Origin of the sequence: Nocardia sp. NPDC058705 (genome assembly GCF_042749305.1) — a bacterium.
Taxonomy (GTDB): Bacteria; Actinomycetota; Actinomycetes; order Mycobacteriales; family Mycobacteriaceae; genus Nocardia.
This window is the reverse complement of the sequence record NZ_JBHYRN010000001.1, coordinates 525,940-581,384: the sequence shown is the minus strand read 5'-3', so window position 1 is coordinate 581,384 and position 55,445 is coordinate 525,940. Positions and strand designations below refer to the sequence as shown.

Below are 55,445 nucleotides of genomic sequence, written 5' to 3'. Positions count from 1 at the left end.
TCTTCGGCGCCTCGCTGGGTGGTGACCAATACCGGGAATTCCTCCTGGCCGGCATCTTCACCCAGACCGTGGCGTTCAATGCCGCGTTCACCACCGTCGGCCTGGCCGGTGACCTGCAGAAGGGCATCATCGACCGGATGCGGACGCTGCCGATGTCGCGGCTGGCGGTGCTGATGGGACGCACGCTGTCGGACCTGGTCGTCAATATCGTGAGCCTGGGCGTGATGTCGATCTGCGGGTACATCGTCGGCTGGCGCATCCACGGCAGCTTCGGCGACGCCGTGATCGCCTTCTCCATCATCCTGCTGTTCGCGTTCGCGATGTCGTGGGTGGGCGCGCTCACCGGGCTGGTGTCCCCGACGGTCGAGGTGGCGCAGAGTGCGGGCCTGATCTGGCTGTTCCCGCTGACGTTCATCTCCTCGGCGTTCATCTCCGCCGAAACCCTGCCGGGACCCCTGCGTGCCATCGCCGAATGGAACCCGATCACCGCGGTCTCGGCGGCGGGCCGCAAGCTCTTCGAGAACGACTCACCACCGACCTTCGTCCCCGCCACCGGGTGGGCCGCGGAGAACTGCATCCTCTACGCGATCATCTGCTCACTGGTCATCCTGGCCATCGCGATGCCCGCGGCACTCCTGCAGTACCGCAAAGTAGCCAGTCACTGAGAAAACGCCGAAGGCCGCCTTCCCGAATCGGGTAGGCGGCCTTCGGCGTGAACTCTTTATCCGCGGCGGCGGGTCTTCAGGAGGTCGAGGCGCTCCTTGAGCAGCTCCTCGAGCTCCTCCTTGCTGCGACGCTCCAGGAGCATGTCCCAGTGGGTGCGCGGCGGCTTGACCTTCTTGGTCTCCACGGAGGTGCCCTCCATGAGCTGCCCCTCCTGGCCGTTACGGCACAACCAGGTGGGCGGGATCTCCGCGTCGTCGGCGAACGGGACGTCGAACTCCTCACCGTTGTCGGTGCGGTAGCGGGCGATCCGGCGCGGGGCCAGGTCGTGGTCGCGATCGGTCTCGTAGCTCACCGCTCCGAGCCGACTGCCCCGGAGTACGCGATCTGCCATGTGTGCTCCTGTATTTTTGGCGGCCGGGGCCGCGGTTTTCGGCGCTTAACTCCGCCTCTTCCCTCCCTACGGGCACTCCTTCGTCGCACCCTTCGGTCAGTCCATCGGCGGAGGCGCGCCGAAAACAAGACGTAAGTACTACCTCAACGCGCGGGAAGTCTGAACTGTTCCATTGTAGTCGTAAGGCGATGTCGGGCGACCGACCCCCGAATCTGTCGTCGACTGGCGCAGGCGTAGGGCCGTGCCGATCAAGCGACTTCCCGAATCAGGGTGGGGTGTTCGTACTGGGAGGGTGCCCGCTCAGCGAGACCTGAACCGGCGAATTGTTTCGCGGGCCGATAGGGTTTCCGATCATGTCGCGCAGTCGCCTGCTGTCCTGCCTGTGGTGCGGGCGGGAGATCGTGGATTCGGAATCGGGTCGGCGTCGCCGCTATTGCCGCCAGTCGTGCCGCCAACGTGCCTATGAACACCGCAGCAGTCTCAAAGGGACCGGGATTCCCGAGGATGCTGTGGTGCTCACCGCGCAGGAGGCCGCCGATCTGGCCGATCGGTGGTTCGCGGCGCGGTGTGCGGCCGAGGATGTGGCGACGGCGGTGGGGGAGGGGGCCTCTGCGGATGAGCTGGCGGGGTTGAGTGCGACGTTGGTGCAGTTGGCTCGGGAAGCCGAGCGGCTTCGCTGAACGCACGAAACCCCGTGTCGCCCATAGAAAGTGGCGAACACGAGGTTTTCGAACGGCCCTGTCCGGCCGACGATGGCGCTAGTTCGCGGCCGACTCTCTGGCGCGCAGGTACACGGCTGTCACACCCCCTGCGACGAATACCGCCAGCACGGACGCGGCAGCGGCGGTCGCGAGGTCGGGGTCGGTCAGTGCTTGGCCGCGCAGGGCCTGCCAGAACACGAGAGTGAGTAGGCCGAAGTAGCCGAGAACGGCGACCACGAGCAGGGCAGCGCGGGTGGTTTCGGTCCGCAACCAGGAATAACGCGGCGCGAGAGCGAGCAGAGCGACGGCGAGCAGCAACAGCACCTGGATGCCGTGCAGGCCGACGAAATGGGGGATGCGCAGGTCGCCGCCGGTGGTGCTCCAGTGGGTGATCGGCATGCCCGCCGCAGCGTCACGTGCTGTATCTCCGGGCCGAACTGTGTGCCCGGCGACCAACCCGACGACCGTGCCGTCGGACTGTCGGACGAGTTGTGGTCCGGTGAAGCCCATCAGATACCCGAGCGCCATCCCGGTCACGGCCAGCCACAGTCCCGCCTTCAACGCGATCGTGGTCGGTCGATCCGCGAGCTTCTGCCACGAAATGATCACCGCCAGCACGAGATTCGCGATGAACAAGCCGGGCACGCCGGAGGCGAACACCTGCTGTCCGATCTCGTTGACCGGGTCGGTGGAGTCGTTGAAGTGGCTGAACGTCCCGCGCGCCGCCTGCACCGCGATGAACCCGACATCGGCGACACCGGTAATCGCGAAGACGGTGCCGAGCCACCAGGTGGCCCGTCGGCCGCGATGGGGCAGACGCAGAATCCAGGCCAGGGTCACGCCGTAGAGGGCGAAGGCGAGGCCGAACTTGGCCGGTTTGAGCCACACGGACTCGCCGAGCAGCAGCCGATCGTCGACCACCATCCCGACCATCGACACCACCACCAGCGCGGCCATGAGCGCGGAGTTCACCAGCAGTGGTCCGTGCCAGGGCGCGCGGTCGGGTGCGGTGCGGGATCGGATGCGGGACAGGGTGTGGGTGAGGTCGATCGTCGCCATGTTTCGAAGGTAGAAATCCGGTGCACCACACCACGTCCCGCTGCGGAACGGTTCGGCACCGATACCCGGGTACGGGTCGGTCTACTCCGGTTCTAGGGGTTTTCTCAGATCCCCATGCGCCAGATCGCGGCATCGACCGCGCGCGGTGACACGAGCGCGAGCGCCTGCAACACCCGGGTGTAGGTCGGATACAGCTCGACCGGGCGGGTTCGGATCGCGGTGAGGATCCAGTCGGCGGCATCCTCGGCAGACAAGGCGGGCGCGTCCGCGTATTTGCCGGTGGGCGCGATCATCTCCGTGCGCACCAGCGGATACCCGACGGTGGTGACGTACACGCCACGCCGCCTGGTCTCCGCCCCGAGACTGCGCCCGAACGCACCGAGCGCCGCCTTCGACGCGTGATAGGCGGTGAACAGCGGCATCGACCCCGCCGCCACACCCCACGTCGCGACATTCACGATGTGCCCCTCACCCGCGTCGAGCATCGACGGCAACAACCCCATCGTGAGCCGCGTCGCCCCGAAGTAGTTCAGCGCCATCGTTCGCTCGTAATCGTGAAACCGATCGGTGGTATCGGCGGCCCCACGCCGGATCGACCGTCCCGCGTTGTTCACCAACACATCGACCGCCCCGAACCGCTCGAGCACCTCCTTCGCCAGCGCGTCGTTCTGCTCGGCATCGGCGAGATCGCACGTGATCATCTCGGCATCCCCACTTTCGGCGCGCACCGCATCCCGCACCTCGGTCAACGGCTCAGCATTCCTGGCAACAAGAATCACCCGTGCCCCCTCCCGCGCGAGCGCGTGCGCCGCAGCCTTCCCGACCCCCGACGACGCCCCCGTCAACACCACGGTCTTGCCCTCGATCCCATGCTCACCACGAACCAACCGAGCGAGCGCGCGAGGAATCGCGGGCGGATTGAGCAGTACCGATCGTGCGACTTCGGCGAACACAAAAACTCCTGTCGAGGCGAACAACGGAACAATCTCCGCAATCTACCCACTGCACGAACGACGTCGGCTGTCCTCACCTGTCCCCGCGCTGCGGCGGTGAAGTCGACGGTCTGTGCGTCACCGCCTCGCACTGAACGCAATCCGCACCCCGACGTCGGCTGGGGTGCGGATCATGGTGTCCGACAATTGTTTACGAGGAGACCTCGGCGGGCGATCCAGCCGGTGGCAGCAATTGTGCGAGTAGTGGTGCCCATTCGTGGCGGCGTTCGGGGAAGCAGCGGTCGAGGAGGTCTTGCATGATGGCGGGGGCGATCGAGGCGCCGGGGGAGGCGCCGAGTAGGCCTGCGCAGGTTCCGTCGGCGCCGGTGACGAGTTCGGTGCCGAATTCGAGGGTGCCGCCTCGGTCGGGGTCGGGTTTCACCAGTTGGGCGCGTTGGCCTGCTCGGATCAGGGTCCAGTCGGCGGGGTCGGCGGTGGGGTAGAAGCGTTGGAGTTGGGCGAATTTCTGTCGGCGGGACGCGAGGAGTTCGGTGATCAGGAATGTGACCAGGCCGAGGTTCTGCAGGCCCGCGGCGATCAGCGGGACGATGTTGTGGGGGCGCAGAGTGGTGAACAGGTCGGTGAGTTTGCCGTGGCGGAGCAGGCGGGTGCTGAAGGTGGCGTAGGGGCCGAAGAGCAGGGCGCCGGTGCCGTCGACCTCGCGGCGATCCAGGTGGGGGACCGACATCGGTGGGGCGCCGAGAGCGGCTTGGCTGTAGACCTTGGCGTGGTGTTCGGCGACGACGTCGGGGTTGTCGGTGCGCAGGAACTGGGCGCCGAGCGGGAAAACCCCGTATCCGCGCACCTCGGGCAGACCCGCGCGCTGCAACAGGCGCAACGCGTATCCGCCCGCGCCGATGAACACGAACCGGCTCCGCACGACGAATCGCCGCCCGCTGTCGAGGTCGCGGCCGCGCACCGTCCACAGCCCGTCCTTGCCGCGGGTGAGGCCGGTGATCTCGCGATGCATCCGCACCGCATTCCCCGCGCCCTTCATCGTCGACAACAACGACCTGGTCAGCGCACCGAAGTCGATATCGGTGCCTGCGGTGTGGCGGGTGGCCGCCATCGCCTCGCCGTCGGCCCTGCCACGTACGAGCAGCGGCGCCCACTCGCCGATCACCGCACGATCGGTGGTGAACTCCATCTCCGCGAAGGCGGGCAGCTCCCGCAATGTCGCGTACCGCTGCCGCAGATAAGCGATATCGCGCTCGCCGAACACCACGGTGACGTGCGGAGTCGGAGTGAGGAAGGTGGGCTCGAGCTCGCCACGGTCGGCCAGTGCGGACCAGAACCGGCATGAGAGCGCGAACTGATCGGCGATCTCCGCCGCCTTGGCTCGATCGCTCGGGTCGGGCATGTAGTTGAGCTCGCACAGCCCGGAGTGCCCGGTTCCGGCGTTGTTCCAGGGATGGCTGCTCTCGGCCGCCGGTTCGCCGAGCCGCTCGAACAGCGCGATCGACCAGTCCGGCGCGAGGGTGCTCAACAGCGCGCCGAGCGTGGCCGACATGATGCCGCCGCCGATCAGCACCGCGTCGAGAATGTCGTCGCCACTGCAGGTTTCAGGTCTGGTGTCGTTCATTGTCGAACCTCCCGTGAGCTGTGTACCGCTATCGTCGCGCTCCAAGCAGTAATCCGTCCAACACGGAATCGCCAGGGATATGATCCGAAAATGAATGATTCACCGGAGGTAGGAGCGAACGCGGTCGCACCGTTGCTCGCCGCCTTCGACGCGGCCGCCGACGCAGGCCACTTCACCCGGGCCGCGCAGCGACTCGGTGTCCCGCAGTCCTCGCTCAGTCGTCGGATCAAGACACTGGAGCAGCTGCTCGGAGTGGCGTTGTTCCAGCCGGTCGGGCGCGGGATCACCCTCACCCCGCAGGGCCGTGACCTCTACGAACACACGCGCGAACTGGTGGGCGCCCTCGACGACGCCATCAGACGGGTCCGCGCCGACGCCGATCCCGAGAGCGGTCTGGTGCGTTTCGGCTTCCCGCTCACGCTGGGCCCGGTCAGCGTCCCCTCGCTGCTCGCCCAGTTCCACACCCGCGCCCCGCGAATCCGGCTGCACCTGGTGCAAGCACACGGCGAGGCGCTGGCCGAGCAGGTGCGCGAGGGCCGACTCGACCTGGCGGTGATGATCCCACCCCCACCCGACCTACCGACCGTCGACCTCGGCCGCCAACGCATCGACCTGCACGTAGCCCGCACGCATCCCCTGGCCCGCCGCACCCACATCGATCTCGCCGAACTCGCCGACGAATCGTTCATCGCCAACCCGCCCAGCTACCAGCTGCGCACCCTGCTCGACACCTGGTGCGCCGCAGCCGGTTTCACGCCACGCGTTGTCTTCGAGATCACCGAGTTCGAAACCCTGCGGGCCCTGGTCGCGCTGGGTCAGGGCGTCGCGCTCCTGCCCGCCGCCGAAGTCCCGAACCCGGATCTGGCGGTGATACCCATCGATGGCGAACGCGACCGCGAGGTCGGCCTGGTCTCGGGAGACCATGACTCGACGCTCGCGGTCGCGCGGCTTCGGGAATTTCTGATCGCGCGCCGGGCGGCGATCAGTGGTTGACGATCAGTCCTGGGCAACGCCGGCGTCGACGCCACGCGCGGCGAGCCACGGGTGCGGGTCGATCGGGGCGCCGTACTGGGAGCCGTCCGGCACGTGCACCTCGTAATGCAGGTGGGGGCCGGTGGAGTTGCCACGGTTACCGACGGTGGCGATGGTGTCACCGGCGTTCACGTGCTGGCCGGGGGCGACCAGGATGTCGTTGACGTGGCCGAACACGCCGATGGTGCCGTCGTCCTGCTGAACGCGGACCCACAGGCCGAAGCCCGAGGCAGGTCCGGTCTCGATCACGGTACCGTCGGTGACGGCGAAGACGGGCGCGCCGATCGGGTCACCGAAGTCGATGCCGTTGTGCGCGGTGCCCCAGCGGGCGCCGTAGTAGGAGGTCAGCCGACCGTTGACCGGGCGAACGGTCTGCGGGCGCGGCGGCGGGGGAGCGATGAACGGCAGCTGCGGCAGTTCCAGCGCGACAGCCTCGCGGTGCTCCTCCCACGGGATCGGGGCGGAGGCGGGGACGGTGCCCTGCGGGCCCTGGGCCTCGGCGGGGGTGTACGCGGTGAAGCGGTACGGCGACTGGCCGGAGTTGATGGCCTCGGTGGCATCCGCGGCGATCGTCGTAGTGGGGACAGGGCTCTCGGGCTCACTGAAAGTGGCGACGGAGGTACCCACGAGTGCGGACAAAGCCACCGCACCCGCGACCACGCCTCCCCAACGACCTGCGAAGGCGTCGGAGACTCGAGCAGATAACGGGTTGGTCACGAACATGTTTATGAACGTAGCTAAACCGTAACCTTCGCGGCGAATCCTGTGGTTGCCATCACGAACCGCTATAACCCCAGTTGATCTATAACAATACTCTAACGAATAGCGGCATCCTTGGACTCACCGGGTGAAATGCGCGCGTGCAAGATCGTTGCCGGAACTCTGAATCCCGGGGACACTGATTCAGTGGACGCTAACGGAGTCCGTGCCATCACGGCGTTGTCCGACCCCACCCGGCGCGCGATCTTCGAATCGTTGCCGCAGGGTCCCCGCTCGGTGGCCGACCTCGCCGCCGCCACCGGAATCACCAGCTCGGCGGCTTCGCAGCACCTGCGCGTGCTGCGGGAAGCCCACCTCGTGCGCATGCGCCGCGACGGGAATCGGCACCTCTACTCCCTCGACCCCCGCGGCCTCAACGACGCCCGCGACTACCTCGACAAGTTCTGGCCCAGCGCGCTGGCGGCCCATGCCGCCGCGCTGCGAGAAGCGACCGGCGCTCAGCCGACCCGACGATAACGCGACCTGCCGGATTCGGCCCATGCCTGCTTGTCCAGCTGCATATCGACCGCCGCGATCACCTCGGGCACGCCGATCCGCAGCAGACCGGGGTCGGGGGTCAGGCCGTCGTGATCGCCGACTTGTCCGGCCCACAGCACCGCGTGCCTGCCGAGTAGGTGCGCGGGCGGACCACCTCGACGCGGGGGCGTCGGACCGAACAGCAGGACCGTGCGGGTGCCGAACGCTGTCGCCAGATGCCCGACACCGGTATCGCCGCTGATCACGAGCGCGGCCTCGGCGACCGTCGCGGCCAGATCGGTGAGGTTCTGCCTGCCCGCCAGCACCCGATCGTCGGGCAGGCCCGCCTGCGCGGCCACCTGCCGGGCGATATCGTGCTCGAACGGATCGCCCGTGAGGACGACATCGCGCCCGAGTACCAGCAGGTGGCGCACCACCGCGGCGAACCGTTCCGGCGGCCACCGGCGCGCGGGCGCACCCGCGCCGATGTGGACGACGACACTGTCGCGGCGGCTGATCGAGGCCACCGGGGGGACCAAGCCGAGGTTGCGGCGATCGGCGGCGATACCCTCACCCTCGAGTAGCCGACACCACCGGTCGACCACGTGCGCGTCGGGATCCCAGCGCGGACCGGCGAGCTTGGGCAGGGCGGGCGTGCGATGACCGATGATCCGCGTCGCACCGGTATCGGCCAGCGCCCGTGCGCTGGCGCCGTCGGGGCCGTGCAGGTTCACCGCCAATTCGGGTGCGGGACCATCCCAGATCAGGGCGGCCGGATCGGCGATGGCGACGAGTTCGTCGACCGAGGAGATGAGGTCGACGATCTGCTCCAGCCGATGAGGCGCGGCCAGGACGATCCGGCTCTGCGGTTCGGCCCGGCGCAGGGCACGCAGAGCCGGGACCGCGGAGAGGAGCTCTCCGAGACCCTGAGCTTGCAGCACTAGTACAACCGACACATTCTTCATCTACCCGAGACGGTCGCGGACCAAACTTTCGCGAGGGCAACGATGTGACGGGCCGCGTCAGGGCGTCGCCGCGGTGTCGCACTCGATCGCGACACGATTACAGCCACAGCTAATTTCCGGGAAACCAGAGCGAGCGGGCATAACATCTCGTCATGACGACAAATACCGTGCTGGAGAGCCCGTTGACGGCTCTTGCCAAGAAAACCTGGCAAACAATTCTGGTCACCGGCCTGCTCGCGGTGGTCCTCGGCATCATCGTGCTGGTGTGGCCCGGTCCGTCACTGCTCGTGGCGGGCGTACTGTTCGGCATCTACATGGTCGTCAGCGGCATCTTCCAGCTGATCGCCGCCTTCACCCATCTGCCGAGCACCAGTTTCCGCGTGCTGTCGTTCATCAGCGGCGTGCTGTCGCTGATCATCGGCGTCTTCTGCTTCCGCGACGACCTCGCCTCGATTGTGTTGCTGGGGCTGTGGATCGGCATCAGCTGGCTGTTCCGTGGCGTCGCCGTGCTGTTCGCCGCGATCTCGGACTCGGGCGTGCCCGGGCGCGGCTGGCAGATCTTCTACGGCATCATCAGCGCGCTGGCCGGTGTGATCCTGATCGTGTGGCCGATCAGCTCCATCGCCACGCTGGTCCTGGTCGTCGGCATCTTCCTGATCGTCATCGGCATCATGGAGGTCATCACGGCCTTCGGTGTCCGCAAGGACTCGCGCATGCTGGACCAGTACGCGGGCTGATCTCTCGCTACGGAAAGTTCGTCTGAACCGGCCGGTGCCTTCGGGCACCGGCCGCTTTCGTCTGAACTACGCTCCCGATTCATGGAATTCGTTTACAACCTCGTGGTCGTGACCCACCTGCTCGGTATGGCCGCGGTGGTCGGTGGCTATGTCGCCTCGCGCCCGGTGGTGTCGGAGCTGATGGTGTGGGGCGCCCGCGCGCAGCTGATCACCGGTGTGATCCTGGCCGGCCTGGCATCGGGCATCGACTCCCTGGACAAGGAGCCGGATACGACGAAACTGGCGGTGAAGTTGGTGATCGCGGTCGCGGTGGCCGCCTTCGCCGAGATGGGTCGGGGTGATGCCAAGCGGGGCAAACAGATCGACTGGATGACCGATGCCGCGGGCGGACTCGCGATCGTCAACGTACTGGTCGCGGTGCTGTGGCCCTGAGCTGGTGCTGTGGCCCTGAGCTGACGGGCGTGAAATCAGCGGGCGCGGGCGAGGAGGTCGGCGGCGACGCGGTCCGGGATCTCGAGGTGTGGGCAGTGTCCCGCGTCCGGGTATTCGACGAGGTCGGCGCCGGGGGAGCGGTCCGCGATGGCCTTCGCCATATGCGCGCCCGACACCGGATCGCGCACGCCCCACAGGAACGACACCGGCACGTCGGTGCCGAAGATCGCCTGCTCCAAGCGTTCCCGGTGGGCGGCGCGTTCGGGAATGTAGGCGAGCAGCCTGCGCGAGATGTCGCCGTCCGGGTCGCCCGACCGCAGTGCCCGATAGTGCGTGGCGGCGAGATCGCGATCGAGCGGATGTTCAGCGGAGAAGACCTCGGACCAACTGCGGACGAACACCGACTCGGTGTACGCCCGCGCCAGTAGGCGCCCGAGACCGGGGATGAGCGCGGCGCGCTGCACGAGGCGCGGTCGGTAGTGTTCAGCGATCAGTCCACCGTTGAGGAAGGTCGCACCGGTCAGCTGAAACCCCGCCGCGGGGCCGCGTGCGAGGAGTTCACTCAGCACGATCCCGCCGTAGTCGTAGGCGACGACGTGGGCGTGGGTGACGGCGCGTGCGGCGAGGACCGCGGAGACGAGGTCGGCTTGTTCGAAGATGCTGTACCGGTACCCGGGCGGCTTCTCGCTGGCGCCGTAGCCGAGGAAGTCGATACTGAGCACCGTCCGTTCGGCGGCCAGCACCGGTTCGATTCCGGACCATTCGAGCGACGAGCTCGGAAAGCCGTGCAGGAGAACAACAACCGGTCCTGACCCGGTGGTGCGCACGAATATCCGCCGCGTCACGCCACGGACAGCGACATCGATCAGCTCGCCGCACGATCGCCACTGTTCCCAGAGATCTGTCATCGTGCCTCCAGCGGGTCTTGCCAGTCTCGTTTCGAGACCGAAGGTAGCGCGTCCGGGCGGGTTGCGCGAGCGGGAATCCGCTACCGTGGCGGCGTGCAACTTCTCGGCATCCATCACGTAGCGATCATCGCCACCGACTACGCGCGGTCGAAAAGTTTCTATACCGAGATCCTCGGTGGCACCGTGGTCGACGAGAACTATCGGGCCGACCGCGATTCGTGGAAGCTCGACATCGAGCTTGCCGGTGGGGTTCGCATCGAACTGTTCTCGTTTCCCGATCCGCCCGCGCGTCCGAGCAGACCGGAGGCGGCGGGGTTGCGGCACTTGGCTTTTGCCGTCGCGAGTGTGCCCGGCGCTCTCGATGAGTTGCGGGCGCGCGGCGTCCGGACCGAGGAACTGCGTACCGATGAGCACACCGGCAAGCAGATGGCCTTCTTCTTCGATCCGGACGACCTGCCCCTGGAGCTGTACGAGGCGTGATCAGTGGGTCGCGCGGGCCCGGCGTGCGAGTTCGACTGTCGCCGCACGCAATTCGCTGATCTCCGACAGCGGTGCGGCGTAACCGACGCGGGTGCGGGCCACGCCGCGTGGCGACTCCACGCGCAGGTCGAGGCCGTAGCGGTCGGCGCGCTCGCAGGTGGCGGCGATGGCGTCGGGGAACCCACCCAGCTGCTGAGCCATCGCCAGCAGTGCTTCGGCGTGGTCGGCGTTGAGGTGCGCGATCCCGGGTGCGGCGTGCGCGACGATCGGGTCCGGCTGTGCGGCAAGGTATTCGGCCGCCGAAGCGGAATCCATCCGGCCGTAGCCGCCCACCCAGCGCACCCGTTCGATCCGCAACACCCACAGGGTGAAGTCGCTGTAGTCGATGTAGTACTTGGCCGCCGGGATCGCCGTCAGGTGGGCCTCGCGGGCCGCGTCGGCTTCGGCGCCGGTCGGGCGCTCCACGTGTCCGGCCAGGGTGATCCTGGTGCCCGCGAGGGGGTCGGCCGGGATGTCAGGGGTGACGATCGCGATGCTGGCGCGCGGGTCGGCGGCCAGGTTGCGGCCGTGTTCGGCCAGGCGCGACACGCTCAGCACCGGAGCGCCGTCGAGCAGCCCGTAGGTAATGAACGACGCCCACGGTGCGCCATCGGCGGTGAGGCTGGCCAGGGTGCCGGTATTGGTGCCCGCCGCGATCGTTCTGGCTTCTTCGGCCGGCGAGGGGCGGGCCTCGTTGGCCAGGGGAGCGGTCGGCAGCGGAATGGCAGGTGCGTCGCCCGGATCGCCGTGGTCGAGAGTCATGGCCACAGCGTATCGACCTGGCGCGGTCGGCGTGGCGTGCTCGACAACCAGCTGTACAGGGCGTCGTAGACGGCGTCGTGATTGAGCAGGCTGAAATGGTTCGCGCCGGGGATGTGCAGGCCGTTGACCGCGTCGAAGTCGAGGCGCCTTGTGCGTCCGCGACCGGAGCCGCTGCCCGAGAGCACCATGCCGTCGCCGATGATCACGCCGAGCGGATGCTTCGGGCTGTGGGTGATGGTGGTGGTGACGAAGTAGTGGTCGACCCCGGGCAGCAGCGGCACTTCCTTGACCGCTCGCGCGCGCAGGGTGTTCACGTCGAGGTCACGCCAGTCCTCGTCGACCAGCGAACCGTGCCGCAGATCCCGGATGCCTGCGCTGCGCCTGCGCAACAGCGTGCTCAGTGGGCGGGTCTCGGGCAGCAGATCGAGGGCGGCTGAGGCGTAGTGCACGAATTGTTCGAGCGGTGCGCCCAGATGCGGTGAACCGAGGCAGACCACCTGCCGCACCGCGCGCACCCACGCCTGGCCCGACTCCTCGGCCTGATGGCACGCGCTGCGCATGACGAGCCCGCCCATCGAGTGTCCGATCAGGCAGATCTCGTGCACCGGCAGTGGCCAGCTCTCGACCAGGCGCGCCAGCAGGTCGCTGAGCTGGGCGGCATTCTCGGAGATGTGCAGGCCGCTGTTGAAGCGGACGAAGACCGGGGTGTAGCCGAGGTCGGCCTCCAGGCGCTCGCCGTAGGTGGGGCGGTTGCCGAGGCGCCAGGAGTGTTCGGTTTCGACGAGCCCGTGCAGGAGCACGACCAGCTTGGTCGTCGGGACCGGGACGTGCGCGGCGAATTCCTCGGGCGGGACGGGGACGCCATCGACGCGAAAGGTCATGGGGGAGGACAGGATCGGTGTCTCGTCCTCGAGCGCGTCGCCGATCAGGCCCTGGATCGCGGCCAGTACGCCGGCGCCCCAGACGGTGCGCGAGGGCGCGGTGGCGCCGGGCAGCTGGACCGCGCTCGCCACCTCGCCGAGGACGAATCCGGTGCCGCCGACGGCCGCGTACACGCCGTCGGTGATGGCGTCGTGGACGACCTTCACCGGCGCGGCGGCGGGCCCGACGCCCAATCGAACGGCCGCGAACACCCGGTCGGTGATGGCGCGGTGGATCGATGCGATCCCCTCGACCGCGCCGACGAACTCGTCACCGGCCAGCCGCGTGAGCGCCTGTACTTCGGCCTGGGATTGGGGGAGCTGCTCCGTCACGAGATTGAGAGTACAACTGTGCACTGACTTTTGCTTCGGATGGGGTGTGTTCTGCGACCGGCGACGGTTCCGGACCCGCCGGGCTGGGGCGTGCAACAAAATCCATCGTGATACAGAGATATGCGCATTAAAGCATTTGTCTGGACAGGCTGCACGAAGGCCGGCTACGCCGACCGGCAGGGGAGGGTCGGGGCGGAGTCGGGACGGCGGTCTTGTGGACCGCCGTCCCGACTGTCACGGCCGGTGCATGATCGCGTACCAGAGCGCGCCCATCGTGCCGAGCACGAAAAGCGGTGAGATGACCCAGGTTTCGACGCGATTACCGGTCCGCTCGATCAGCGGAACCCTCGTCCGCAACGGGAACGGCCACAGCAATCGGCACCCGCGATCGGTGAGGCAGTCGCCCAGCAGATGCGCCAGGCAGCCGAGCCCGACGCAGATCGGCAACCACACAGGCCGGTCGACGATCCAATGATCGACAGCGAAAGTCCCCGCCGACGCCAGCACGATCACCGTGCCGTAGGTTCGCACACTCTTACCCGGCGGGCACAGGTGCAGCGACCGCACCGCCAACGCGAGCAGAAAGAACACCAGGCTCAACGTGAACGGCCGCCCGAGGTAATGCTCGCCCGCCCAGGTGGCTGCGACCGCCGCGACGACGAACAGCAGCGAATGTGTGCCGTGTCGGTGCCCACCCGACACCCACGAGATGAACCGGCACAGATGATGCGACACCGGCCCGAGCACGTGAGAAATGGTCCCGCTGGGATGATCCGCGTCCGGCAACAATGCCGCCCCCGCGGTGAGGAACGTCCCCATGATGAGTTCGGCGATCCCGAATTGCGTTGTCTCGCTGGCGAACAGAGGAAACGTGGCAACGGTGAGCGGCAACGCAGCCGCAGTCCCCGCCCAAGCCAGCGCCCCGCTCGTCGCATGTGAATGTCCTAGCACCCCGCAACGTTAGAGTAAGTCACTACTTCACCGCATATGCCGTGCACAGCGCCGGAATGTGGGGCGCGGCCGGGTTGTTGGGGCAAGGTGAGTTATCCGATGAGAGGACCACGATGAACGCTTTCAACGACCAGGTGATCGCCGAGTTCCGGGCCAACGGAGGGCGTGTGGGTGGCCCGTTCGAAGGCAATGACGCCATGGTGATCATCACCACGACCGGGGCGAAGTCGGGGCGGGCGATCACCAATCCGCTGGTGTACCTGCCCGATGGGGATCGGATCGTGTTGATCGCGTCCAACGGTGGTGCCGACAAGCATCCGGCCTGGTACTACAACCTTGTCGCCGACCCGGAACTCACCCTCGAGGTGGGCAGCGAAACCTACCGGGGTAAGGCCGAACTCGTCGCCGAACCCGAGCGCACCGCACTGTACGACCGGATGGTCGAACGGCTGCCGGGCTTCGGCGAGTACCGCGACAACACCAGTCGTGAGATCCCTGTGTTCGCGGTGTACCGCACGAGTTAGTCGCTGCCTCGAGCGGAATGGTTGCCGGGGTCGGTGGGCTGCTGGTTCTATCGGTCGGTGACCGAAACCATCGACGTGCCACGCATTGTCCACGCCTCCCGCGTCATCGCGGCGAGCCCCGCCGCGATCTTCGAGCTGATCGCCGATCCCGCGCAGCAGCCGCGTTGGGACGGCAATGACAATCTCGCGCAGGCGAAGACGGGGCAGCGGGTTTGCGCAGTCGGTGACGTGTTCACCACGACGCTGACCAACGGCGCCGATCGCGACAACCACATCGTCGAGTTCGAGGAGGGTCGCCGCATCGCGTGGAACCCGTCCGAGCGGGACAAGACCCCGCCGGGACACCTGTGGCGCTGGGAGTTGGAGCCGATCGACGACACCCATACCCGGGTGACCCACACCTACGACTGGACCGCACTGCACGACGAGCTGCGTCAGGTGCGGGCCAAGGCCACCACCGCCGACAAGCTGCAGGCCTCGGTGGACCGGCTGGCGGAGCTCGCCGAGTCCTGAGCACAGCGAAATGCCCTGCGAATCAGCATGATTCGCAGGGCATTTTCGTCAGAAGATCATCAGATGTCGAACCGGTCCAGGTTGCTCACCTTGGTCCACGCGGCGACGAAGTCGTGCACGAACTTCTCCTTCGCGTCGTCGGTCGCGTAGACCTCGGCCACCGCCCGCAGCTGCGAGTTGGAGCCGAACACCAGGTCGACGCGGCTACCGGTCCAGGTGACCGCGCTCGAGGTCCGGTCGCGGCCTTCGAAGACGTTCTCGTCGGCGGCCGACGGCGCCCACTCGATACCCATGTCGAGGAGGTTGACGAAGAAATCGTTCGTCAACGCACCCGGGGTTTCGGTGAACACGCCCAGTGACGAGCCCTGGTAGTTCGCGCCGAGCACCCGCAGACCACCGATCAACACGGTCATCTCCGGCGCACTGAGCGTGAGCAGGTTCGCCTTGTCGATCAGCAGGAACTCCGCCGGGATCTGCGCGTCCTTGGACACGTAGTTGCGGAACCCGTCGGCGGGGGTTTCGAGCGCGTCGAACGACTCGATGTCGGTCTGGGCCTGGGTCGCATCGGTACGGCCCGGCGTGAACGGCACGGTCACCGGGAAACCGGCGGCCTGCGCGGCCTGTTCGACACCCACCGCACCACCGAGCACGACCAGATCGGCGAACGAGACCTGCGCGCCGCCCCCGGAGTTGAACGTGTCCTGGATGCCTTCGTAGACGCGGACCACCTGAGCGAGCTCGTCGGGCTGGTTGACCGCCCAACCGGCCTGCGGCTGCAACCGGATCCGGCCACCGTTGGCGCCACCACGCTTGTCGCTGCCACGGAACGAGGAGGCCGCGGCCCACGCCGTCGTCACCAGCTGGGCGATGGACAACCCCGAGGACTGGATCTGACCCTTGAGGGTCGCGATCTCGGAGTCACCGATGAGCGGGCCGTTCTGGGCGGGCACCGGGTCCTGCCAGAGCAGCTCTTCCGAGGGCACGAGCGGGCCGAGGTAGCGCACGATCGGGCCCATGTCGCGGTGGGTGAGCTTGTACCAGGCACGGGCGAACGCGTCGGCGAACTCGGCCGGGTTGTCCAGCCAGCGGCGGGTGATCGGCCCGTAGATGGGGTCGAACCGCAGCGACAGGTCGGTGGTCAGCATGGTCGGGGCGACCTTCTTGCCCGGAACGAACGCGTCGGGCACGGTGTCGGCGCCCGCGCCGTCCTTCGGGATCCACTGGTGCGCACCGGCCGGACTCTTGCTCAGCTCCCACTCGTACCCGTAGAGGGTCTCGAGGAAGTTGTTGTCCCAGGTGATCGGGGTGCTGTTCCAGATGCCCTCCAGGCCGCTGGTGATCGCGTCCTTGCCGACACCGGTGCCGAACTCGCTCTTCCAGCCCAGCCCCTGCAGTTCCAGCGGGGCGGCCTCGGGCTCGGGGCCGACGTTGTCGGCGGGGCCTGCACCGTGGGTCTTGCCGAAGGTGTGCCCGCCGGCGATGAGCGCGGCGGTCTCCTCGTCGTTCATCGCCATCCTGGCGAAGGTCTCGCGGATGTCGACGGCGGCGGCGATGGGATCCGGATTGCCGTTGGGGCCTTCGGGATTGACGTAGATCAGGCCCATCTGAACCGCTGCGAGGGGACGCTCGAGGTTGCGGTCACCGGTGTAGCGCTCGTCGCCCAGCCAGGTGCGCTCCGGGCCCCAGAACACGTCTTCCTCTGGCTCCCACTCGTCGACGCGGCCGCCACCGAAACCGAAGGTCTCGAAGCCCATCGACTCGAGCGCGACATTGCCGGTGTAGACGAACAGGTCGGCCCACGAAAGCTTGCGGCCGTACTTCTTCTTCACCGGCCACAGCAGGCGGCGCGCCTTGTCGAGGCTGGCGTTGTCGGGCCAGCTGTTGAGCGGGGCGAACCGCTGCATGCCAGAGCCCGCCCCGCCGCGGCCGTCACCGACGCGGTAGGTGCCCGCGGAGTGCCAGGCCATACGAATGAAGAACGGGCCGTAGTGGCCGAAGTCGGCGGGCCACCAGGGCTGCGAGGTGGTCATGACCTGCTCGATATCGGCCTTCACCGCCGCCAGGTCGAGGGTCGCGAACTCGGCCGCGTAGTCGAAGTCTTCGCCCATGGGGTTGGCCACGGCCGGATTCTTCTGCAGGAGAGTGAGATTGAGCTGGTTGGGCCACCAGTCGCTGTTGCTCCCACGGGCGTCGGTGGAGGCGAACGGGCGATGCATGACGGGGCAGCCGCCACCGGGTTCCGTGTTGGCTTCGGCGATCGGTGGGTGTTCCTCGGGCACGGTGAATCCTTTCAGGAGAGTGAAGGTGATGTCGTGCAGTCGGGGCAGCGGCCCCAGTAGATGACTTCGGCTTCGTCGACGACGAAACCGCGGTCATCGCGGGGAGTCAGACAGGGCGCCTCGCCGACAGCGCACTCGACATCGACGATCACCCCACAGGATCGGCACACCAGATGATGATGGTTGTCACCGACGCGCGTCTCATAGCGCGCGACGGTGCCCATCGGCTGGAATCGCCGGAGCAGTCCGGCGCTGGTGAGTGCCCGCAGTACGTCGTAGACGGCCTGCTGGCTGACGGCCCCGAGGGTGGCTCTGACTCGGCTCAGGATGGTGTCCGTGTCGGCATGCGGATGCTGGTGCACGGCGGTGAGTACCGCCAGGCGCGGCGCGGTGACGCGCAGTGCGGCTGCCCGCAGCATCTGTTCGAAGTCCGGTTGGGTGGACACATTCCAGATTATGACTGATTCCAGATAATGGCGCAAGGGTTGGCGACGACGAGTTCGTGAAGACAAATCGGGCAATTAGCGCAATACTGGCCGGGATGACCGGCTCGGGGAGCCGGTCCATGAGCATGGGGTGGGAACGATGTCGAATCGTCAGTGGTATGCCGTGTCCGCGATCGCGGCGGTCCTTCTGGTGGGTGGTTGCGAGTCGGGACAGTCCGCGTCGCCGACGAGCAGTAAGGCGAAGGCCACGACCACAACGTCGAGCACGCCCGCGGCGCCGCTGCAGAACCGGCGTGGCGAGAACGGCGCCGTGGTCCAGCAGGACGGACTGGTCGGCTCGGGCACCCTCGAGATCGAAAACGGCAACAGCAGCGATGTCGCGATCGTGGTCACCAACGGCGACCCCAAGAAGCCGCAGGCCACGATCTACGTGCAGGGCAACTCCAATGCCACGCTCAGCGGTATCGACGGCACCTACTTCGTCTACATGAAGTACGGAAAGGACTGGGACCAGGCCACTCTCGGCTTCACCCGCGATCGCGACTTCTCGAAGTTCGACGATTCGTTCGACAGTGATTCCAGCTGGACGATCACGCTGCAGCCCTCGGTCACCGGCAACGCCAGCACCAGCGACGTACCCTCTTTCTGACCGTGTCGGAAGGGTTCAGAACTGTGAACTGTGCCAAGGAATGCCCGGTCCGCCTGCGCGTCGACTAGCCTGCCGGGTGTCCGTTCCCCGAACGAAGGTGATACATAGTGACTTCCGTAGTCGATGCTCCGCCCGTCGATGCCCCGGATACCGCGTCGAAGGTAGGGCACTACTACCGGGTCGAGGGCCTGTACGAGGTCGGTCGCGAGAAGGTCCGCGAATACGCCCGCGCGGTCCAGGACTTCCACCCGGCACACTGGGAGGACGAGGCGGCCGCCGCGCTCGGTTACTCGGGCCTGGTCGCGCCGCTGACGTTCGTCTCGATTCCGGCGATGGCGGCCAACAAGTTGCTGTTCGAGACGGTGGTCGTCGGCTACGACATGTTCGTGCAGACCGAGCAGGTCTTCGAACAGCACAAGCCGATCGTGGCCGGTGACCGCCTCGTCGTCGACGTCGAGTTGACCTCGGTGCGCACGATCGCGGGCAAGGACCTGATCACGGTCACCAACACCTTCGTCGACGAAGCAGGCGAGACCGTGCACATCATGCACACCACGGTCGTCGGCATCACCGGTGACGACGGCGTCTCGCCCGAGATCACCGCCGCGGTGGAGAACGTCATGCTCCACGGCGTGAAGGTGTTCAGTCAGGACAGGAGCGCCGCGGTGGAGACCACCCTGCGACCCGAGGGTGAGGTGCGCCTGTCCGTCGACGGTGCCGCGCGCATCCCGAACACCACGCTGTCGTTCGACGAGTTGACCGTCGGCGACGAGCTGCCGCTGCGTGATGCCCGCCTCTCGCGTGGTGACCTCGTCAATTACGCGGGCGTCTCCGGCGACAACAACCCGATCCACTGGGACGAGAAGATCGCCGAGCTGGCCGGCCTGCCCGACATCATCGCCCACGGCATGCTGACCATGGGCCTTGGCGCGGGCTTCCTCGCCACCTGGTCCGGCGATCCCGGTGCCGTCACCCGCTACGGCATTCGCCTGTCGGCCCCCACGGTCGTCGGCCGCGAGGGCGGCCAGATCGAGTTCACCGGCCGTGTGAAGTCTCTCGACCCCGAGACCCGCACCGCGGTGGTCGCCATCACCGCCAAGTCCGGTGGTCGCAAGATCTACGGCCTCGCCACCGCGAACCTGCGCTTCCGCTGAGTTCGTACCGTCGCGGTGAGCCCGGACGGGTTCACCGCGACGGGAACCGCGGCTGGGGCCCCGATCGGAGGCGAGGGACGCGGGCGGCGACATCGTGGCCCTCCGGCGTCGGCGAAAATGCCGATCAGCCGCGTAGCCCTCTGAGTGCGGTCTCGACGACGCGATCGGCGAATTCACGGGTGAGTCCGCCCGTGCGGAGTAGCCAGCGGTCCATCAGCGGACCCCAGATCATCGCGATCGCCACGTCCAGATCGATATCGTCGGCGATCTGACCCGCTGCCTTGGCGGCGGCGAGCCTGCGACGTTTCAGGTCGTCGATCGGGCCCTGTAGGCGTTCGGCGTAGGTGGCGGCCAGGTCGGTGTCGTGCATGATCGCGCTGGTCAGGCCTCGCAGGGGCAGGTCGAAGCGTGGGTCGGCGAGTTCGTCGACTGTGGCGCGCAGGACGAGTTTCAGGTCGGCTTCCAGGTCGCCGGTATCGGGTAGGCCCGTGGCCTGGTCGGTCTCGCTGAGCAGCAGGACAGCGTCAAGTAGGACCGCGCCCTTGGACGGCCACCATCGGTAGATTGTCTGCTTGCCGACGCCTGCCCTGGCGGCGATCGCCTCGATGGTCAGCTTGTCGTAGCCGATCTCGCCCGCCAGTTCGAAGGCGGCGGACAGGATCGCGCGCCGGGATGCCTCGTTGCGCCGGGTCGCGTCCGCCGACGGCCGGGATGCGGGTTTCGCCTGACTCATGCCGTCATCCTAGCAAAGAGACGAGACGTTGCGTCTTGACGCACGGCGAAACCGATGGCATCCTCGAACCATCAGGCGAGACGCAACGTCTTGTCTAGGCAAGGAGGGCAGTCATGACCACCGCATCCCGCGTCTGGTTCATCACCGGAGCAAGCCGCGGTCTCGGCCGTGCCTTCGCCGAAGCCGCACTGGCGGCAGGGGATCGGGTCGCCGTCGCGGCCCGCACGCGCTCCGCGCTCGACGAACTCGCCGCCGCACACCCGGATCGGGTGCTGCCGCTCACCCTCGACGTCACCGACCGCGACGCCGTGCACGAGGCGGTCGATGCCGCCGTCGCCCACTTCGGTCGCCTCGACATCGTGGTCAACAACGCGGGCACCCTGTCGATGGGCATGATCGAGGAATTCACCGAAGCCGAGGCGCGCGCCCAATTCGAGGTCAACTTCTTCGGCGCACTGTGGGTGAGCCAAGCCGTGCTGCCGCATCTGCGCGCGCAACGGTCCGGGCACATCGTGCAGGTCTCCAGCATCGGCGGACTCGCGGGCTTCCCGCTGTCGGGCATGTACGCCGCGAGCAAGTTCGCCCTCGAGGGCATGAGCGAGGCCCTGGCGATGGAGGCGGCGGAATTCGGTGTGCGCGTGAGCATTCTGCAGCCGGGCGGTTATTGGACCGACCTGTACTCGGCCATGACCAACACCACCCCGATCGATGCCTACGCCCCGCTGCGCGCCCAGCTCGAGGCGCAGTGGGCCGAAGGTTCTATCGACAGCGAACCGGCACTGGCCGCCCAGACACTGCTCACCCTCGTCGACGCCGAGGAACCGCCGCTGCGTCTGCTGCTGGGAAACATGGTGTACGACTTGGCCTTCGAGCTCGCGCGCACCAAGATGGCCACCTGGTCGGCCTGGGAGCAGACCAGCCGAGCCGCGGAACGGGCAGTCCCCGCACCGGGCCCGGCGTAATAGGTCAGGTGGTGACGGGGGTGCGGGCGGCGCGGTCGATCAGGTACTCGACGAGGTGGGTCAGCACCGCCTTGGCCGAGGGCCGATCGCGTGCGTCGCACAGGATCACCGGCGTGGCCGGATCCAGGTCCAGCGCGTCGCGCACCTCGTCGACGGTGTAGCGAGGCGCACCGTCGAAGCAGTTCACCGCGATCAGGAACGGCAGGCCGCGTCGCTCGAAGAAGTCGACGGCCGCGAAGGAATTGCTCAACCGGCGGGTGTCGGCCAGCACGATCGCGCCGAGCGCGCCACGGCACAGCTCGTCCCACAGGAACCAGAAGCGGTCCTGGCCCGGCGTACCGAACAGGTACAGCACCAGATCCCGGTCGATGGTGATGCGCCCGAAGTCCAGCGCGACGGTGGTCGTGTGCTTCTGCTCCACGCCCGACAGATCGTCGACACCGGTGCTGACCTCGGTGATCAGCTCTTCGGTTCGCAGCGGCGCGATCTCGCTGATCGAGGCGACCATGGTGGTCTTGCCGACGCCGAAGCCGCCGGCGATGAGAATCTTGACCGAGGCGGCCATGTGCTGGTCGCCTGCGGACATCGGGTCAAAGTTTTCGGATGCCATCCAGAACCGCTCGCAATATGTTGAGGTCACCGGCACCGGCCTCGGCCGTTACTGGAGCCCGGAAGATGAGGTGGCCCTCGGCGATGAGATCACCGACGAGGATCTTGGTCACCGCCAGAGGCAGTTTCAGCACGGCCGAGACCTCGGCCACCGACTGTGGACGCTTGCACAGCTGCGCGATCGTCCGGTACTCGGGTTCTGGTTTGCGCAGGGTGGGGGCGGGATGCACCGCTACCACCACCGTGAGCATGTCCAGGTCGTGCGCCGCGCCCATGGTGCGGCCGCGGGTCACCGCGTACGGCCGGACCAGTGGTCCGGCCGCGTCGTCGAACCACGGATCGCCGAGTCGAGTCATTGTGGAAACTTTCTATAGCTGCGCATGCCCGTGCCGCGGTTCCGTCGTCAGATAACTGCCGACCCGCTGCACGGTGAGATTCATTTCGTAGGCGACCATGCCGAGATTGGCCGACTCGTTGGCTTGCAGTGCCAGGCAAGCGTTCTCACCGGCCGAGGTGACGAACAGCACGGCCCGATCGAGCTCGATCACTGCTTGACGCACGCCACCACCGTCGAACCGGCTGCCCGCGCTGCGCGCGAGACCGTAGAGGGTCGACGACATCGCGGCGAAGTGTTCGGCGTCCTCACGCTTCATCTGCGAGGAACGTCCGAGCAACAGCCCGTCGGTGGACAGCACGACCGCGTAGCGGACCCCTGCCAGCCGGTCGACGAGATCGTCGAGTAGCCAGTTGAGATCACCGGGGGAAGAGTTCACCTCAGCCTTCCTGTTCGTCCTGATTCGATGTGGGCTGTTGTTTGCGACCCTGGCGGGTGCCGTTCTCGATCGCGGACATGATGTCGCGCGCCTGTTCGGGGGAGCGGGGACGCTCCGGTGCGCTCGGCGCCTCGGCGGCGGGCTCGGTGAGTTCGGGCGCCAGATTCGTCTGCCTGCTGCGGCGCGGCAGCGCGGGCCGTTCGTCGGTGTCGGTGTCGAAGCGCGGGGGCGCCACGACCGGCATTTCCGGGGCCGGTGCCATCGGACGCGGGGTCGGCGGATCGGCGACCAGCGTCGCGACGGGCGCCGGCGACGATTCGAGGGCGGCGACGGGCGCCGATTCCTGCGGTGCGGGCAGACCGCGACGCAGCGGCCCGGTCATCGCGGGCGGCACGCCCGCCAGCTCGGCCTCGCCGGCCAGCAACTGCTGCGGGATCAGCACGATCGCGCGGATGCCGCCGTAATCGGATTCGCTCAGCCGCACCGACACACCGTGCGCCACTGCCAGCCGGGCGACCACGAACAGGCCGAGGCGCGAGTCCGAGGACAGCGTGCCGACACCGAAGTCCGGCGGATCGGCCAGCATGTTGTTGTAGCGGACCAGGTCGTCGGCGCTCATGCCCATGCCCTGATCGGTGATCTCGACGACCACACCCTTGCCGACAATGTTGCCGCCCGCCTCGACCCGCGACTGAGGCGGGGAGAACGCGGTGGCGTTGTCGACGAGCTCGGCGAGCAGGTGCACGAGGTCGGCCACCACGGTGCCGACGACACTGACCTCGGGGAGTTTGGTGACCCGCACCCGCGCGTAATCCAGGGTCTCACCGATGGCGCTGCGCACCACATCCATCACGGGCACGGGCTGACGCCACTGCCGCCCCGGCCGTCCGCCGCCGAGGATGATCAGGTTCTCGGCGTTGCGGCGTTCGCGAGTGGCCAAGTGATCGAGCCGGAACAGGGTCTCGAGCAGCGCCGGATCCTCTTGGCGCCGTTCGGCTTCGTCGAGGATCTCGAGCTGGCGGTGCACCACGATCTGGCTGCGGTGGGCGATATTGAGGAACACCGCGCGCACACCTTCCCGCGTGCGGGCCTCGTCGACCGCGGCACCGATCGCGGCCGCGGCGGCGTGCTCGAAGGCCATGGCGACCTGACCGATCTCGTCCTTGCCGAAGTCCAGCTTCGGCGCGGTCGCGTCGGTATCGACCTCGCCGCCCTCGCGCAGCGTACGCATGGTGGCGGGCAACTGCTCGTCCGCCAGGAGCAACGTCTGATTGCACAGCCTGCGCAGGCGACGAATGATCCGGTTGGCCAGGATCAGCGCGATCAGGAACACCAGTACGCTGAGCGCGAGGACGCCGCCACCGGCGAGCGCGGCATTGACCTCGGCGTTGCGGGCGGCGTCCTTGGCGAGCGTCTGGACGTTCTTGTTGTGCGCGGAGTAGAGGTCGACGAGCGCGCGATTGACCGTGCCGACCGCGGCTTCCCATTCCTCTGGCGACATCGGCAGCGGGTCGACCCTGACCTGGGTGGACGACGTGGACGACGAGGGCTTGGCCGCGGCGGGCGCGCCGTAACGGGCGATGATCGCGGAGTTCATCGTGGTGATCTGCTGCCACTGCGGCATGGCCAGCATGGCGTTGATCTGGTTGGCTTCGGATTCGACGAGTTCGCGGCCGATCGCGGGAAACGCGGTCTGGAAGTAACCGGTCTGGTTGATGTACTCGTCGATCGGGATCGCGAAGGTGCCCTCGGAGGTGACCAGCGCGGAACCGAGCGCGTTGCTGCGTGACATCGACTCGATGATGTTGAGCAGTCGCCCGCCCTCGGTGATGCCGATCCCGACCTCGGCGTTGGGCGATTCGAGTCCGGCCTGTTTGGTGCCGACGATGAACCTGTCGAGCACCTGGTTGAAGAACATGTACGCATCAGCGGGTGGCAACAAGCCCGCGTCGGCCGCGCCGCGGACGGTGGTCTGTGCTGTCTTGTAGGCGGCGGCCTCGGCTTCGCTGTCGCCGAGCTTGGTGCCGTTGACCTCCGCCGCCCTTGCCATGGTGGCGTTGACGACGTCAAAGGCGGCGTCGACGCGGCTACGCGCCGCGGGCAGGGCAGTAGCGACAGACTTGTCACCGGCTAGCAGCGACAAAGTGAGCGCGCGCTCGGACTGCATCGCCGCGACCAGTTCCTGGCCGGGAGCGATGGCCGCTTCGAGTTCGTTCGCCCACGATTTGGCCTTGTCACTCTCGTTGACCAAATATCCGGCGGCACCGACCCCGATGACCACCAGGGTCACACTGGGGATGAGGGCGATCGCCAGAATCCGTGTGCGCACACCGAGTCTCGCTAAGAACATCGCCATAACGTAACGGAATCGTTGCACTGTTGTCGCGTGTGTCTCGCTCAGCGGGACGCGATTTAGTTTGTGCGCGAAGACATTTGCTATGCGGGGGCGACCACGAGGAAACGGCGAGCTCGCCCCGCCGGCTGAGCCGCGATGGCCCAGTCGGCGGGGGCTCGCCGTGACCTGGCAGCGCCGGGAAAGATGCTGCCAGGTCAGGCCTTTCGGCGCCCTCGCCTGCTACAGCGTGCGGTCGGCGCCCGTGCGTGGTGGCGGTGCGGCCGCCAGTGCCGCGTTCTCCGCCTCGGTCAGCAGTCGCGCGCGCAACACGAAGCGCATGCCCTGACCGGCCTCGAGGGAGTCCTCGGCGGCCTCACCGCGGGTGACGTCGACGGTGAGGTGAGTGTCTTTCCAGCAGTCGAATTGTTCGGGGCTGATCCAGAATTCGGTGTGCCAGCTCAGCCGCCCGAGCAGGATGTCGGCCTTCTCGATCGGGAACTGCTTGGTGGGCAGGCAGACCGGTGCGCTGTCGTCGTCGCAGCATTCGCCGGTCTGGCGGAACAGGACGGGTCCGTTGTCCTCGATGATGCGGCGCAACAGGTTCTGGGCGCGTTCGGTGATCTCGACACGGTGGATTCGATTCTGCATCAGAACATCCCGAGTTTCGTCGTCGAATAACTGACCAGCAGGTTCTTGGTCTGCTGATAGTGCCCGAGCATCATCGCGTGGTTCTCCCGGCCGAAGCCCGATTTCTTGTAGCCGCCGAACGCGGCGTGGGCGGGGTAGGCGTGGTAGCAGTTGGTCCAGACCCGGCCCGCTTTGATGCCGCGGCCGAGTCGGTGGGCGGTGTTCATATCGCGGGTCCACACGCCCGCGCCGAGACCGTAGAGGGTGTCGTTGGCGATGCGGATCGCCTCGTCGACGGTGTCGAAGCGGGTCACCGCCACCACCGGGCCGAAGATCTCCTCCTGGAAGATCCGCATCGTGTTGTCTCCCTCGAAGACAGTGGGTTCGATGTAGTACCCACCCGGTAGGCCGTCGACCTTGCGTGCTTCCCCTCCAGTGAGCACGCGGGCGCCTTCGGCTCTGCCGATGTCGAAATAGGACAGGATCTTCTCGTACTGGTCGTTGCCTGCCTGTGCGCCGATCATCGTCGCGGTGTCGAGCGGATGACCGGACACGATGGCCTCGGTGCGGGCGATGGCGCGGGCGAGGAATTCGTCGTAGATCGACGAATGGATCAGCGCCCGTGACGGGCACGTGCACACCTCGCCCTGATTCAGGGCGAACATGACGAACCCCTCGACGGCCTTGTCGAGGTAGTCGTCGTCGGCGGCCAGTACATCGGGCAGGAAGATGTTGGGGCTCTTGCCGCCGAGTTCGAGGGTGACCGGGATGATGTTCTCGCTCGCGTACTGCATGATGAGCCGGCCGGTGGTGGTCTCACCGGTGAACGCGATCTTGGCCACCCGCGGGCTCTGAGCGAGTGGCTTGCCCGCTTCGACGCCGAAACCGTTGACCACGTTGAGAACCCCGTCAGGCAACAGGTCGGCGATGAGTTCGACGACGAGCAGCAGCGAGGCCGGTGTCTGCTCGGCCGGTTTGATGACCACGCAGTTGCCGGCCGCCAGCGCGGGTGCGAGTTTCCAGGCGGCCATCAGGATCGGGAAGTTCCACGGAATGATCTGCCCGACCACCCCGAGCGGTTCGTGGAAGTGGTAGGCGACGGTGTCGGCGTCGATCTGTGACAGCGAACCTTCCTGGGCGCGAAGCACTCCCGCGAAGTAGCGGAAGTGGTCGACGGCCAGCGGCAGGTCGGCCGCGAGGGTTTCGCGGATCGGTTTGCCGTTGTCCCAGGTCTCGGCCACAGCCAGTGGTTCGAGGCTGTTCTCGATCCGGTCGGCGATCCTGAGCAGGATGTCGCACCGTTCGGTGACCGAGGTCGCGGCCCAGCGTTCGCTCGCGCGATGCGCGGCTTCCAGTGCCATGTCGATATCGGCGGCGGTGGATCGGGCCACCGCGCAGAAGGTCTCGCCGTCGACCGGGGAGGTGTTGTCGAAATAACGGCCTTCGACAGGGGGCGACCAGTCACCTCCGATGAAGTTGTCGTATCGGGGGGCATAGCTGACTATGCCGGTATCCGATCCGGGTTTGCCGTAGATCATTCGCCTCGCTCCTCGCGACCCGTGCGTCGTGCTGCACACTATTGTCGGAGAAGGTTGGTACGAGGTTGGTGACAGTGTTCGCGCAGGTCAGCCCTGGCGTGCGGTGAACAGTCTGGCGGTCACGACGGCGCGGCGGACATCGTCGCGGGGCAGTAGCCGCAGCGCGTGTTCGTGGACGGCGATGTCGCCGGGACACCGCTGCCCGAACGCGACCGCGTGTTCGGGCCGGTCGCTGCCGAGCACCGCGTTGCGGATGCCGACGTCGAGGTGGGCGCGCCACTGTTCCACGCCGGGCAGATCCGAACCCGGCAGCAGCGGTCCGCGATAGAGGTACAGCGCCGAGGTGAGGTCGCCGCCCTCGATGGCGGCCAGCAGATCCACCGCGTCGCAGGACACCGCACCGGTGAGCATGTAGCGCCGGTTCGCGATCTCGCCGCGGGTGGCGCGGCGCAGGTGTGACACATCGGCTTTGAGCGTGTTGAGCGACACCGACCGCTCGCCGTAGACCGCGGCGTGCAACTGTTCGGGGGTGTAGCCGTCGGGTTCGAGGGCCAGCAGCGCCAGGATCTCGAGTTGGCGCGGTGGTAGCGGCACCGGTCGTCCGTCGCGCAAAAGCCTTGCCGCGCCGAGACATTCGAGTCGCACGCCGGGCGCGGGAGTGGGTGCTTCGGCGCGCAACATGGTCTCCACGGCGGTGACAAGCGCGCGGACCGAGGTCATCACCATCGGATGCGAGCGTTCCCAGGTGGAGGACAGGTCGAGCACGCCGACCGTACGGCCGTCGGGGCCGTGGATGGGCGCGGAGTAGCAGACCCAGCCGTGCAGCGCCGCGACGAGGTGTTCGGCGGAGAACACGGTGACGGCCCGGTCGTCGTGCAGGGCCAGGGACAATCCGTTGGTGCCCATGTGGCTTTCGTCCCACACCCCGCCCGGCGCGAAGTTCACCGCTTCGCCTTGACGGCGCAGCGCGCGATCGCCCGCGGTCCACAGGATGGTGCCCGATTCGTCACTGACGACAGCGAGATAACCCGATTCCTCGGCCATTCCGCGCAGCTGGCCCGCGAGTTCGGTGACGGGCCTGCGCAGCGGGGATTCCGACCAGCGGTCGCTGATGTCGTTGAATCCGGGCGCGACTTCGGTGGCGGGGTCGACGGTGTGCAAGGAACGCTGCCAGGATTTGGCGACATCGTTGCGCACGGCCCCGGTGTCGCGGGGCAGCGTCAGCGGGCGTGAGGGTGCCGCGAGGCGATGCCACTGTTTCTCGAGCTCGACGCGGTAGTCCGAGAGTCGTTCGGGCCCACGCGATCCGGCGATCGAGTTCTCGTGGGCGCCCGGTCGAGCTCGGTCGGGCGCCGTGCGCGGACGAGCCCGGGTCGGTTCGTCGTCCACGTTCACTCCCTGCTCGTCGGTGACACACCGTTCCAGCGACGAGAACGGGTGTGGCGCTTACTGTTTATCAGCTGGGGCGCCGCCGTGGGAACGTTTGTGCCGAGGACGACCGGTTCGCCGGTCATCAGCCTGTCGTGTCGCCTTGACGCGGACTATTTGTTCAGGAAGATGCCGGCGATATCGGCGTTCTTGATCGGGGTGTCGATATTGCGCTGGGTCGCGCACAGCACATCGACCTGCACGATCGTTCCGTCGACCACGGTGCCGGCCGGTTCGTTGTCGTTGCCGGTCTGCTGTTTGATCGCCTTGGTGATGGTGATCCGCTTGGTGTTGGGGTCCTGGTTGACGTAGTCACGGCAGCTGGTGTCGCCGCCCTGGTTGAGTACCCGCTCGACCTCGGCGCAGCCGGTGACCATGGCTGCCAGCGCCGCCACGCCCACCGCGACGGCGCTGGTTCGGGTGGTGGCAGCCATGGTTCCTCCTGGATGGTTCGCTGCGCGCGTCTGCGCGTCGCCGTCAGCTTAAGCGGTGACTCTCAGGTGCGGTGGATTCGCAGCGGAACCCGCAGTTCGGCCGGCGTGAGGGAGCCGTGGTGGCCGATCAGCATCGATTGCAGCGGTTCGTCGCCGGAGCGGACGATGCCGGCGTCGCCGGTCGCGATCACGACGAGATCGCCGATGCGCGCGGCGGCGTCGTGGGTGACGGTCGGGCCGAACCAGCCCGCGTCGATCGCTTCTTGTCTGGTGCGTACCAGGAACCTGTCGCCCAGTACGCCGCGCCAGGTGTCGGCGACGGACGCACTGTCGTCGGTGTAGACGTGGCGGGCGCGTGGTTCACCGCCGAGTGCCGAGACGTTGTCGGACAGGGACGGGTGGGTGTCGAAGTCGATGCGCTCGACCAGTTCGACCATGCCGTGATCGGCGGTGACGATGAGCGCCGAGCGGGCGGGCAGCCGGGCGGCGATCTCGGCGGCGATCCGGTCGACATTGGCCAGCTCGAACCGCCACGCCCGGCTGGCGGGCCCGCGGGCGTGACCGGTGGTGTCGAGTTCCGAATGATAGGTGTAGACAAGGGTTTTCGGGGCCGACGTGAGCGCGGTCAACACGCCGTCGACGAGATCGCCCACCGAATAGGCGGTCTGGAATCGGCCGCCGCGCCAGCCGGCCATGGTCAGTCCTGAGCCGTCCTGGTAGCTCGGGGCCACCTGGATCGCCGCGATACCGGCCTCGGTGGCGCGTTCGAAGATGGTGCGGTTCGGCTGGATTCGGTCCGGTGGCAGCGTGGCGCGGGCGTCGGCTTTCGGTCCGTCGCCCATGAGTTGCCACCGCAGCGAATTGAACAGGCGTTCTTCGCCGGGTAAACGCATGCAGTAGCCGATGATGCCGTGCTCGCCCGAGGGCAGGCCGGTGCCGAGGGTGGTCAGGCTCGTCGCCGTGGTGCTCGGGAAACCGGCGTCGATGCTCATCTCGGGCAGGCTGGTCAGGAACGGTGCCGCTGCGGATTCGGCGGCCAGGGCATCGGCCCCGAGGCCGTCCACGAGCAGCACGCAGACATGGTCGACATCGAGGCCGAGGCCGAGCCGATCGGTGTCGCCGGGTGCGCCCAGACAGCTCAGGACCGAGGGGAGCAGATCGGCGAGTGAGGCGGTGCCGTAACGGGGAGTGCGGAGGAGATGGTCGATCACGCTGTGTTGCCTCGGCATGCTCGGACGGCCTGCGTGGTTACGCTCCGCTACCGCCTCCGGCCGTTGACCGTTCATGCCTGTCCTGTCTCGAATCGGCTGATCAGCCCGTCGCGCAGGACGAACTGCCAGGTGGTACGCATCGAACCCCACCGGCTGTTGGTGTAGTCGGCGGTGAGGGCGAGACCGTCGTCGGAATCGATCGTGTCCACGACGAGATGTCCGTTGCTGCTGAAGATCTCGGCCTCTGTCCATTGCGCGAGGTTGCGTTCGACACCATCATCGGACATTGTCGCGTCCTCGGTGAGCAGACCGTAGAACTGGTCGGTGTCCTGCGCGTTGAGCGCGTCGACGAAGGCCTCGACGACGGGATCGAGTTTCGCGGTGCCAGACATCGGGCCTCCTGCTCGAAATGGCTACGCAACGACTAACACGGTGGTACCCACTGTAAGTGAGCGCACACACCGCGCCGCCGGAATATCGGGCGGCGCGTCAGCCCGCGGATGCGTCCGGGGTGATCAGCGCGGTGAATGTGCGCGTGATCGCGTCGACGAGCTCGGGCGCGTGGGTGCCCATCTGTTCGCTGCGCTTCTCGAGGTAGCCGTCGAGCCACAGCGACGCGAGCCCGTGGCCGAGCGCCCACCACGCGACGGCGAGGGTTTCGGCGCGGTCGGCGGGGAGCGCGCCGACGGCGACACATTCGGCCACCGTCTCGACCAGGACGTCGAAGGCGGCGTCACCGGCGGCGTGGGCGTCGGGGTGTTTGTCGGGCTGGGACAATTCGGGTCGGAACATCAGCCGGAACTGGGCGGGGTGCTCGCGAGAGAACTGCACGTAGGCAACGCCGAGTTCGGTGAGCGCTTGCAGCGGGTCGGTTGTCGATGCTCTAGCGGCGGTCAGATAGGCGGCCAGCTGCTGGAAGCCGTCGATCGACAGCGCCGACAGCAGCGCGGCGCGGTCGGCGAAATGGTGATAGGGCGCGCCGCTGCTGACCCCGGCCTCCCTGGCGACGCGGCGCAAGCTCACCGCGGCCAGGCCCTCGCTCTCGATCAGGCGCAGGCAGGCGTCCATCAGCGTGGCGCGCAGGTCGCCGTGGTGGTAACTAGTGCGCTTCACCCTTGTGAGGGTAGGCGAGAACTCGCGTGGAATTGGCACTGGACAGGAAATCTATGCAGTGTTTAGATTAACTGAGCACCGCTCAGATAGGAGACATCATGACCACTCGGGTCCTCGTCACCGGCGCGACAGGTTTCGTCGCAGGCCACTGCATCGCCGAACTTCTCGACCACGGCTACGCCGTCCGCGCCACCGTGCGCGACCTGACCGCGCATGCCAAACGCGCCCATCTCACCGAACTCGCTCGCCGCACCGGTGGCGACCTGGAATTCGTCGCGGCTTCCCTCGACGACGACGCGGGCTGGGCGGCGGCGGTCGCCGACTGCGACGCCGTGCTGCACGTGGCGTCACCGTTCCCGTCCACGCCGCCGGACAACGAACAAGACCTCATCGAGCCCGCAGTGCAGGGCACGTTGCGAGTGCTGCGCGCCGCCGCGTCGGCCGGTGTGCGTCGTGTGGTGCTCACCTCCTCGGTCGCCGCCGTCGCCTACGGCCATGACGTGGACGAGGTACGCACCGAGGACGATTGGTCGGTGGTCGACCGCGTCTCCGCCTATCAGAAGAGCAAGACCCTCGCCGAACGGGCGGCCTGGGATTTCATCGAATCCTCTTCCACCGCAACCGAACTGGTGGTGCTGAACCCCGGCATGATCCTCGGCCCGCTGCTCGAAGCGCGAACCAGCACCTCCCATGAACCGGTCCGCCGCCTGCTGGCGCGCGACGTGCCCGGTTCGGTGCAGACCGGCTGGACCCCGGTCGATGTGCGTGATCTCGCCGTCGCACACCGACTGGCGATGGAAGTACCTGAGGCTGCGGGCAATCGATACATCTGTGCGGCCGACCCGCTCTGGATGGGGGAGTTGGCGCGGCTACTGGCTCGCGACTACGAAGACTTCCGCGTCCCCACCAGGGTCCTGCCGAACTGGTTGATTCGTGTCGTCGCGGTCTTCGACAAAGGTGTGCGCCTGACGGTGCCGGTTCTCGGCCGCACCGAACACGTCAGCGCCGACAAGGCCCGCCGCGAACTGGGCTGGAGCATGCGCCCGATCGAGGACACCGTCCGTGACACCGCCGACAGCTTGATCGCCTTCGGCATCGTCACCGCTCCCGGCAAGTCGGCGTCATCGCCCGCCGCCGCCGGAACCCGCTGAGCGATCAGCGCCATTCCTGGCGTTGCAGATCCAGGATCACCGGGTGCATCAATGTCGAGACCTCGGGGTCGACCGGGCGGCGGTCCGGGGGGAAGACGGTGGCCGCGGTGAGGGTGGCCTCGTCGAGGGAGCGCAGGGGGCCGGGGCTACGCAGCGACGGTGTGGGGTTCGCGGTGGTCGAGGCCAGGACGAAGCCCCAGTCGCCGAAGCTCGGGACGTCCACGTGGTACGGGGTGGTGTGCAGGCCGGCGGACCGCAGGGTGGCGTCGATGGTCCAGAAGGAGCGTGGGGCGAAGAAGGGGGAGCCTGATTGGACGACCATGCGCGCGCCGGGCGCCATGACATTGGCGGTCATCGCGTAGAACTCCTGCGAGTACAGCTTGGCCACCGAGGTCTGGTCGGGGTCGGGCAGGTCGACGATCACCGCGTCGAAAAGGCCTGGGGCGCTACGTAACCAGGTGAACGCGTCGGCGTTGACCACCTGGACCCGAGGGTCGTCGAAGGCGTGCTGGTTGAGTTCGGTCAGGCGGTCGTCGGTGCGGGCGAGGTCGACCATCGCCGGGTCGAGTTCGACCAGTGTCACCCGGTCGATATCGGGATAGCGCAGGATCTCACGCAGCGCGAGGCCGTCACCACCGCCCAGCACCAGCACCTCGCGGTGCGAACCGGACAGCACCGGATGCACCAGCGCCTCGTGATAGCGGTATTCGTCGATCGAGGAGAACTGGAGTCCGCCGTTGAGATACAGCCGGGTGTCGGTGGTGCCGAAGGGGGAGAACGACTCGGTGAGCACGATCTGCTGATACGGCGTGCGCGTCTGCCACACGATCGGATGGGCGAACAGGGCCTGCTGCGCGGTCGCCTCGAAACGATCGGCGTAGAGGTAGCTGCCGGTGAGACCGAACGCGACCGCGACGGTGGCGCCGATCAGAGTGTGGCGGGCGCCGCGCGTCATCTTGTCGCGAAAGAAGAAGAACGCCAACGCGAGTCCGGCGATCGCGTTCACGACCCCCACCACCAGACTGCCCCGGATCTGCCCGAACACCGGCAACAGCAGGAACGGAAACGCCAACCCACCCAGCAGCGCACCCACGTAATCGGCCGCGAACAGATCGGCGACCGCGCTACTGGCCTCCTGCTTGCGGATGTCCTGCAGTAACTCCATCAGCAACGGAATCTCCGCACCGACCAGCATCCCGATCACGGCCGCCGCCAGCACCAGAGTGCCGGTATAGATATTGAGCCACGCGTAACTGGCGTACAGGGCCGCCACCGAGAGCCCACCCACCACGGCCAAGGCCAACTCCACCGCCACGAAAGCGGCAGCGGCATGGGGCCGCAACGGTTTGGCCACCAGCGCGCCGACACCCATCGAACACACCATCACGCTCAACGTGATCGACGCCTGCGCGGCGGTGTCACCGATCAGATAGCTGCCGAGAGTGACCAGCGACAGCTCGTACACCAAACCGCATGCCGCGCAGACGAACACGGTCGCCAGCAGCGCCGCCCTGGCCAGGCGGTGCCGTGGCATCAGGTCAGGCCCGCGGCCACCACCAGCGCGACCGCGACATGCGCCGACGCCGTGACCCACACCGCCGGGTGCGTTTCCGCGTCGGCGACAACGGCCTTGAAGTCACCCGGGGTGAGCGCGTCGAGCAGCACGAACGCCACCGCCATGGCGGCCAGCCCGATGATGCCGTAGATCGCACTCGACAGCAGCGCCTCGGCGATCTTGCCCTCGGAGGTCCAGATCGCCACGGCCACAATGATCCCGACCCCGAACAGGTTCGAGGCCAACAGGATCGCGGCATTGCGATTGCGTTCGATCCAGATCTGGGCGCGCAGATCGCCCGGGGTGAGCAGGTCGACGACGCCGAAACCGACGGCCATCAACACGATTCCCACCGCGGAATAGGCGAGCGCGGCGCCCGCGTCCGCTGCCAGGTCGGCGAGCATTCCAGTGTCCTCCTGTGCTGTTGGGCGAGCCGCCCGAATGAACTACTTGCCGCCGTTGTCGCTGCCGCCGCCGCGGTAGTCGCCCGCCGCGGAGCCGCTGGTCCAGCCGTAGGTGCTGGTGTGGGTGTGGTGGCGGCGAGTGCCGTTGGCGAAGCTGTCGACGAGCACGAGTGAGCCGCCGGCATGCGGTGACACCGCGACGAGATCGTTGTCGAATCGCAGATAGTGGTTGTCACCGGTATTGCGCTTGTCGCGCGGATCGGTGGCTTTGGCGATCGTCGCGGCCACCGCGGCCGGTGCGGCGGTGGCGAGGAAGGCCAGGCCGTTGTTCGTCTGGTCGAGTTGCTGGGCCCGTCGGTACTTCTCGGCGACGAATTCGCGCGGGTCGTCGTCGCGCGTGACAACGACAACGGCCACGACTGCCACGATGACGGCAACCACCGCGACCACGCCGACGATGATCCATCTGGTGCGATTCATCGACCCGACCCCCCGAACCCGGTGCGCCACACAACTGTCCGTGATGCGTTGATGACTGACCCTCCCCATCGAAAAATCCTGCCGGACTGTATCACCCTGTCGGTCCGACACCCCACATCGATTCGGACAAAACGGGTGAATGAGTTCAGCGTGGCCGATGCCAGCGCAGGGTGTATCGCCACATCAGCCGCCGCCGGATCTCGGCGCCGGGCAGGTGTTCGGCCGCCGCCGCGCGAATCTCGGCCATCGTCTCCTGTGGATCCCGAATAGCTACCGCCGGCCCACCGTAGGACCGATGCCGCCAGCGATCCAGCCCCCAGATCGCGGGGAGTAGCGGGAGGTAGTGAAAGTCGGTGACAGGGTGCATCTTCCAGAGCCCGACGACCGCGAGGGTGCCGCCGGGGGCGACGAGGTGGCGCAGGGCGCTGATGCCGTCACGCACGGGTACATGGTGCAGCGTCGCCACAGCGGTGACCACGTCGAAGGTCTGATCGAGATCGCGAAAGTCGGCGTGCTCGAGGTGGACGTTCGGTGCGGCGGGCGCCTCCGCGATCACCTGATCGTCGATGTCGACCCCCAACACCGCATCGCACCGGGTCGCGAGTTTGCGGGCGAGTAATCCGTCGCCGCAGCCGATATCCAATGCCGTGCGGGCATCGTCGGGCACCTGATCGAGTACCCACGGGTGGTAGTGCGCATTGTGGTTCCAGTAGGGGTCGGTCGGCATGACCCGTCAACGCACCGCATCCCGGATGGGTTCCGGAACTGGGCTGCCTCACAACCTGTTTCGACGAGCGTCTGTCGCGTGCGCGGACAACCAGTCGGTGAACTGGGTGAGATCGTCGAGCACCACATCCGCGCCCGCAGCCCACAATCCCTCGGCGTCGTAGGGCCCGGTCGTCACCCCGACCGCCACCGCCCCGGCGGCCTTCGCCCCGCGCATGTCACCTGCGTGATCACCCACGAAAACCTGCGCCGACTCCTCGCGCAACACATCAGCCTTCCCGGTCGACCACAGATCACCCGCGAGCCGATCGACCTGCCACCCGAGATGATCGATATGCAGTCGCGCATGCGGCTCGAACTTCCCCGTCACCACCAACGTCCGGCCACCGCCCGCCCGCACAGTGGCCAAGGCATCATCGGCCCCGGGCAATGCGCCGATCCGCTCGACGACATCCGGATACAACTCGCGATACCGAGCGACCAGATGAGGAATCAGATCATCGGGCGCACCCGCATCCCCCAACAGTGTGGCCAATGGCGGCCCGAGATGCTCCGCGAAATGCGACCCGTCCATCGGAAGATCGAACTCGCGAGCGAGCGTGTCGATCGCCAGCGCGACACCCGGACGCGAGTCGATGAGAGTCATGTCCAAGTCGAAGCCGACGGTCAGTGTCACGCCGCCGAGCCTAGCGTCTCGACCCTGTCCGATCGCGCCCCGAACTGCACTGATTCACGTGGAACCCCCGCTGCACTCGATGCCGAAATCGGTCGGGGAGGGCGACTGTGCGAGGTGCACTGTGTGTCACGGCATTTCGAGCCGACCGGTCGGTAACCGGCAAATCGACAGGTCACACCGTGCCCGCGCAGGCGTGCGAAAGATATTGCGCCGCACCTCTTGCGGCATTCGGCACGGAGGGCAAACGTGCACGAACTGCCAACCCTTCGCATGGTGCGGCCGCGTCCGAGTCGGCGACGCTGATTCCGGCCGGCCAGACCGTACAGTGACGCGTGCCACTGTCGCTGACATACTCTGGCAATTGGTCGCCATCGCCGATGTCCTGCAACGATTGCTCCCGGCAGCTGTGGGCAATGATCCGAAAAGATAGGCAGACTGGCAGTTTCATGACAGCGAGGGGGACGTGATGGGAGTCGGCGGGGCGATGAGCAACGAAGGTGGTGCCGCGGCAACCCGATTGGTCTGCGCCCAGCGCAGCCACCGTGGGTTGGTGCGTGCGGCGAATGAGGACAGCGTGCACGCCGGGTCCACGGTGCTCGCGCTGGCCGACGGGATGGGCGGGCACTCAGCTGGTGAAGTCGCTTCGGCGTTGATGATCGCCGCACTGGCACCGCTCGAGAAGGGAGTTGACGGTGACCTGTTGCGACGGCTGGAACATGCGCTGCTGGAAGGCAACACAGCGATCGCCGACCGCGCCGCCCGCGATCCGGAGACGGCGGGGATGGGGACCACGCTCACCGCGATCCTGTTCGACGGCACCGACTTCGGCCTCGTGCACGTCGGCGACTCCCGCGCCTACCGGCTGCGTGGTGGTCGACTCACCCAGCTCACCCACGATCACACCTTCGTCCAGGCCCTGGTCGACTCCGGTCACATCACCGCCGAGCAAGCACGAACGCATCCGAGACGTTCGTTGATCATGCGCGCGTTGACCGGTGCGGCTGTCACCCCCGCCCTGGTCGCCGACCGCGCTGAGATCGGTGACCGATTCCTGCTGTGTTCGGACGGGCTGTCGGATGTGGTCGGTCCCGAGCAGATCGAAACGACCATGACGGGCGCGGACACCGTCGACGCGTGCGCAGACCAGTTGATCGAACTGGCCCTGGCAGGTGGGGGACCCGACAATGTGACCGTCATCGTCGCCGACCTCGTCGTCGCGACCTGATCCGAGTGCTGCCGCACCCGTCGACACGACCTGAAGTCCTTCCACGCCGCCGCGGAGTCGGCACCCGAAGCGATGCAGGGCCTGCTCGGCGTCATCGCCACGCGCGTCCACACCCTCATCCACATCGCCCTACAGATCCCCCCTGACATCCCCATCCTCTGACCGGCCGATCCGCCGAACGCGAGTAGACATTGCCTCGACCTCGGTTCGGGTGAATCCTCGCAGTTCAAGCAGTGTTTCGCGGTCTCGTACGCGGTGCTGAACGCGAGTTGCGTGAGCCGACTGTCGAGTCGATGCTCGATGCATGGCAAACACCGAAACAGACTCAGCGCAACGCCGTGTGCTCGCCGTGCTCGCCGTCGTCCGGATCGTCTGGGGCGTCATCACCGCCCTCGCCTCGGCGCGCGTGCACCGCATCGGCGGCATGGACTACCCGGGGCCGGACGGCGGTGTCTGGATCAAAGCCTTCGGCGTTCGAGATGTCGTTCTCGGAGCCGCCGCGCTGCATCCCGACGAATCAGTCCGGCGCGCGACGTGGAAAGCGGGGATCGCGATGGACCTGTTCGACGCGGGCGCCGTGATCTTCTCCGCGAGACAAGGCATGCCCGGCCGTGCCGCGCGTATCGGTTTTCTCATGGCAGGTGGCGCCGCCGCATTCGCCACCGCAGGGCCGGGCGTGCTTCGAATGGTCGAGGGTCGGCGGTCCGATCGGGTCACGCCGTGAGCGCAGTCCGATTCAGGGGACGAGTCGCTGAACCAGCATCGTCACCTGCTCGGCGGTGATCGCATCACGAGTAGGCACCCGATGCACCTGTGCATCGACCGCATGGACCAGTGTCCGTGCGGTCGATGCCACATCATCGCCACCACGGCCGCAACGTTGCAGGTGATAGCCGATTTCCTCGACGAGATAGTCCTCGAACTCGCGCAGTGCCACGAGGTCACCGGGCAGCTGTGTGGCGACGCGATGCATGAGCGAGTGCAGCGCGGGCCGGTCACTGTGCAGTTCGACGACGACATCGATGATCGCGCGCATGGTCTCCTCGAACGGCGGCTCGCTCGCCCGGAGTTCGACGAACACCGGACCGAGCCGCTCACCCCCGCCGACGAGATGCCGCACCGCCAGCTCCCGGAGCATCGCGTACTTGTTCGGAAAGTACTGGTAGAGAGTGCCGATCGAAACCCCCGCTCGTTCAGCGATCCGATTGGTCGTCGTCGCCAACCCCTCCCGGGTGAACATCTGCGCCGCAGCCTCCATCATCACATCCACGGTCTCCCTGGACCTGCGCTGCCCAGGCCGCTTGCGAACGAGATCGCGCACCTGCCGGAAGTCCTCGCTCCTGCCGACGCCGGTCGGCGGCCCATGGCGGTGAATTCCGCCAACGGCCCGTGTCTACCGCATCAGCGCTGTGTCGACGTGAGTCAGTGTCGCTCGATGCCCGCAACGATGAAATCGGTCAGGTTGTCGATACCGGTTTCCGGATCGCCGCTCCAGGACTGGATCATCGTCTCGGCGGTCTTCGCGATCATCGCGGCCGTGACGGCAGGCTCGGCGGGTAGGCGGGCGCCTCGAGTCGACAGATCCGCGAGCCAGGAGACCCACGGCTGCAACTGTTCGGCGCGAAAGGCCCGCATCTGCTCGGCGAAGGCCGAATCGGCGAGCGAGGCCTGTTCGATCGCGGCGAAGACGTCGCGGTTGGCGGCGAAGGTGTGCCAGAAGACGGCGATGTGGGTGCGGGTGGAGTCGCGCAGGGACACCGAGCCCGGGGGTAGGTCCCGGGCGAACTGGTCCGCGACAGCGCCGATATCGACCGCGAGGGCCGCGAGCAGTTCCTCTTTGCCCGCGAAGTGGTTGTAGAAAGACCCGGCGGCACGTCCCGCTTCGCCGGTGATATCGGCGATCTTCGTGCTCGCGTAGCCCTGACGTGCGAACACCACGCGCGCTGCGGCCTTGAGGTCGGCCGCGGTCCTGGCGGCTTGCAGTTGTCGTTGCGTCGGTCGGCTGGTGGCGTCGATGTGATCACTCCTTGACAGTGTTCGGCTGCAGCGTACTATCGTGAATCATAATTCACTGAATAGTGATTCAGCAAAATCTAGGGCGGGGATCTGATGAAGGCTGCGATACTGCGTCGGTTCGGGGTGCCGGAATTCGGCGAGTTCGCCGCTCCGGATCCCGGCGCTCATCCCGATAGGGTGCTGGTCGAGGTTCGTGCGGCCACGATCAACGCGATCGACCGAGTCACGGCCGCGGGCGAGCACTATCTGAGCCCCACGGCATTTCCGGTCGTCACCGGCATCGAAGGTGCCGGGGTGACCGCGGACAACCGGCGTGTCTACTTCGGCAGACCGATCAGCCCCTTCGGGGCGATGGCCGAAAGTACCGTCGTCCCTGCGGGATTCGCGATACCCATCCCGGACAGCGTGGACTTCCCGATCGCCGCAGTCCTCGGCAACAGCGGGATGGCCGCGCTGATGCCGCTCACCGACGCCGCGCTGATGCAGCCCGGAGACAACGTTGTGGTGCTCGGCGGCACCGGTGTCGTCGGACGGTTGGCGATCCAGGCCGCCCGACTGCTCGGCGCGGGCACCATCACCGTCGTCGGCCGCGACAAGGCCGCACTCGAAGCGACCGTGCCGCTCGGCGCTTCCGCGACGGTCTCGACCACGGGCCGCACCGCCGAGCAACTCACCGCGGCCGTCCGCGAGGCCTCCGGTGGCGTGGACGTCATCGTGGATTACACCTGGGGCGAACCGGCACTGGCCACCCTTCAAGCGGGCAATCCCGGTGTGCGCCTTGTGCAAGTGGGTGATCGGGCGGATGCCACGGTTGTACTGCCCGCGCAATTGCTGCGATCGCTCGGCGCTTCGGTGACGGGTTTCATGCCACTGCATCACGGACCTGAAGCGATGATCCGCGCCTACCGTCAGCTGATCGAATGGGTCGAGGGCGCACACCTGACCGTCGACTACGAACTGGTCCCCTTGGCCGATGTGGCCGCAGCCTGGGAACGATCAGCCGTCGTACGGCACAAACTGGTGCTGGTTCCATGAGTGCGCCGTTCGATCGCCCGTCGATGTGCCGTCAGCAGTGAAATCCGGGAACGGTCCGGCGGCGGGTGGCGGTGTACTGATCGACCGCAGGCCTCTGGCCTATCCGGCCTTCCGGCGACTATGGCTCAGCGGGGTCGTCTCGATCTCCGGTGCGCAATTGACGGTGATCGCGGTGCCGCTACAGGTGTACGCGATCACCGGGTCGTCGGCGTACGTCGGCCTGGTAGGAGTGTTCACGCTGGTGCCGCTGGTCGTGTTCGGCCTGTGGGGCGGCGCGCTCGCGGACGTGATCGACCGACGGAAACTGCTGCTCGGCAGTTCGTACGGAATGGTGCTCGCCACCAGCCTGCTGTGCGTCCAGGCATTGCTTCAGCTGAACAACATCTGGCTCCTGTACGGAATTCTCGTCTTGCAGCAGGCGTGCATCGCGATCAACCAACCGACCCGCAATGCGATCTTCCCCCGCGTTCTGCCGGCGCAACACATCGCGGCCGCCAACACCCTCGAGATGACCGTCATCCAGATCGGCGGCATCGTCGGGAGCCTGCTGGCCGGGGTCGTCATCGCGTTCGGTGGTTCCGCGCTCGCCTATCTGCTGGACTCGGTCGCGATGCTGGTCGCGGTGTGGGCCGCCTACCGGTTGCCTGCGTTGCCGCCGAGCGGGCACGTGACTCGTTCCGGAGTGCGCGAGATCTGGTTCGGCCTGGTGTATGTCTCGTCGCATCGGCTGATCATGGCGATGTTCGTGATCGACCTGGTCGCGATGGTCGCGGGCCTGCCGCGTGCGCTATTTCCGGAGATGACCGAAAAGAGCTTCGCCGCGGGCGACGGTGAGTTGGTCGTCGGGTTGCTGTTCGCCGCGATGGCGATCGGTTCCGTGCTCGGCGGTGTCTTCTCCGGCTGGGTGCCGAGGGTGCGTCGACACGGTGTCGCGGTGGTCGTCGGGGTGGTGATCTGGGGTCTCGGCATCACCGGATTCGGCCTGAGTACTCTGCTCGGCAGCGGCGGGCTCGTTTTCGCGATCTTCTTTCTGGCGATCGCCGGAGTCGGCGATCTGATCTCGGTGATCTTCCGCTCCACCATGATTCAGCAGATAGCCACCGACGATGTCCGTGGTCGACTGCAAGGTTTGTTCAACGTCGCCGTCGCCGGCGGTCAACGCCTCGGCGATTTCTCGCACGGCATCACGGCCGCGCTCGTCGGGACCACGATCGCTGTCTCCGGCGGCGGCACCGTCGTCGTTGTCGCGGCTGTCCTGATCGTGATCGTCATCCCGATCACCTATCGCTACCGGTTCGAGCCGACTGGCCCTGTGCCAGTCGCCGATGCGCCTGTCGAAGCAGGGCGGGTCGCGGGCGAAGATCCGTGATGTTCAGCTACTGGCTGCCGCCGTGAACGGTGCAACGGTCGGCACCTGTACCGGCCGCGACGGATGGGTCCATACCCCCTTGCGCTCGAGAATCGGCAGCACACCTTCGCCGAACCAGTACGCCTCCTCGAGATGTGGATACCCGGACAGGATGAAGTGATCGATGCCGATGGCGGCGTATTCGAGGAGGCGGTCGGCCACCTCGGTGTGTGAGCCGACGAGTGCGGTGCCTGCCCCGCCGCGCACCAGACCGACGCCCGCCCACAGATTCGGGGCGATTTCGAGGCCGTCGGTGCGGCCGTTGTGTAGGCGCGCCATTCGCCGCTGGCCTTCGGAGTCGCTCTTGGCCAGGTTCGCTTGGACTCGTTCGATTTCACCGGGGGAGATGCCGTCGAGGAGACGGTCTGCCTCGGTCCATGCCTCGGCTGCGGTGTCGCGGCTGATCACGTGGATGCGCAGGCCGAAGTCGACGGTGCGGCCCTCGATCGCGGCCAGTCCGCGGATCCAGTCGAGCTTCGCGGCGACGGCGTCCAGCGGTTCGCCCCAGGTGAGGTAGGTGTCGGCGTAGCGGGCGGCGATCGGTCCGGCGGGGCCCGACGAGCCGCCGAAGAAGACCGGCGGAATCGGGTCGGGGCGGGCGCTGAGGATCGCGTCCTGCACGCGCAGGTGCTCGCCGGTGAAGCTGAACGGCTCGGTCGACTCCCATAGATTGCGCACGATGTGCAGGAATTCGCCGGTGCGCGCGTAGCGCTGGGTCTTGTCGAGGAAGTCGCCGTAGGCCTGCTGTTCGCGCTGTTCGCCGCCGGTGACGACATTGAGCAGCAGTCGCCCGGCGGAATGACGCTGAAAGGTCGCCGCCATCTGCGCGGCCAGGGTGGGGCTGGTCAGGCCGGGGCGCAGCGCGACCAGGAACTTCAGTGTCTCGCTGGTCTGCACGAGCATCGCAGTGGTCAGCCACGCATCCTCGCACCAGGCGCCGGTGGGAGTCAGAACGCCTTCGAAGCCGTTGTCCTCGGCCGCGGCGGTGAGCTGGTTGAGGTAGCGCAGCGTCGCGGGACGATCGCCGGACATGAAACTGCCGTGCCCGCCCGCCATCAGCCCGCGTGAATCGCCGTAGGTGGGCAGGAACCAGTGAAACGACAATCCTCGATCGGTCATCGTTCGATGCTGACCGGCGCGCCCGCGAACGTCACGGATTGCGCTCACCGTGCGCGCAACCCCCGACACGCCAACCCTAACTAGACGTAACTATACGAAACACGTAACCTCGAAGACAGGCTCGGGCGACGGTGCTCGGGTCGGCGACCCTACGAAACGAGTTTCCTCAATGACGCGGCATGTCGACGTACTGATCATCGGCGCTGGCCTGTCCGGAATCGGCACGGCCTGTCACCTCATTCGCGAGCAGACCGGACGCAGCTATGCGATCCTCGAGCGCCGCGAGAACATCGGTGGCACCTGGGATCTGTTCAAGTACCCCGGCATCCGCTCCGACTCGGACATGCTCACCTTCGGGTTCGGTTTCCGTCCCTGGATCGGCACCAAGGTGCTCGCCGACGGCGCCAGCATCCGTGACTACGTCGAGGACACCGCCAAGGAATACGGCGTCACCGACCACATCACCTTCGGACGCAAGGTCGTCACCGCCGACTTCGATCGCGCGAGTGCCCTGTGGACCGTCACCGCGGTAGTCGAGGCGACCGGTGAGACCGAGACCTGGACCGCGAACTTCGTCGTCGGCGCCAGCGGCTACTACAACTACGACAAGGGCTACCAGCCCGAATTCCCCGGCCAGGAAGACTTCAAGGGCCAGATCGTGCACCCGCAGCACTGGCCCGAGGACCTGGACTACGCAGGCAAGAAGGTGGTGGTCATCGGTTCCGGTGCCACCGCGATCACGCTGATCCCGTCGATGGCCGACACCGCCGCGCACGTCACGATGCTGCAGCGTTCGCCCACCTGGATCCAGGCACTGCCCTCGGACGACCCGGTCGCGATCGGCTTCAAGAAGACCCGCGTGCCCGACCAGATCGCCTACAAGATCGGCCGCGCCCGCAATATCGCCCTGCAGCGCGCCAGCTTCCAGCTCTCGCGCACCAACCCCGAGCTGGCCAAGAAGCTGATGCTGGCTCAGGTGCGCCTGCAGCTCGGCAAGAAGGTGGACCTGCGCCACTTCACTCCCAGCTACAACCCGTGGGATCAGCGCCTGTGCGTGGTCCCCAACGGTGATCTGTTCAAGGTGCTCAAGAGCGGCAAGGCCGACATCGTCACCGACAAGATCGCCAAGTTCACCGAGAAGGGCATTCTGACCGAGTCGGGTCAGGAGCTCGAGGCCGACATCATCGTCACCGCGACGGGGCTGAACGTGCAGATGCTGGGCGGGATCGCGCTGAGCATCGACGACAAGCCGGTGAAGTTCAACGAGACGGTCGCCTACAAGAGCGTGCTGTACTCCGATATCCCGAACTTCCTGATGATCATCGGCTACACCAACGCGTCCTGGACGCTCAAGGCCGACCTCGCCGCCGCGTACCTGTGCCGGGTGCTCAACATCATGCGCGACCGCGGCTACACCACCTTCGAGGTGCACGCCAACCCCGAGGACATCGCCGAAGAATCTCTGATGGGTGGCGCCCTGACCTCGGGTTACATCCAGCGCGGCAACGGCCAGATGCCCCGCCAGGGTGCGCGCGGCGCGTGGAAGCTGATCAACAACTACTACCGGGACCGCACGCTGATGCACAAGGCCCCGATCGAAGACGGTGTGCTGCAGTTCAGCAAGACCGGCACCACCGTCAAGGCCGGCGAGAAGGCCGTCGGCGCGTAGGCGCGTTTCGAAAAGCACCGAACCGGCCGGGCCACGAGCAGATCTTCGTGGCCCGGCCGCTTCGTCGCAGGGTCAGGAAATGCCGCGGAAGAACGTGCGAATGTCGTCCGCGAGCAGCGCCGTCTCCTCCATCGCGGGGAAATGGCCACCCTCGGTGAACTCGCTCCAGTGGCCGATCGCCTTCCACGGGTCCATCGTGCGGCGCATGAGCGGATGGGTGTCGAACACGGCCCATCCGGCAGGCACGCTGGATGGCGTCATCAAGGCGAGTCCGGAGTGCTCGGACTCGTAGTAGAACTGCGCGCTCGACGCGCCGCTGCGCGTGAACCAGTACAGACTGATATTGGTGAGGAGCTGGTCGCGGTCGACGGACTCGTCCGGGGTCCGGTCGTCGCCGTCGGCCCTGGTCTTGAACTTCTCGGCGATCCACGCGAGTTGACCGACCGGCGAGTCGGTGAGCGCGGGGCCGATCGTGTCGGGACGGTGGTCCTGCATCGCGAGATACCCGCGCTCGGCCGCGGCCTCGGTGCGCATCGCCATGATCTGGGCGGTCTCGTCCTCCGACAGTCCCTCGGGGAACGGGAACTTGTCACCGAGCAACCCGAGCAACCGGCGGTCGGCGCCGGTGTGAGTGCCGATGACACGCTGCGGGTAGTTCGCCGCGAGGCACCCGGTGGTGCCCGCGCCGACGTCGGTGCCGTGGGCCGCGAACCGCTCGTAGCCCAGCCGCGTCATGATCTCGGCGTAGGCCCGCGTTGTCCGCGCCAGCTCCCAGCCGGTCCCTGACAGCGGGGTGGAGAACCCGAAGCCGGGCAGCGACGGGATGACCAGGTGGAACTCGTCGGTCAGCAGCGGGATGAGCCGCTGGTAGTCGACGAACGAGCTCGGCCAGCCGTGGTTCAGCATCAGCGGGGTGGCCTGCGGGTTCGCCGATCGCACGTGGACGAGGTGGAACGTCTGATCGTCGACGACCGTCGTGAACTGCGCGAACTCGTTGAGCTCGGCTTCCTGAGCACGCCAGTCGAAGCCGTCACGCCAGTACTCGGCCAACTCCTTCAGATACACCTGCGGAATGCCCCGGCTGAAGTCGGTGCGATCGTCTCGGCCCGGCACGGGGATCGGCCAGCGCGTGTGAGTGAGCCGGTCGCGAAGGTCGTCGATGTCGGCCTGCGGGATGTCGATGCGAAACGGTGTGAGTGCGTTGTTCTCGTTCATGACACCACCTTCCCGAGTATTGCGGCAGGTTAGCTTCCGCGATTGCTGGAATGATCGAGAACATGTTGGAGACCTCGGCCCGCCTGCTCGAACTGCTGTCGTTGCTGCAGCTCAAGCGGGACTGGACGAGCTCCGAGCTCGCCGGTCGGCTCGGTGTGAGCACGCGAACTGTGCGCGCCGATATCGGCAAGCTGCGCTCGCTCGGCTATCCCGTCGACGCGCGCCCCGGCGTCGCGGGCGGGTACCGGCTGGCCGCGGGGACGGCGATGCCCCCACTGCTGCTGGACGACGACGAGGCCGTCGCCGTCGCGGTCGGACTGGGTGCGGTCGCGACTCAGGGTCTCGGCGTCGAAGAGACCTCGCTGACCGCGCTCGCGAAACTGGAGCAGGTGCTGCCCTCGCGTCTGCGTCGGCGCGTCGAGGCGGTCCGCGAGGCTACCAGCGTCGTGCCATTGACCGAGCCGCCGCTGGATCTCTCGGTTCTCGGCGCGGTCGCTGCCGCGATCCGTGGCCACGAACGGCTCAGGTTCGGATACACCAAGCCCGGAGGCACCGAGGGGCCCCGCCACACCGAACCGCAACGGCTGGTGAGCTGGGGGCCGTTCTGGTACCTGCTCGCCTGGGATCTGAACCGTGCCGACTGGCGGGTCTTCCGGATCGACCGCATGGGTGCGCCCGCACCGACGGGTGCGCGGTTCCCGCCTCGCGTGATTCCGGCGGACAATGTCGTCGAGTACGTCGTCGCACGCGTCAGCAAGGGGGCATGGAAGTATCGCGCCCGGGTTCTGGTGCGCGCTCCCGCTGCCGAGGTCGCCGCGAAGATCGGCATCCCGATCGACATCGCGGTCGTCGACGAGTCCACCTGCCGTATCGAGCTGGGTTCCGACGACCCGGACCGGCTCGCGCTGCGACTGACACAGCTCGACGTCGATATCGAGGTGATCGACGGAGACGAGCTCGCGGTGGCGTTCGACCGTCTCGCGACGAGGTTGCGCCGCGCGGCGGGTGGCGCGTCCACGACGTGAATCGTGTCCCTTGGTTGTTCGACGCTGTCGGTGATCGGCCGATTTCGTTCACCCGGGCGAACTTTCAGCTCCTCGGATACTATCGCGATCGAAGACACCGCCCGGGGAGATGAAGGAGGACGGTGTGGGATCTCGCCTACCGGCGACCATCCGTGACGCGGGGACGTGGCTGCGGCGATTCGCCGCGACGACACCAGGTGCGATCGGGGTGGTCCTCGTCGTGACCACGGTGGCCTGTGTGGTCGCCGGATCGACTGTGGGACAACAACTCGACGCCAAGATCGTGCGCACCGAACAGGTCCTCGACCGGACCGAACCCCTGGCCTTCGCCGCGCAGAGCCTGTACGTGTCGCTCTCGGCGGCCGACGCGGGTGCGGCGACGGCATTCCTCTCCGGCGGCATCGAATCACCGCAGGTACGAGACAGTTACGAGCAGGCGCTGGCCGAAGCCGCCGCGGCCCTGGCGGAAGCGACGGCCGGTGCCGCCGACGCGCAGACCAGGGCGATCGTGGCCCGCATCGCCGCCGACCTGCCGACCTACACGGGCTTGGTCGAGACCGCCCGCGCCAACAATCGTCAAGGCTTCCCGGTCGGCTCGGCGTACCTGCGGCAAGCCTCCGATCTGATGCAGACCTCCCTGCTGCCCAATGCCGAACAGCTGAGCAAGGCCCGTTTCGCGGCCGTGCGCGAAGATCAGCAGCGCATCGGCGCACTCCCGTGGACGAGCATCGTGGGACTACTGCTGGTCCTGGTCGCGTGTTCGGTGGGCTCGGTGGCGCTGCTGCGGCGCACGAACCGCCTGGTGAACACCGGAATGGCGTTCGCGTTCGGTGCGGCCCTGTTCGCTCTGCTGTGGACCGTGGGCGCCACCCTCACCGCCGCGCAACTGCTCGACACCGGTCGCGCCGGTGCCGGTGCGCGCGTGGAGAACCTGGCAGGCGCCCGCATCCTGGCCCAACAGGCCCGCACCGACGAAACCCTGGCCCTGATCACCCGTGGCGACATCACCGCCACGGAGAAGGCCTTCCAAACCCACAGCGACGACCTGGGCGGGCGCCTCACTGCCGCCGGTGGCGGCGACTCCGATGCCGAACGCGCACTGACGAATTGGCGAGCGGGCCACAACGCCCAGCGCACCGCCTACGAGAAGGCCGACTACAACGGCGCGGTCACCCAAGCCATCGGCACCGGCCCCGACAGCTCGGCCACCAGCTTCGCCCGCCTCGACCAGGAACTGCGTGACGACCTCGGCCAAGCCCGCGACGACCTGCGCGACGGTGTCGCCGCCGCCGGAAACTCGCTGACCCTGAGCCCCTTCGGCACCTTGCTCCTGCTGCTTGCCGCGGCAGCCGCGGTGATCAGCGGACTCTGGCCACGCATAAAGGAGTTCCTGTGAAGCGGCCCTTGCTGATCGCGTTCGCCGTTGCCCTGCTGGTCGCGGGTTGCGGTGACGCACCCGAGCCGTCGGCCATCCCCGCCACCGCGGTCGCACCCCCGCTGCCCGGCGCCGAAGCGATCACCTCGGCCCCGACCGCCGAGGGCACCGGGAACTGCGACACCGAAGCGACGTTGGCGCCGACCGGGGCCCAGCCGCGACCTGGCGCGATGCCGTCGGGATCGGCGATGGCCGCGATCGTCGCGAACGGCAGGCTGCGGGTTGGCGTGGACCAGAACACCTACATGTTCGGGTTCCGCAATCCCACGACCGGCAGGCTAGAGGGTTTCGACATCGACCTCGCCAGGGAGATCGCGCGCGACCTGTTCGGCGATCCGGACAAGATCGAACTGCGCTCCGTCACCGCCGCCGACCGCATCCCGCTGCTGCAGGAGAAGAAGGTCGACATGATCGTGCGCACCTTCTCGGCGACCTGCGAACGCCGCCGCGACGTCGACTTCTCCAGCGTGTATTACCGTGCGTCGCAACGCATCGCGGCCCCGCGCGGCTCCGGCATCACCGGTGGCGCGGGGCTGGCGGGCAAGCGGGTGTGCGTGGCCAAGGGCACCACCGCCGCCGCGCCGCTGTTCGACCTGTCGCCGCGGCCGGAGGTGCTCGGGGTGACCAACTGGACCGACTGCCTGGTGGCCCTGCAGCAGGGCAGCGTCGACGCGATCAGCGGCGACGAGCCGATTCTGGCGGGTCTGGTGGCCCAGGACCACAATCTCGAAGTCGTCGGCCAGCCGATCGGGGCTGGCGCGTACGCGGTCGGCGTGCCGCGTGGCAGCGACGAGCTGGTGCGTTTCGTCAACGGCGTGCTCGACCGCACCCGCATCGACGGCACCTGGGAGCGGATCTACGCCGAGCACCTGTCGACGCTCGGTCCGTCGCAGGGTCCGCCGCGGCCCGGGTATGCCAGATGACCTGGCCGATGCTCGGCGTGCTCGAAATCGACCGTGAACTGGCCGCGCGCACAGCGGAATTGGCGAAGGTGACCACGACGCTGTTGGAACTCGACCGCCACCCCGGCCTCGCCCTGGTCCGGCGCTACCCGCCGACGGGAGAGACCGCGCGACGCTGGGTGCCGGTGGAGAAAGCGCTCGGTGAGCTCTGGGAGGAGCTGGGCCGGGTGCGCACCATCCTCGGCGAGGCCGACTCCGTCCGCGCGGGGCGCGCCAAGCTCGACGATCGCGGACGCGCCAGGCTCACCGAACTGCTGCGCGGACGCCCGCACGAAGTGGCCAGGATCCCGATTCCCTTGGCGCAGCGCGGTCTCACCGGCCCCAGCGAAACCGTCGTGACGGTCGGTATCGCCGATTGCCTGGACCGGATGCGGGCCGCGTTCGCCTTCGTCGCCCCGTTCGCTGACGAGATCGCGGCGGTCGATGCTCGGGTGCTGGGTGCGCTCGGGCCGTTGCAGCAGCGCGTCGAACAAGCCCGCGGTGCCCTGGACGCGGCCGCCGAACCCCTCGCTACGCTGTTGCGTCGCGCGGGCACCGACCCGCTCGGCTTCGGACCGGGCGAGATCGACACCGCCCTCGCCTCCCTCGCCGCGCTGATCGACACCGAATCCGCCCGCCACAGTGAACATCTCGCGGTCGCGGCCGACCTGCCCGGCGCCGTCGCCGCCCTGCGCGCACGGTTGGCCGATCTCGGCGAACTCCAACATCGCGCCGACGACACCGCCACCCAGGCCGCACACAAGATCGAGACCGGAGCGCTGCCCGACGGTGGCGAACCGGCCGCCCGGCTGCGCGCCGAACTCGACACCCTCGGTGACACGCCCGACCGCCCGACAGTGGAACACCTCCTCGCGCTGCGCGTGCGTGTCGGTGATGCGGACGAAAAGGCCACGCGGCGAGAAGAATTGGCGCGTGGGTTGCTCGACCGCCGCGCCGAACTCCGCGGCCGACTCACGGCCTACCGCGCCAAGGCTTCCCGGCTCGGCGTGAGCGAGGACCGTGACGTGCTCGCCGCCGACCGGATCGCGGCCGGGCTGCTCACCCGCACACCGTGCGATCTTTCCGCGGTCACCCGCGCGGTCGCCGACTATCGTTCGATCATCGGGGAGAAAGCGGGGCGGACAGCATGACATGTAATGAACCGGGGTGCGGCGGCACGATCGAAGACGGCTACTGCGCGCTGTGCGGTACCGCTCCGGTCGCGAGCCCGCCGCAGGCGCCGCAGCCCCGTCCCAATCGGTCGGGGCGCACCACCGCGCAACCTCGCAGCGGCAACCGCCAGGCACACCCGGCGCCCCTGCCTGTTCCCGGTGCCTGTGGCGAACCCGATTGCGGCGGCACGATCCTCGACGGTTACTGCGACACCTGCGGCACCGCTCCTGCCTCGGTGACGGGCCCGCTGCACAGTCCGTCCGCGTCGACAGTCAGCGCGAGTGGACGCACCTCGGGCCGATCGGTGCGCACCCGGTCGGGCTCGGCGCGTTCGGCCGCGCGCGGCAGGCTCGGCGCCGGACTGGTCGAAGTGCCTCCTGTTCCGCGCGTAGACCCGGCCACGGCCGTGCTCACCGACCCACAGGTCCCCGAATCCGACCGCTTCTGCGGCAAATGCGACAAGCCCGTCGGCCGCGGCCAGGCAGGCGTGCCCGGCCGCACCTCCGGGTTCTGCCCGAACTGCGGCACCCGCTATTCGTTCGTACCCCGGTTGCGCGCAGGCGATCTCGTCGGCGGCCAATACGAAGTGGCCGGCGCGCTCGCCCACGGCGGCCTCGGCTGGATCTATCTGGCCACCGACCGGGCCGTCAACAAGCGCTGGGTGGTACTCAAGGGCCTCATCGACACCGGTGACGCCGACGCGCTGGCGGCGGCGCTGGCCGAGCGGCGGTTCCTCGCCGAGGTCGACCACCCGAACATCGTCAAGATCCACAACTTCACCGAACACGCCGACGCCGACGGCGAGCCCGTCGGCTACATCGTCATGGCCTACGTCGGCGGCACCTCGCTCAAGCAGATCCTGCGCGCCTACCGCGCCGAACACCAACGCTATCTGCCGCCCGCGCAAGCGATCGCCTACGTGCTGGAAATGCTGCCCGCCCTCGGCTACCTGCACGCGCGCGGCTGGGCGTACTGCGATTTCAAGCCTGACAATGTGATGCAGACCGAGGAACGGCTCGAGCTGATCGACCTCGGCGCGGTCATCGCGATGGACGATCGCACCAGCCCGATCTACGGCACCCTCGGCTACCAGGCGCCCGAGATCGCCGAGACCGGGCCGACCGTGGCCACCGAGATCTACACCGCGGGACGCACGCTGGCCGTGCTGATGATGCGCGTGCCATCGGTCGACGGCAAACTCGGCCCGCTGCCCGGCCCCGACACCGAACCGATACTGGCCGAACACGATTCGCTGTACCGGTTCCTGCAGCGGTCCACCGACCCCGACCCGCTGGCCCGATTCGCGTCGACGAGCGAAATGGCCGACCAGCTCACCGGCGTCCTGCGCGAGGTCCTCGCAACCGGCGACGGCATCCCGCGCCCCGGCATGTCCAGCCAGTTCGGGCCCGCGCGCGCGGTCTTCGGCATCGACAGCGCGACACCCGAACCCGCCGCCCTTATCACCGGGCTGCCCGCTCCACTGGTCGACCCCGGCGACAGCGGCGCCGCCCTGCTGGCGACCACCGACGCCGCGACCCCCGCCGAACTCGAACAGGCTCTCACCGCCGGATTGCGCGCGGTGGTCACCGGATCGGGCGAGTCGGTCGAGATCCCGCTGCGCCTGGTCCGCGCCGAACTCGAAGCAGGCGATGCGGCCGCGGCACTGACCCGCCTCACCGCGCTGGACGCCGACCTCGAATTCGACTGGCGCCCGATCTGGTATCGCGGCCAAGCCGCCCTGCTGACCGGCGAGTATGCGGCTGCCGCAGCGGATTTCGAGTCCGTCTACGCGGCGCTGCCCGGTGAACCCGCCCCCAAACTGGCCCTGGCAGCCGCACTGGAACTCGGTGCCAAGGCCCGCGCCGAGAACCCGGATACCGAAGCCTCGCCGCCGGCTGAGATCGGCCGCGCACTGGCGCTCTACGAAACGGTCTGGCGCACCGACCACACCTACCTGTCCGCAGCCTTCGGCGCAGCCCGACTGCGCCGCACCAACCGCGACCGCGCCGGCGCGGTCGCGGTCCTCGACCAAGTCGACCGCACCTCGTCGATGTTCTCCGAGGCCAGAGTCTCCGCCGTCGAAACCTTACTGGCGCAGCGTGATCCGGCCGAACTCGACGAAAACCTGCTGCGTGAGACCGGCGAGCGCGTCGACCGACTGCGTCTGGACTCGCGCACCCGCACCGCGCAGGTGCGCATGTTCGTGCTCGAGGCGGCACTGAACTGGATCCGGTCGGGACAGCGACCGAGTACACCAGGCAAGCTATTGGACGTGGAATTCACCGAGCAGGGCGTGCGGACGGGATTGGAACGATGCTTGCGGACACTGGCGCGCGAGGCCGACGACATGTGGACCCGATTCGATCTGGTGGACCAGGCGAACTCGGTGCGACCGAGGACCACCCTGTGAGCGCGCCGGGCTGCCCGGACTGCGCGGGATCGGCGCGGGCGGGGTTCCGCTTCTGCGAAGGCTGCGGTCGCGAACTCGGGGTGCGCAAAGTCGCACTGCCAGTACATGATCCGGTCGCTGTGCCGCAGTGTTCGACCTGCGGTGAACGTCGCTACGAGGGCGGCGTCTGCGTCAAATGCGGCAGCCCGAAACCGATCCCGGACCGCTTCGAGGAAGACCTCGGCTCGGTGTATGTGCTCACCGATCGCGGTATCAGCCACTCCCGCAACGAAGACGCGGTCGCGGCCGCGGTCCGCGAGGGTGACGGCATCCGGGTGATCGTGGTCAGTGACGGCGTGTCCACCTCCCAGGATCCCCAGGCCGCTTCCGGCAACGCCGCCCGCGCCGGTGTGGACGCCACGCTGGCCGCACTCGCCGAAGGTCGGTGCGACTCCGATGCCGTGATGGCAGGCCTGGCCGCGGCCACCGCCGCGGTACGAGGCATGTCGCGCACGCCCGAATACGCGCCGTCGTGCACCTACGTGTCGGCGATCGTGCGAACGACGCCGGTGGGCACCGACATCACCGTGGCCAATGTCGGTGACAGCCGGGCGTTCTGGCTCGCCGCCGCCGATCCTTCCGCCTCGCGCAGGCTCAGCGTCGACGACTCGTGGGCCCAAGCCCTCGTCGACGCGGGCGCCCTGGACGAAACCGCCGCCATGAACGACCCGCGCGCGCACACCCTGATGCGCTGGCTGGGTGCCGACGGCAGCGAAGCGCCGTGGTCGGAACGCTGCCTGCAGCGCATGACCGCCACCGAAGCAGGCACGGTGCTGCTGTGCAGCGACGGCATGTGGAACTACCTGCCAGAGGCGATAGCGCTGGCCGGTTTCACGGTCGAAACCTCATCGCAGGCCGCGGCGCGCGCCCTCGCCGATTTCGCCTTGAACAGCGGGGGCAGCGACAACATCACGGTCGCGCTCGTACCGGTGCCCGCCCTGCTCGAACCTGGAGTGTCATGAGTTCCCCTGAGACAGCCGGTATTTCGATCGCCGTCGACCAGAACGAATTCCTCGCCGAAGGTGCGAGTGTGGTGGACGCGGTACTGACCGTGACCACCGGCCCCGAGCTCGCCGCCGTCGCGACCCCACCGCCGCGCCTGGAAATCCTGATCATCGACTGCTCCGGCTCGATGGGCAACAAGCGCAAATTCGAGAACGCGCGCAACGCCACTCGCACCGCGCTCGACGAGATCCCCGACGGCACCGCGTTCGCCATCATCGAGGGCACCGAATCGGCCCGGATGATCTACCCCACCAACAACGTCATGTCCGCGCCCGCCGACCGCTCGCATCGCAGCGCGGCCAAGCGCGCGCTGGACAAACTGCGCCCCGACGGCGGCACCGCCATGGGTTCGTGGCTGGCGCTGGCCCGTCAGGTCGCCGCCGCGCACCCCGGCGCGCAGGCGCACGCGATTCTGCTCACCGACGGCAAGAACGAACACGAGACCCCGCAGCAGCTCGCGACCGAACTCGACCGTGCCGAAGGGCTTTTCGTCTGTGACTGCCGCGGCGTCGGCGACGACTGGGTCGCCGAGGAACTGCGCAAGATCGCCTCGAAACTGTCCGGTGACGCGAACATCGTCGCCGATCCGAAGGACCTGGCAGGCGATTTCGCCGCGATGATGCGCTCCTCGGCCGCCCGCGTGATCCCCGAACTGACACTGAAGGTCTGGACCCCCGCCGGTGCGCGGGTGCGGATGGTCAAGCAGGTGTCGCCGGTGCTCGAGGACCTGACCGGCCGCCGGACCGACGCGGGCGCGCAGGTGGGGGAGTACCCGCTGTCGTCGTGGGCCGCCGAGGAGCGGGAATACCACGTGCAGATCGAACTGGAACCGGCCGCGCCGGGCCGGGAGAAGCTGGCCGCCCGGTTGAGCGTGCTGGCCGGTGACGAGGTCCTCGGCCAAGGCCTCGTGCGCGCGGTCTGGACCACCGATTCGACCCTGTCGACCCGCATCAGCACCCGCGTCGCCCACTACACCGGCCAGGTCGAACTCGCCCAAGCCGTCCAGGAAGGCCTCGCAGCCCGCCGCAACGGCGACGTCACCACCGCGACCGCGAAACTGCGGCGCGCGGTGGAACTGGCCGCCGCCTCCGGCCACGAATCCACCGCCAAACTGCTGCGCGGGGTGGTCGAGGTCGAACACGACGGCACGGTGAAGCTGCGCGGCCAGGTCGCCGCGGCCGACGAACTCGCCCTCGACATCCGTTCGACCAAGACCGCCAGGGT

General features: G+C 67.6%; 57 protein-coding genes and 1 pseudogene (2 of these 58 only partly in view). 25 read left to right on the top strand and 33 right to left on the bottom strand.

Features of this window, described 5'->3' with window-relative positions:
- On the top strand, positions 1 to 665 hold the 3' portion of the coding sequence (locus ACFW6D_RS02575) for an ABC transporter permease (protein ID WP_056815247.1). Its footprint begins 136 nt before the window's first position; the window shows 665 of its 801 coding nt (coding positions 137–801); its start codon lies off the left edge, out of view; it ends in the stop codon at positions 663 to 665.
- A 56-nt stretch (positions 666 to 721) separates the two neighbouring features.
- On the opposite strand, the gene ACFW6D_RS02570 is transcribed toward ACFW6D_RS02575, so the two are convergent.
- Positions 722 to 1,057, bottom strand: coding sequence for an RNA polymerase-binding protein RbpA (locus ACFW6D_RS02570; RefSeq protein ID WP_067453486.1), 336 nt, complete (start codon positions 1,055 to 1,057; stop codon positions 722 to 724).
- A 353-nt stretch (positions 1,058 to 1,410) separates the two neighbouring features.
- On the opposite strand from ACFW6D_RS02570, the gene ACFW6D_RS02565 reads away from it, so the two are divergent.
- Positions 1,411 to 1,737 (top strand): hypothetical protein, encoded by a 327-nt coding sequence (locus ACFW6D_RS02565; RefSeq protein WP_379324002.1) that lies wholly within the window; start codon positions 1,411 to 1,413, stop codon positions 1,735 to 1,737.
- A gap of 78 nt (positions 1,738 to 1,815) precedes the next feature.
- On the opposite strand, the gene ACFW6D_RS02560 is transcribed toward ACFW6D_RS02565, so the two are convergent.
- From ACFW6D_RS02560 to mqo, 3 genes are all read right to left on the bottom strand, one after another.
- On the bottom strand, positions 1,816 to 2,817 hold the full coding sequence (locus tag ACFW6D_RS02560) for a hypothetical protein (RefSeq protein WP_379324000.1): 1,002 nt from the start codon (positions 2,815 to 2,817) through the stop codon (positions 1,816 to 1,818).
- A gap of 104 nt (positions 2,818 to 2,921) precedes the next feature.
- Complete coding sequence (locus ACFW6D_RS02555) at positions 2,922 to 3,770, bottom strand: SDR family oxidoreductase (protein ID WP_379323998.1); 849 nt, start codon at positions 3,768 to 3,770, stop codon at positions 2,922 to 2,924.
- Positions 3,771 to 3,960: 190 nt separating this feature from the next.
- On the bottom strand, positions 3,961 to 5,391 hold the full coding sequence (gene mqo, locus ACFW6D_RS02550) for a malate dehydrogenase (quinone) (RefSeq protein WP_379323996.1): 1,431 nt from the start codon (positions 5,389 to 5,391) through the stop codon (positions 3,961 to 3,963).
- A gap of 90 nt (positions 5,392 to 5,481) precedes the next feature.
- On the opposite strand from mqo, the gene ACFW6D_RS02545 reads away from it, so the two are divergent.
- Positions 5,482 to 6,384, top strand: a complete 903-nt coding sequence (locus ACFW6D_RS02545; protein WP_379323994.1) for a LysR family transcriptional regulator — start codon at positions 5,482 to 5,484, stop codon at positions 6,382 to 6,384.
- A 3-nt stretch (positions 6,385 to 6,387) separates the two neighbouring features.
- On the opposite strand, the gene ACFW6D_RS02540 is transcribed toward ACFW6D_RS02545, so the two are convergent.
- On the bottom strand, positions 6,388 to 7,146 hold the full coding sequence (locus ACFW6D_RS02540; protein WP_379323992.1) for a M23 family metallopeptidase: 759 nt from the start codon (positions 7,144 to 7,146) through the stop codon (positions 6,388 to 6,390).
- 183 nt (positions 7,147 to 7,329) lie between these two features.
- Between ACFW6D_RS02540 and ACFW6D_RS02535 the strand changes: the two genes are divergently transcribed.
- Positions 7,330 to 7,659: an ArsR/SmtB family transcription factor gene (locus ACFW6D_RS02535; protein ID WP_379230415.1), complete on the top strand. Its 330-nt coding sequence runs from the start codon at positions 7,330 to 7,332 to the stop codon at positions 7,657 to 7,659.
- On the opposite strand, the gene ACFW6D_RS02530 is transcribed toward ACFW6D_RS02535, so the two are convergent.
- Positions 7,641 to 8,615 (bottom strand): glycosyltransferase family 9 protein, encoded by a 975-nt coding sequence (locus tag ACFW6D_RS02530; RefSeq protein ID WP_379323990.1) that lies wholly within the window; start codon positions 8,613 to 8,615, stop codon positions 7,641 to 7,643. The two genes, ACFW6D_RS02535 and ACFW6D_RS02530, sit on opposite strands and share 19 nt — an antisense overlap.
- A gap of 161 nt (positions 8,616 to 8,776) precedes the next feature.
- On the opposite strand from ACFW6D_RS02530, the gene ACFW6D_RS02525 reads away from it, so the two are divergent.
- Positions 8,777 to 9,361 carry an HdeD family acid-resistance protein gene (locus ACFW6D_RS02525; RefSeq protein ID WP_379323988.1) on the top strand — a complete coding sequence of 195 codons (585 nt, stop codon included), beginning with the start codon at positions 8,777 to 8,779 and terminating at the stop codon, positions 9,359 to 9,361.
- Positions 9,362 to 9,442: 81 nt separating this feature from the next.
- Positions 9,443 to 9,793 carry a hypothetical protein gene (locus ACFW6D_RS02520; RefSeq protein WP_379323986.1) on the top strand — a complete coding sequence of 117 codons (351 nt, stop codon included), beginning with the start codon at positions 9,443 to 9,445 and terminating at the stop codon, positions 9,791 to 9,793.
- 35 nt (positions 9,794 to 9,828) lie between these two features.
- Here ACFW6D_RS02520 and ACFW6D_RS02515 read toward each other — a convergent pair whose 3' ends face one another.
- Positions 9,829 to 10,701 (bottom strand): alpha/beta fold hydrolase, encoded by an 873-nt coding sequence (locus ACFW6D_RS02515; RefSeq protein WP_379323984.1) that lies wholly within the window; start codon positions 10,699 to 10,701, stop codon positions 9,829 to 9,831.
- A gap of 93 nt (positions 10,702 to 10,794) precedes the next feature.
- On the opposite strand from ACFW6D_RS02515, the gene ACFW6D_RS02510 reads away from it, so the two are divergent.
- Positions 10,795 to 11,181 carry a VOC family protein gene (locus ACFW6D_RS02510; RefSeq protein WP_379323982.1) on the top strand — a complete coding sequence of 129 codons (387 nt, stop codon included), beginning with the start codon at positions 10,795 to 10,797 and terminating at the stop codon, positions 11,179 to 11,181.
- Here ACFW6D_RS02510 and ACFW6D_RS02505 read toward each other — a convergent pair whose 3' ends face one another.
- The 3 genes from ACFW6D_RS02505 to ACFW6D_RS02495 form a co-directional block, all read right to left on the bottom strand.
- Positions 11,182 to 11,982, bottom strand: a complete 801-nt coding sequence (locus ACFW6D_RS02505; protein ID WP_379230407.1) for a HugZ family protein — start codon at positions 11,980 to 11,982, stop codon at positions 11,182 to 11,184.
- A complete protein-coding gene (locus ACFW6D_RS02500; protein ID WP_379323980.1) occupies positions 11,979 to 13,235 on the bottom strand; it encodes a lipase family alpha/beta hydrolase in 1,257 nt (418 codons plus the stop codon). Before ACFW6D_RS02500 ends, ACFW6D_RS02505 begins: the two co-directional genes overlap by 4 nt.
- Positions 13,236 to 13,469: 234 nt before the next feature.
- Entirely contained in the window at positions 13,470 to 14,186 is a 717-nt protein-coding gene (locus tag ACFW6D_RS02495) for a metal-dependent hydrolase (protein WP_379323978.1), read from the bottom strand.
- Between the two features lie 113 nt (positions 14,187 to 14,299).
- Here ACFW6D_RS02495 and ACFW6D_RS02490 point away from each other — a divergent pair, with 113 nt between their 5' ends.
- Complete coding sequence (locus tag ACFW6D_RS02490) at positions 14,300 to 14,710, top strand: nitroreductase family deazaflavin-dependent oxidoreductase (RefSeq protein ID WP_379323976.1); 411 nt, start codon at positions 14,300 to 14,302, stop codon at positions 14,708 to 14,710.
- Positions 14,711 to 14,767: 57 nt separating this feature from the next.
- Entirely contained in the window at positions 14,768 to 15,223 is a 456-nt protein-coding gene (locus ACFW6D_RS02485; RefSeq protein WP_379323974.1) for an SRPBCC family protein, read from the top strand.
- A 59-nt stretch (positions 15,224 to 15,282) separates the two neighbouring features.
- Here ACFW6D_RS02485 and katG read toward each other — a convergent pair whose 3' ends face one another.
- Entirely contained in the window at positions 15,283 to 17,502 is a 2,220-nt protein-coding gene (gene katG / locus ACFW6D_RS02480) for a catalase/peroxidase HPI (RefSeq protein WP_379323972.1), read from the bottom strand.
- Between the two features lie 11 nt (positions 17,503 to 17,513).
- Positions 17,514 to 17,921, bottom strand: a complete 408-nt coding sequence (locus ACFW6D_RS02475) for a Fur family transcriptional regulator (protein ID WP_379324231.1) — start codon at positions 17,919 to 17,921, stop codon at positions 17,514 to 17,516.
- 166 nt (positions 17,922 to 18,087) lie between these two features.
- On the opposite strand from ACFW6D_RS02475, the gene ACFW6D_RS02470 reads away from it, so the two are divergent.
- Positions 18,088 to 18,597: a hypothetical protein gene (locus ACFW6D_RS02470; RefSeq protein ID WP_379323970.1), complete on the top strand. Its 510-nt coding sequence runs from the start codon at positions 18,088 to 18,090 to the stop codon at positions 18,595 to 18,597.
- Between the two features lie 107 nt (positions 18,598 to 18,704).
- Positions 18,705 to 19,751 carry a fused (3R)-hydroxyacyl-ACP dehydratase subunits HadA/HadB gene (locus ACFW6D_RS02465; protein ID WP_379323968.1) on the top strand — a complete coding sequence of 349 codons (1,047 nt, stop codon included), beginning with the start codon at positions 18,705 to 18,707 and terminating at the stop codon, positions 19,749 to 19,751.
- A gap of 124 nt (positions 19,752 to 19,875) precedes the next feature.
- Here ACFW6D_RS02465 and ACFW6D_RS02460 read toward each other — a convergent pair whose 3' ends face one another.
- Entirely contained in the window at positions 19,876 to 20,484 is a 609-nt protein-coding gene (locus ACFW6D_RS02460) for a TetR/AcrR family transcriptional regulator (RefSeq protein ID WP_379323966.1), read from the bottom strand.
- A gap of 113 nt (positions 20,485 to 20,597) precedes the next feature.
- Between ACFW6D_RS02460 and ACFW6D_RS02455 the strand changes: the two genes are divergently transcribed.
- Complete coding sequence (locus ACFW6D_RS02455; RefSeq protein ID WP_379323964.1) at positions 20,598 to 21,446, top strand: SDR family oxidoreductase; 849 nt, start codon at positions 20,598 to 20,600, stop codon at positions 21,444 to 21,446.
- Between the two features lie 4 nt (positions 21,447 to 21,450).
- On the opposite strand, the gene ACFW6D_RS02450 is transcribed toward ACFW6D_RS02455, so the two are convergent.
- The 11 genes from ACFW6D_RS02450 to ACFW6D_RS02400 form a co-directional block, all read right to left on the bottom strand.
- The gene (locus ACFW6D_RS02450; protein WP_379323962.1) at positions 21,451 to 22,056 is read right to left on the bottom strand and encodes an ATP/GTP-binding protein; all 606 of its coding nucleotides are present in this window, start codon (positions 22,054 to 22,056) and stop codon (positions 21,451 to 21,453) included.
- Positions 22,037 to 22,411, bottom strand: coding sequence for a DUF742 domain-containing protein (locus ACFW6D_RS02445; RefSeq protein ID WP_379230384.1), 375 nt, complete (start codon positions 22,409 to 22,411; stop codon positions 22,037 to 22,039). The genes ACFW6D_RS02450 and ACFW6D_RS02445 overlap by 20 nt, the downstream gene beginning before the upstream one ends.
- 12 nt (positions 22,412 to 22,423) lie before the next feature.
- Positions 22,424 to 22,828, bottom strand: coding sequence for a roadblock/LC7 domain-containing protein (locus ACFW6D_RS02440; protein ID WP_379323960.1), 405 nt, complete (start codon positions 22,826 to 22,828; stop codon positions 22,424 to 22,426).
- A 1-nt stretch (position 22,829) separates the two neighbouring features.
- The gene (locus tag ACFW6D_RS02435; protein WP_379323958.1) at positions 22,830 to 25,178 is read right to left on the bottom strand and encodes a nitrate- and nitrite sensing domain-containing protein; all 2,349 of its coding nucleotides are present in this window, start codon (positions 25,176 to 25,178) and stop codon (positions 22,830 to 22,832) included.
- Positions 25,179 to 25,403: 225 nt separating this feature from the next.
- On the bottom strand, positions 25,404 to 25,811 hold the full coding sequence (locus tag ACFW6D_RS02430; protein ID WP_379323956.1) for a DUF779 domain-containing protein: 408 nt from the start codon (positions 25,809 to 25,811) through the stop codon (positions 25,404 to 25,406).
- On the bottom strand, positions 25,811 to 27,328 hold the full coding sequence (locus tag ACFW6D_RS02425) for an aldehyde dehydrogenase family protein (RefSeq protein WP_379323954.1): 1,518 nt from the start codon (positions 27,326 to 27,328) through the stop codon (positions 25,811 to 25,813). The genes ACFW6D_RS02430 and ACFW6D_RS02425 overlap by 1 nt, the downstream gene beginning before the upstream one ends.
- Before the next feature lie 87 nt (positions 27,329 to 27,415).
- Positions 27,416 to 28,642: a transcriptional regulator gene (locus ACFW6D_RS02420; RefSeq protein ID WP_379324229.1), complete on the bottom strand. Its 1,227-nt coding sequence runs from the start codon at positions 28,640 to 28,642 to the stop codon at positions 27,416 to 27,418.
- Positions 28,643 to 28,869: 227 nt separating this feature from the next.
- The gene (locus ACFW6D_RS02415; RefSeq protein WP_379323952.1) at positions 28,870 to 29,190 is read right to left on the bottom strand and encodes a hypothetical protein; all 321 of its coding nucleotides are present in this window, start codon (positions 29,188 to 29,190) and stop codon (positions 28,870 to 28,872) included.
- Between the two features lie 62 nt (positions 29,191 to 29,252).
- Positions 29,253 to 30,401, bottom strand: a complete 1,149-nt coding sequence (locus ACFW6D_RS02410) for an alkaline phosphatase family protein (protein ID WP_379323950.1) — start codon at positions 30,399 to 30,401, stop codon at positions 29,253 to 29,255.
- Between the two features lie 71 nt (positions 30,402 to 30,472).
- Complete coding sequence (locus tag ACFW6D_RS02405; protein WP_379230374.1) at positions 30,473 to 30,793, bottom strand: nuclear transport factor 2 family protein; 321 nt, start codon at positions 30,791 to 30,793, stop codon at positions 30,473 to 30,475.
- Between the two features lie 97 nt (positions 30,794 to 30,890).
- A complete protein-coding gene (locus ACFW6D_RS02400) occupies positions 30,891 to 31,514 on the bottom strand; it encodes a TetR/AcrR family transcriptional regulator (protein WP_379323948.1) in 624 nt (207 codons plus the stop codon).
- A gap of 98 nt (positions 31,515 to 31,612) precedes the next feature.
- Here ACFW6D_RS02400 and ACFW6D_RS02395 point away from each other — a divergent pair, with 98 nt between their 5' ends.
- Positions 31,613 to 32,665, top strand: coding sequence for an NAD-dependent epimerase/dehydratase family protein (locus tag ACFW6D_RS02395; RefSeq protein WP_379323946.1), 1,053 nt, complete (start codon positions 31,613 to 31,615; stop codon positions 32,663 to 32,665).
- A 4-nt stretch (positions 32,666 to 32,669) separates the two neighbouring features.
- Here the strand turns inward: ACFW6D_RS02395 and ACFW6D_RS02390 are convergent, their stop codons facing one another.
- The 5 genes from ACFW6D_RS02390 to ACFW6D_RS02370 all read right to left on the bottom strand — a co-directional run bounded on the left by ACFW6D_RS02390 (position 32,670) and on the right by ACFW6D_RS02370 (position 36,506).
- Positions 32,670 to 34,199 (bottom strand): polyamine aminopropyltransferase, encoded by a 1,530-nt coding sequence (locus ACFW6D_RS02390; RefSeq protein WP_379323944.1) that lies wholly within the window; start codon positions 34,197 to 34,199, stop codon positions 32,670 to 32,672.
- Complete coding sequence (locus tag ACFW6D_RS02385; RefSeq protein WP_379323942.1) at positions 34,199 to 34,624, bottom strand: DUF350 domain-containing protein; 426 nt, start codon at positions 34,622 to 34,624, stop codon at positions 34,199 to 34,201. Before ACFW6D_RS02385 ends, ACFW6D_RS02390 begins: the two co-directional genes overlap by 1 nt.
- Positions 34,625 to 34,666: 42 nt before the next feature.
- On the bottom strand, positions 34,667 to 35,104 hold the full coding sequence (locus ACFW6D_RS02380; protein WP_379323940.1) for a DUF4247 domain-containing protein: 438 nt from the start codon (positions 35,102 to 35,104) through the stop codon (positions 34,667 to 34,669).
- A gap of 145 nt (positions 35,105 to 35,249) precedes the next feature.
- A complete protein-coding gene (locus ACFW6D_RS02375) occupies positions 35,250 to 35,831 on the bottom strand; it encodes a class I SAM-dependent methyltransferase (protein WP_379323938.1) in 582 nt (193 codons plus the stop codon).
- A gap of 48 nt (positions 35,832 to 35,879) precedes the next feature.
- Positions 35,880 to 36,506: an HAD family hydrolase gene (locus ACFW6D_RS02370; RefSeq protein ID WP_379323936.1), complete on the bottom strand. Its 627-nt coding sequence runs from the start codon at positions 36,504 to 36,506 to the stop codon at positions 35,880 to 35,882.
- A gap of 484 nt (positions 36,507 to 36,990) precedes the next feature.
- On the opposite strand from ACFW6D_RS02370, the pseudogene ACFW6D_RS02365 reads away from it, so the two are divergent.
- Positions 36,991 to 37,719, top strand: a pseudogene (locus tag ACFW6D_RS02365) (PP2C family protein-serine/threonine phosphatase); the annotation flags it as partial.
- A gap of 316 nt (positions 37,720 to 38,035) precedes the next feature.
- A complete protein-coding gene (locus ACFW6D_RS02360; protein ID WP_379323935.1) occupies positions 38,036 to 38,455 on the top strand; it encodes a hypothetical protein in 420 nt (139 codons plus the stop codon).
- A 12-nt stretch (positions 38,456 to 38,467) separates the two neighbouring features.
- On the opposite strand, the gene ACFW6D_RS02355 is transcribed toward ACFW6D_RS02360, so the two are convergent.
- Positions 38,468 to 38,992 carry a TetR/AcrR family transcriptional regulator gene (locus tag ACFW6D_RS02355; RefSeq protein ID WP_379323933.1) on the bottom strand — a complete coding sequence of 175 codons (525 nt, stop codon included), beginning with the start codon at positions 38,990 to 38,992 and terminating at the stop codon, positions 38,468 to 38,470.
- A 161-nt stretch (positions 38,993 to 39,153) separates the two neighbouring features.
- Positions 39,154 to 39,669 (bottom strand): TetR/AcrR family transcriptional regulator, encoded by a 516-nt coding sequence (locus tag ACFW6D_RS02350; protein ID WP_379323931.1) that lies wholly within the window; start codon positions 39,667 to 39,669, stop codon positions 39,154 to 39,156.
- A gap of 171 nt (positions 39,670 to 39,840) precedes the next feature.
- Between ACFW6D_RS02350 and ACFW6D_RS02345 the strand changes: the two genes are divergently transcribed.
- Both ACFW6D_RS02345 and ACFW6D_RS02340 read left to right on the top strand, forming a co-directional pair.
- Positions 39,841 to 40,782: a zinc-binding alcohol dehydrogenase family protein gene (locus ACFW6D_RS02345; RefSeq protein ID WP_379323930.1), complete on the top strand. Its 942-nt coding sequence runs from the start codon at positions 39,841 to 39,843 to the stop codon at positions 40,780 to 40,782.
- A gap of 37 nt (positions 40,783 to 40,819) precedes the next feature.
- On the top strand, positions 40,820 to 42,151 hold the full coding sequence (locus ACFW6D_RS02340; RefSeq protein ID WP_379323928.1) for an MFS transporter: 1,332 nt from the start codon (positions 40,820 to 40,822) through the stop codon (positions 42,149 to 42,151).
- 3 nt (positions 42,152 to 42,154) lie between these two features.
- On the opposite strand, the gene ACFW6D_RS02335 is transcribed toward ACFW6D_RS02340, so the two are convergent.
- Complete coding sequence (locus ACFW6D_RS02335) at positions 42,155 to 43,309, bottom strand: LLM class flavin-dependent oxidoreductase (RefSeq protein ID WP_379323926.1); 1,155 nt, start codon at positions 43,307 to 43,309, stop codon at positions 42,155 to 42,157.
- 169 nt (positions 43,310 to 43,478) lie between these two features.
- Here ACFW6D_RS02335 and ACFW6D_RS02330 point away from each other — a divergent pair, with 169 nt between their 5' ends.
- Positions 43,479 to 44,978: a flavin-containing monooxygenase gene (locus ACFW6D_RS02330; RefSeq protein ID WP_379323924.1), complete on the top strand. Its 1,500-nt coding sequence runs from the start codon at positions 43,479 to 43,481 to the stop codon at positions 44,976 to 44,978.
- Positions 44,979 to 45,050: 72 nt separating this feature from the next.
- Here ACFW6D_RS02330 and ACFW6D_RS02325 read toward each other — a convergent pair whose 3' ends face one another.
- Positions 45,051 to 46,193, bottom strand: coding sequence for an epoxide hydrolase family protein (locus ACFW6D_RS02325; protein WP_379323922.1), 1,143 nt, complete (start codon positions 46,191 to 46,193; stop codon positions 45,051 to 45,053).
- 62 nt (positions 46,194 to 46,255) lie between these two features.
- On the opposite strand from ACFW6D_RS02325, the gene ACFW6D_RS02320 reads away from it, so the two are divergent.
- From ACFW6D_RS02320 to ACFW6D_RS02290, 7 genes are all read left to right on the top strand, one after another.
- Positions 46,256 to 47,218, top strand: a complete 963-nt coding sequence (locus ACFW6D_RS02320) for a helix-turn-helix transcriptional regulator (RefSeq protein WP_379323920.1) — start codon at positions 46,256 to 46,258, stop codon at positions 47,216 to 47,218.
- A 124-nt stretch (positions 47,219 to 47,342) separates the two neighbouring features.
- Positions 47,343 to 48,614 (top strand): hypothetical protein, encoded by a 1,272-nt coding sequence (locus tag ACFW6D_RS02315; RefSeq protein WP_379323918.1) that lies wholly within the window; start codon positions 47,343 to 47,345, stop codon positions 48,612 to 48,614.
- Positions 48,611 to 49,576 (top strand): glutamate ABC transporter substrate-binding protein, encoded by a 966-nt coding sequence (locus ACFW6D_RS02310; protein WP_379323916.1) that lies wholly within the window; start codon positions 48,611 to 48,613, stop codon positions 49,574 to 49,576. Before ACFW6D_RS02315 ends, ACFW6D_RS02310 begins: the two co-directional genes overlap by 4 nt.
- Positions 49,573 to 50,745 (top strand): hypothetical protein, encoded by a 1,173-nt coding sequence (locus ACFW6D_RS02305; RefSeq protein WP_379323914.1) that lies wholly within the window; start codon positions 49,573 to 49,575, stop codon positions 50,743 to 50,745. The genes ACFW6D_RS02310 and ACFW6D_RS02305 overlap by 4 nt, the downstream gene beginning before the upstream one ends.
- Entirely contained in the window at positions 50,742 to 53,177 is a 2,436-nt protein-coding gene (locus ACFW6D_RS02300; RefSeq protein WP_379323912.1) for a tetratricopeptide repeat protein, read from the top strand. The genes ACFW6D_RS02305 and ACFW6D_RS02300 overlap by 4 nt, the downstream gene beginning before the upstream one ends.
- Positions 53,174 to 54,178, top strand: a complete 1,005-nt coding sequence (locus ACFW6D_RS02295; RefSeq protein WP_379323910.1) for a PP2C family protein-serine/threonine phosphatase — start codon at positions 53,174 to 53,176, stop codon at positions 54,176 to 54,178. The genes ACFW6D_RS02300 and ACFW6D_RS02295 overlap by 4 nt, the downstream gene beginning before the upstream one ends.
- Positions 54,175 to 55,445 carry the 5' portion of a VWA domain-containing protein gene (locus ACFW6D_RS02290; protein ID WP_379323908.1) on the top strand. 19 nt of this gene lie beyond the right edge of the window, so only the first 1,271 of its 1,290 coding nucleotides appear in the window; its start codon is at positions 54,175 to 54,177; its stop codon lies beyond the right edge, outside the window. The genes ACFW6D_RS02295 and ACFW6D_RS02290 overlap by 4 nt, the downstream gene beginning before the upstream one ends.

Bases quoted from the DNA above. Each gene is read 5' to 3' on its own strand.
- mqo (WP_379323996.1), bottom strand. From the start codon at position 5,391: ATGAACGACACCAGACCTGAAACCTGCAGTGGCGACGACATTCTCGAC.
- ACFW6D_RS02565 (WP_379324002.1), top strand. From the start codon at position 1,411: ATGTCGCGCAGTCGCCTGCTGTCCTGCCTGTGGTGCGGGCGGGAGATC.
- ACFW6D_RS02375 (WP_379323938.1), bottom strand. From the start codon at position 35,831: ATGCCGACCGACCCCTACTGGAACCACAATGCGCACTACCACCCGTGG.
- ACFW6D_RS02520 (WP_379323986.1), top strand. From the start codon at position 9,443: ATGGAATTCGTTTACAACCTCGTGGTCGTGACCCACCTGCTCGGTATG.
- ACFW6D_RS02330 (WP_379323924.1), top strand. From the start codon at position 43,479: ATGACGCGGCATGTCGACGTACTGATCATCGGCGCTGGCCTGTCCGGA.
- ACFW6D_RS02430 (WP_379323956.1), bottom strand. From the start codon at position 25,811: ATGCAGAATCGAATCCACCGTGTCGAGATCACCGAACGCGCCCAGAAC.
- ACFW6D_RS02325 (WP_379323922.1), bottom strand. From the start codon at position 46,193: ATGAACGAGAACAACGCACTCACACCGTTTCGCATCGACATCCCGCAG.
- ACFW6D_RS02545 (WP_379323994.1), top strand. From the start codon at position 5,482: ATGAATGATTCACCGGAGGTAGGAGCGAACGCGGTCGCACCGTTGCTC.
- ACFW6D_RS02385 (WP_379323942.1), bottom strand. From the start codon at position 34,624: ATGCTCGCCGACCTGGCAGCGGACGCGGGCGCCGCGCTCGCCTATTCC.
- ACFW6D_RS02460 (WP_379323966.1), bottom strand. From the start codon at position 20,484: ATGAGTCAGGCGAAACCCGCATCCCGGCCGTCGGCGGACGCGACCCGG.
- ACFW6D_RS02425 (WP_379323954.1), bottom strand. From the start codon at position 27,328: ATGATCTACGGCAAACCCGGATCGGATACCGGCATAGTCAGCTATGCC.
- ACFW6D_RS02475 (WP_379324231.1), bottom strand. From the start codon at position 17,921: ATGCTGCGGGCAGCCGCACTGCGCGTCACCGCGCCGCGCCTGGCGGTA.
- ACFW6D_RS02380 (WP_379323940.1), bottom strand. From the start codon at position 35,104: ATGAATCGCACCAGATGGATCATCGTCGGCGTGGTCGCGGTGGTTGCC.
- ACFW6D_RS02305 (WP_379323914.1), top strand. From the start codon at position 49,573: ATGACCTGGCCGATGCTCGGCGTGCTCGAAATCGACCGTGAACTGGCC.
- ACFW6D_RS02470 (WP_379323970.1), top strand. From the start codon at position 18,088: ATGTCGAATCGTCAGTGGTATGCCGTGTCCGCGATCGCGGCGGTCCTT.
- ACFW6D_RS02515 (WP_379323984.1), bottom strand. From the start codon at position 10,701: ATGACAGATCTCTGGGAACAGTGGCGATCGTGCGGCGAGCTGATCGAT.
- ACFW6D_RS02390 (WP_379323944.1), bottom strand. From the start codon at position 34,199: ATGCCACGGCACCGCCTGGCCAGGGCGGCGCTGCTGGCGACCGTGTTC.
- ACFW6D_RS02415 (WP_379323952.1), bottom strand. From the start codon at position 29,190: ATGGCTGCCACCACCCGAACCAGCGCCGTCGCGGTGGGCGTGGCGGCG.
- ACFW6D_RS02505 (WP_379230407.1), bottom strand. From the start codon at position 11,982: ATGACTCTCGACCACGGCGATCCGGGCGACGCACCTGCCATTCCGCTG.
- ACFW6D_RS02445 (WP_379230384.1), bottom strand. From the start codon at position 22,411: ATGACTCGACTCGGCGATCCGTGGTTCGACGACGCGGCCGGACCACTG.
- ACFW6D_RS02570 (WP_067453486.1), bottom strand. From the start codon at position 1,057: ATGGCAGATCGCGTACTCCGGGGCAGTCGGCTCGGAGCGGTGAGCTAC.
- ACFW6D_RS02335 (WP_379323926.1), bottom strand. From the start codon at position 43,309: ATGACCGATCGAGGATTGTCGTTTCACTGGTTCCTGCCCACCTACGGC.
- ACFW6D_RS02320 (WP_379323920.1), top strand. From the start codon at position 46,256: ATGTTGGAGACCTCGGCCCGCCTGCTCGAACTGCTGTCGTTGCTGCAG.
- ACFW6D_RS02355 (WP_379323933.1), bottom strand. From the start codon at position 38,992: ATGATGGAGGCTGCGGCGCAGATGTTCACCCGGGAGGGGTTGGCGACG.
- ACFW6D_RS02540 (WP_379323992.1), bottom strand. From the start codon at position 7,146: ATGTTCGTGACCAACCCGTTATCTGCTCGAGTCTCCGACGCCTTCGCA.
- ACFW6D_RS02345 (WP_379323930.1), top strand. From the start codon at position 39,841: ATGAAGGCTGCGATACTGCGTCGGTTCGGGGTGCCGGAATTCGGCGAG.
- ACFW6D_RS02405 (WP_379230374.1), bottom strand. From the start codon at position 30,793: ATGTCTGGCACCGCGAAACTCGATCCCGTCGTCGAGGCCTTCGTCGAC.
- ACFW6D_RS02525 (WP_379323988.1), top strand. From the start codon at position 8,777: ATGACGACAAATACCGTGCTGGAGAGCCCGTTGACGGCTCTTGCCAAG.
- ACFW6D_RS02455 (WP_379323964.1), top strand. From the start codon at position 20,598: ATGACCACCGCATCCCGCGTCTGGTTCATCACCGGAGCAAGCCGCGGT.
- ACFW6D_RS02435 (WP_379323958.1), bottom strand. From the start codon at position 25,178: ATGTTCTTAGCGAGACTCGGTGTGCGCACACGGATTCTGGCGATCGCC.
- ACFW6D_RS02360 (WP_379323935.1), top strand. From the start codon at position 38,036: ATGGCAAACACCGAAACAGACTCAGCGCAACGCCGTGTGCTCGCCGTG.
- ACFW6D_RS02560 (WP_379324000.1), bottom strand. From the start codon at position 2,817: ATGGCGACGATCGACCTCACCCACACCCTGTCCCGCATCCGATCCCGC.
- ACFW6D_RS02395 (WP_379323946.1), top strand. From the start codon at position 31,613: ATGACCACTCGGGTCCTCGTCACCGGCGCGACAGGTTTCGTCGCAGGC.
- ACFW6D_RS02450 (WP_379323962.1), bottom strand. From the start codon at position 22,056: ATGGCATCCGAAAACTTTGACCCGATGTCCGCAGGCGACCAGCACATG.
- ACFW6D_RS02490 (WP_379323976.1), top strand. From the start codon at position 14,300: ATGAACGCTTTCAACGACCAGGTGATCGCCGAGTTCCGGGCCAACGGA.
- ACFW6D_RS02300 (WP_379323912.1), top strand. From the start codon at position 50,742: ATGACATGTAATGAACCGGGGTGCGGCGGCACGATCGAAGACGGCTAC.